General features: G+C 64.9%; 54 protein-coding genes (1 of these 54 running past the window's edge). 26 read left to right on the forward strand and 28 right to left on the reverse strand.

Going from position 1 to position 56032, the window contains the following annotated elements:
- Positions 1-2 precede the first annotated feature (2 nt).
- From F3J45_RS11980 to F3J45_RS12000, 5 genes are all read right to left on the reverse strand, one after another.
- Positions 3-1205: a pyridoxal phosphate-dependent aminotransferase gene (locus tag F3J45_RS11980; protein ID WP_167062254.1), complete on the reverse strand. Its 1203-nt coding sequence runs from the start codon at positions 1203-1205 to the stop codon at positions 3-5.
- 3 nt (positions 1206-1208) lie between these two features.
- Positions 1209-2873, reverse strand: a complete 1665-nt coding sequence (locus F3J45_RS11985; RefSeq protein WP_167062257.1) for a hydantoinase B/oxoprolinase family protein — start codon at positions 2871-2873, stop codon at positions 1209-1211.
- 22 nt (positions 2874-2895) lie between these two features.
- On the reverse strand, positions 2896-4971 hold the full coding sequence (locus F3J45_RS11990) for a hydantoinase/oxoprolinase family protein (protein WP_167062260.1): 2076 nt from the start codon (positions 4969-4971) through the stop codon (positions 2896-2898).
- Positions 4972-5181: 210 nt separating this feature from the next.
- Positions 5182-5937 (reverse strand): SDR family oxidoreductase, encoded by a 756-nt coding sequence (locus F3J45_RS11995; RefSeq protein ID WP_167062263.1) that lies wholly within the window; start codon positions 5935-5937, stop codon positions 5182-5184.
- Positions 5930-6679: an SDR family oxidoreductase gene (locus F3J45_RS12000; RefSeq protein WP_167062267.1), complete on the reverse strand. Its 750-nt coding sequence runs from the start codon at positions 6677-6679 to the stop codon at positions 5930-5932. Before F3J45_RS12000 ends, F3J45_RS11995 begins: the two co-directional genes overlap by 8 nt.
- An 84-nt stretch (positions 6680-6763) precedes the next feature.
- Here F3J45_RS12000 and F3J45_RS12005 point away from each other — a divergent pair, with 84 nt between their 5' ends.
- Positions 6764-7411, forward strand: coding sequence for a TetR/AcrR family transcriptional regulator (locus F3J45_RS12005; protein ID WP_167062270.1), 648 nt, complete (start codon positions 6764-6766; stop codon positions 7409-7411).
- 6 nt (positions 7412-7417) lie between these two features.
- On the opposite strand, the gene F3J45_RS12010 is transcribed toward F3J45_RS12005, so the two are convergent.
- A complete protein-coding gene (locus F3J45_RS12010; RefSeq protein ID WP_167062273.1) occupies positions 7418-8320 on the reverse strand; it encodes a LysR family transcriptional regulator in 903 nt (300 codons plus the stop codon).
- A gap of 124 nt (positions 8321-8444) precedes the next feature.
- Here F3J45_RS12010 and F3J45_RS12015 point away from each other — a divergent pair, with 124 nt between their 5' ends.
- On the forward strand, positions 8445-9512 hold the full coding sequence (locus F3J45_RS12015) for an AbrB family transcriptional regulator (RefSeq protein ID WP_167062276.1): 1068 nt from the start codon (positions 8445-8447) through the stop codon (positions 9510-9512).
- 134 nt (positions 9513-9646) lie between these two features.
- Here the strand turns inward: F3J45_RS12015 and dddP are convergent, their stop codons facing one another.
- Together dddP and F3J45_RS12025 are read right to left on the reverse strand one after the other, a co-directional pair.
- On the reverse strand, positions 9647-11005 hold the full coding sequence (gene dddP / locus F3J45_RS12020; RefSeq protein ID WP_167062279.1) for a dimethylsulfonioproprionate lyase DddP: 1359 nt from the start codon (positions 11003-11005) through the stop codon (positions 9647-9649).
- Between the two features lie 134 nt (positions 11006-11139).
- Positions 11140-11640, reverse strand: coding sequence for a VOC family protein (locus F3J45_RS12025; RefSeq protein ID WP_167062282.1), 501 nt, complete (start codon positions 11638-11640; stop codon positions 11140-11142).
- Between the two features lie 194 nt (positions 11641-11834).
- Here F3J45_RS12025 and F3J45_RS12030 point away from each other — a divergent pair, with 194 nt between their 5' ends.
- Both F3J45_RS12030 and F3J45_RS12035 read left to right on the forward strand, forming a co-directional pair.
- The gene (locus F3J45_RS12030) at positions 11835-13049 is read left to right on the forward strand and encodes a hypothetical protein (protein WP_167062285.1); all 1215 of its coding nucleotides are present in this window, start codon (positions 11835-11837) and stop codon (positions 13047-13049) included.
- Between the two features lie 68 nt (positions 13050-13117).
- Positions 13118-14305 (forward strand): MFS transporter, encoded by a 1188-nt coding sequence (locus F3J45_RS12035; RefSeq protein WP_167062288.1) that lies wholly within the window; start codon positions 13118-13120, stop codon positions 14303-14305.
- Between the two features lie 6 nt (positions 14306-14311).
- Here F3J45_RS12035 and F3J45_RS12040 read toward each other — a convergent pair whose 3' ends face one another.
- On the reverse strand, positions 14312-14860 hold the full coding sequence (locus tag F3J45_RS12040; RefSeq protein WP_167062291.1) for a TetR/AcrR family transcriptional regulator: 549 nt from the start codon (positions 14858-14860) through the stop codon (positions 14312-14314).
- A gap of 271 nt (positions 14861-15131) precedes the next feature.
- Between F3J45_RS12040 and F3J45_RS12045 the strand changes: the two genes are divergently transcribed.
- Positions 15132-15782, forward strand: a complete 651-nt coding sequence (locus tag F3J45_RS12045) for a TIGR04211 family SH3 domain-containing protein (protein ID WP_167062294.1) — start codon at positions 15132-15134, stop codon at positions 15780-15782.
- A gap of 58 nt (positions 15783-15840) precedes the next feature.
- On the opposite strand, the gene F3J45_RS12050 is transcribed toward F3J45_RS12045, so the two are convergent.
- Together F3J45_RS12050 and F3J45_RS12055 are read right to left on the reverse strand one after the other, a co-directional pair.
- Entirely contained in the window at positions 15841-16119 is a 279-nt protein-coding gene (locus F3J45_RS12050; protein ID WP_167062297.1) for a hypothetical protein, read from the reverse strand.
- Positions 16120-16206: 87 nt separating this feature from the next.
- The gene (locus tag F3J45_RS12055) at positions 16207-17088 is read right to left on the reverse strand and encodes a LysR family transcriptional regulator (RefSeq protein WP_167062300.1); all 882 of its coding nucleotides are present in this window, start codon (positions 17086-17088) and stop codon (positions 16207-16209) included.
- Positions 17089-17274: 186 nt separating this feature from the next.
- On the opposite strand from F3J45_RS12055, the gene argC reads away from it, so the two are divergent.
- Both argC and F3J45_RS12065 read left to right on the forward strand, forming a co-directional pair.
- Entirely contained in the window at positions 17275-18210 is a 936-nt protein-coding gene (gene argC, locus F3J45_RS12060) for an N-acetyl-gamma-glutamyl-phosphate reductase (RefSeq protein ID WP_167062303.1), read from the forward strand.
- A 71-nt stretch (positions 18211-18281) separates the two neighbouring features.
- A complete protein-coding gene (locus F3J45_RS12065) occupies positions 18282-18968 on the forward strand; it encodes a GNAT family N-acetyltransferase (RefSeq protein ID WP_167062306.1) in 687 nt (228 codons plus the stop codon).
- 156 nt (positions 18969-19124) lie between these two features.
- Here F3J45_RS12065 and F3J45_RS12070 read toward each other — a convergent pair whose 3' ends face one another.
- From F3J45_RS12070 to F3J45_RS12090, 5 genes are read right to left on the reverse strand one after another with little or no spacing between them, the layout of a single operon-like run.
- A complete protein-coding gene (locus F3J45_RS12070; protein ID WP_167062309.1) occupies positions 19125-19880 on the reverse strand; it encodes an ABC transporter permease in 756 nt (251 codons plus the stop codon).
- The gene (locus F3J45_RS12075) at positions 19880-21085 is read right to left on the reverse strand and encodes an ABC transporter substrate-binding protein (protein WP_167062313.1); all 1206 of its coding nucleotides are present in this window, start codon (positions 21083-21085) and stop codon (positions 19880-19882) included. The genes F3J45_RS12070 and F3J45_RS12075 overlap by 1 nt, the downstream gene beginning before the upstream one ends.
- The gene (locus F3J45_RS12080; protein ID WP_167062316.1) at positions 21072-21893 is read right to left on the reverse strand and encodes an ABC transporter ATP-binding protein; all 822 of its coding nucleotides are present in this window, start codon (positions 21891-21893) and stop codon (positions 21072-21074) included. The genes F3J45_RS12075 and F3J45_RS12080 overlap by 14 nt, the downstream gene beginning before the upstream one ends.
- Entirely contained in the window at positions 21890-22954 is a 1065-nt protein-coding gene (locus F3J45_RS12085; RefSeq protein ID WP_167062319.1) for an acyl-CoA dehydrogenase family protein, read from the reverse strand. The genes F3J45_RS12080 and F3J45_RS12085 overlap by 4 nt, the downstream gene beginning before the upstream one ends.
- Before the next feature lie 47 nt (positions 22955-23001).
- Positions 23002-23562: a carboxymuconolactone decarboxylase family protein gene (locus F3J45_RS12090; RefSeq protein WP_167062322.1), complete on the reverse strand. Its 561-nt coding sequence runs from the start codon at positions 23560-23562 to the stop codon at positions 23002-23004.
- 103 nt (positions 23563-23665) lie between these two features.
- Here F3J45_RS12090 and F3J45_RS12095 point away from each other — a divergent pair, with 103 nt between their 5' ends.
- Positions 23666-24571, forward strand: coding sequence for an AraC family transcriptional regulator (locus F3J45_RS12095; protein ID WP_167062325.1), 906 nt, complete (start codon positions 23666-23668; stop codon positions 24569-24571).
- A 69-nt stretch (positions 24572-24640) separates the two neighbouring features.
- On the opposite strand, the gene F3J45_RS12100 is transcribed toward F3J45_RS12095, so the two are convergent.
- Positions 24641-25180, reverse strand: coding sequence for an Rrf2 family transcriptional regulator (locus F3J45_RS12100; protein WP_167062328.1), 540 nt, complete (start codon positions 25178-25180; stop codon positions 24641-24643).
- Between the two features lie 267 nt (positions 25181-25447).
- On the opposite strand from F3J45_RS12100, the gene F3J45_RS12105 reads away from it, so the two are divergent.
- The 3 genes from F3J45_RS12105 to F3J45_RS12115 all read left to right on the forward strand — a co-directional run bounded on the left by F3J45_RS12105 (position 25448) and on the right by F3J45_RS12115 (position 30321).
- Positions 25448-26650: an NAD(P)/FAD-dependent oxidoreductase gene (locus F3J45_RS12105; RefSeq protein WP_167062330.1), complete on the forward strand. Its 1203-nt coding sequence runs from the start codon at positions 25448-25450 to the stop codon at positions 26648-26650.
- A 232-nt stretch (positions 26651-26882) separates the two neighbouring features.
- Positions 26883-28508 (forward strand): methyl-accepting chemotaxis protein, encoded by a 1626-nt coding sequence (locus F3J45_RS12110; protein ID WP_167062333.1) that lies wholly within the window; start codon positions 26883-26885, stop codon positions 28506-28508.
- A gap of 187 nt (positions 28509-28695) precedes the next feature.
- Positions 28696-30321 (forward strand): methyl-accepting chemotaxis protein, encoded by a 1626-nt coding sequence (locus F3J45_RS12115; protein ID WP_167062337.1) that lies wholly within the window; start codon positions 28696-28698, stop codon positions 30319-30321.
- 116 nt (positions 30322-30437) lie between these two features.
- On the opposite strand, the gene F3J45_RS12120 is transcribed toward F3J45_RS12115, so the two are convergent.
- Positions 30438-31844: a cytosine permease gene (locus tag F3J45_RS12120; protein WP_167062340.1), complete on the reverse strand. Its 1407-nt coding sequence runs from the start codon at positions 31842-31844 to the stop codon at positions 30438-30440.
- Positions 31845-32160: 316 nt separating this feature from the next.
- On the opposite strand from F3J45_RS12120, the gene F3J45_RS12125 reads away from it, so the two are divergent.
- The 10 genes from F3J45_RS12125 to F3J45_RS12170 all read left to right on the forward strand — a co-directional run bounded on the left by F3J45_RS12125 (position 32161) and on the right by F3J45_RS12170 (position 41492).
- The gene (locus F3J45_RS12125; RefSeq protein ID WP_167062343.1) at positions 32161-32646 is read left to right on the forward strand and encodes a flavin reductase family protein; all 486 of its coding nucleotides are present in this window, start codon (positions 32161-32163) and stop codon (positions 32644-32646) included.
- Positions 32647-32721: 75 nt separating this feature from the next.
- On the forward strand, positions 32722-33762 hold the full coding sequence (locus F3J45_RS12130) for an LLM class flavin-dependent oxidoreductase (protein ID WP_167062347.1): 1041 nt from the start codon (positions 32722-32724) through the stop codon (positions 33760-33762).
- A gap of 460 nt (positions 33763-34222) precedes the next feature.
- Positions 34223-34819 carry an amino acid synthesis family protein gene (locus tag F3J45_RS12135; RefSeq protein ID WP_003256068.1) on the forward strand — a complete coding sequence of 199 codons (597 nt, stop codon included), beginning with the start codon at positions 34223-34225 and terminating at the stop codon, positions 34817-34819.
- Positions 34820-34887: 68 nt separating this feature from the next.
- A complete protein-coding gene (locus F3J45_RS12140; protein ID WP_167062350.1) occupies positions 34888-35721 on the forward strand; it encodes an alpha/beta fold hydrolase in 834 nt (277 codons plus the stop codon).
- Entirely contained in the window at positions 35718-37199 is a 1482-nt protein-coding gene (locus tag F3J45_RS12145) for an aldehyde dehydrogenase (RefSeq protein WP_167062353.1), read from the forward strand. Before F3J45_RS12140 ends, F3J45_RS12145 begins: the two co-directional genes overlap by 4 nt.
- A 13-nt stretch (positions 37200-37212) precedes the next feature.
- The gene (locus F3J45_RS12150) at positions 37213-37698 is read left to right on the forward strand and encodes a flavin reductase family protein (protein ID WP_167062356.1); all 486 of its coding nucleotides are present in this window, start codon (positions 37213-37215) and stop codon (positions 37696-37698) included.
- A 192-nt stretch (positions 37699-37890) separates the two neighbouring features.
- The gene (locus tag F3J45_RS12155) at positions 37891-38280 is read left to right on the forward strand and encodes a carboxymuconolactone decarboxylase family protein (RefSeq protein WP_152957680.1); all 390 of its coding nucleotides are present in this window, start codon (positions 37891-37893) and stop codon (positions 38278-38280) included.
- A gap of 90 nt (positions 38281-38370) precedes the next feature.
- On the forward strand, positions 38371-39123 hold the full coding sequence (locus tag F3J45_RS12160) for a GntR family transcriptional regulator (protein WP_167062359.1): 753 nt from the start codon (positions 38371-38373) through the stop codon (positions 39121-39123).
- Between the two features lies 1 nt (position 39124).
- Positions 39125-39688 (forward strand): NUDIX hydrolase, encoded by a 564-nt coding sequence (locus F3J45_RS12165; RefSeq protein WP_167062362.1) that lies wholly within the window; start codon positions 39125-39127, stop codon positions 39686-39688.
- A gap of 391 nt (positions 39689-40079) precedes the next feature.
- On the forward strand, positions 40080-41492 hold the full coding sequence (locus F3J45_RS12170) for a cytosine permease (protein ID WP_167062365.1): 1413 nt from the start codon (positions 40080-40082) through the stop codon (positions 41490-41492).
- A 148-nt stretch (positions 41493-41640) separates the two neighbouring features.
- On the opposite strand, the gene F3J45_RS12175 is transcribed toward F3J45_RS12170, so the two are convergent.
- The 5 genes from F3J45_RS12175 to glnT form a co-directional block, all read right to left on the reverse strand.
- Complete coding sequence (locus F3J45_RS12175; protein ID WP_167062368.1) at positions 41641-42942, reverse strand: ammonium transporter; 1302 nt, start codon at positions 42940-42942, stop codon at positions 41641-41643.
- A 139-nt stretch (positions 42943-43081) separates the two neighbouring features.
- Positions 43082-44407 (reverse strand): FMN-binding glutamate synthase family protein, encoded by a 1326-nt coding sequence (locus tag F3J45_RS12180; RefSeq protein ID WP_167062371.1) that lies wholly within the window; start codon positions 44405-44407, stop codon positions 43082-43084.
- A gap of 15 nt (positions 44408-44422) precedes the next feature.
- Complete coding sequence (locus F3J45_RS12185) at positions 44423-45097, reverse strand: protein glxC (RefSeq protein WP_167062374.1); 675 nt, start codon at positions 45095-45097, stop codon at positions 44423-44425.
- Positions 45098-45123: 26 nt separating this feature from the next.
- On the reverse strand, positions 45124-46029 hold the full coding sequence (locus F3J45_RS12190; protein ID WP_167062377.1) for a glutamine amidotransferase family protein: 906 nt from the start codon (positions 46027-46029) through the stop codon (positions 45124-45126).
- A gap of 66 nt (positions 46030-46095) precedes the next feature.
- On the reverse strand, positions 46096-47430 hold the full coding sequence (glnT, locus tag F3J45_RS12195) for a type III glutamate--ammonia ligase (protein WP_167062380.1): 1335 nt from the start codon (positions 47428-47430) through the stop codon (positions 46096-46098).
- Between the two features lie 337 nt (positions 47431-47767).
- Between glnT and F3J45_RS12200 the strand changes: the two genes are divergently transcribed.
- The gene (locus F3J45_RS12200) at positions 47768-48361 is read left to right on the forward strand and encodes a helix-turn-helix domain-containing protein (RefSeq protein ID WP_167062383.1); all 594 of its coding nucleotides are present in this window, start codon (positions 47768-47770) and stop codon (positions 48359-48361) included.
- Between the two features lie 295 nt (positions 48362-48656).
- Positions 48657-49586, forward strand: coding sequence for a DMT family transporter (locus F3J45_RS12205; RefSeq protein WP_167062386.1), 930 nt, complete (start codon positions 48657-48659; stop codon positions 49584-49586).
- Positions 49587-49760: 174 nt separating this feature from the next.
- Here the strand turns inward: F3J45_RS12205 and F3J45_RS12210 are convergent, their stop codons facing one another.
- A complete protein-coding gene (locus F3J45_RS12210; RefSeq protein ID WP_167062389.1) occupies positions 49761-50465 on the reverse strand; it encodes an NUDIX domain-containing protein in 705 nt (234 codons plus the stop codon).
- 138 nt (positions 50466-50603) lie between these two features.
- On the opposite strand from F3J45_RS12210, the gene F3J45_RS12215 reads away from it, so the two are divergent.
- The 3 genes from F3J45_RS12215 (at position 50604) to F3J45_RS12225 (ending at position 53003) form a co-directional block, all read left to right on the forward strand.
- Positions 50604-51254, forward strand: a complete 651-nt coding sequence (locus F3J45_RS12215; protein ID WP_167062392.1) for a nicotinamidase — start codon at positions 50604-50606, stop codon at positions 51252-51254.
- Entirely contained in the window at positions 51251-52450 is a 1200-nt protein-coding gene (gene pncB / locus F3J45_RS12220; RefSeq protein WP_167062395.1) for a nicotinate phosphoribosyltransferase, read from the forward strand. The genes F3J45_RS12215 and pncB overlap by 4 nt, the downstream gene beginning before the upstream one ends.
- A gap of 61 nt (positions 52451-52511) precedes the next feature.
- Positions 52512-53003 (forward strand): DUF1543 domain-containing protein, encoded by a 492-nt coding sequence (locus F3J45_RS12225; protein ID WP_167062399.1) that lies wholly within the window; start codon positions 52512-52514, stop codon positions 53001-53003.
- A gap of 154 nt (positions 53004-53157) precedes the next feature.
- Here the strand turns inward: F3J45_RS12225 and F3J45_RS12230 are convergent, their stop codons facing one another.
- The 4 genes from F3J45_RS12230 to F3J45_RS12245 all read right to left on the reverse strand — a co-directional run.
- Positions 53158-53538: a hypothetical protein gene (locus tag F3J45_RS12230; protein WP_167062402.1), complete on the reverse strand. Its 381-nt coding sequence runs from the start codon at positions 53536-53538 to the stop codon at positions 53158-53160.
- A gap of 24 nt (positions 53539-53562) precedes the next feature.
- Positions 53563-54126, reverse strand: coding sequence for a hypothetical protein (locus F3J45_RS12235; RefSeq protein ID WP_167062405.1), 564 nt, complete (start codon positions 54124-54126; stop codon positions 53563-53565).
- A 202-nt stretch (positions 54127-54328) separates the two neighbouring features.
- Positions 54329-55063 (reverse strand): NAD(P)H-dependent oxidoreductase, encoded by a 735-nt coding sequence (locus tag F3J45_RS12240; RefSeq protein WP_167062408.1) that lies wholly within the window; start codon positions 55061-55063, stop codon positions 54329-54331.
- A gap of 9 nt (positions 55064-55072) precedes the next feature.
- A protein-coding gene (locus F3J45_RS12245; protein ID WP_167062411.1) for an ABC transporter ATP-binding protein crosses the window boundary here: on the reverse strand, positions 55073-56032 show its 3' portion. The gene runs 675 nt beyond the window's last position; only the last 960 of its 1635 coding nucleotides appear in the window; its start codon lies off the right edge, out of view; its stop codon occupies positions 55073-55075.

A 56032-nucleotide genomic window follows, 5' to 3' on the forward strand; every position in this document is an offset into this window, starting at 1 on the left:
GGTCAGGCCAGTTGCGCGAACGCATCGCGCAGCTGGCCCAACGCTTGTTCCAGTTCCTGGCGCGAAGTGGCGAAGGACAGCCGCACATAGGGCTCCACGCCAAACGCCGAGCCCGGCACCGTGGCCACCTTGCCAACGCGCAGCAGGTAGGCCGAGAGTTCGGTGTCGTTGTTGATCACCTGGCCGTCCGGGGTGCGCTTGCCAATGTAGGCGCTGACCTCGGGGAAGGCATAGAACGCACCTTGGGGCATCGCCAGCTTCAGCCCTGGGATTTGTGCCAGGCCACGCACCACCAGGTCGCCCCGGGCCTGGTACTCGCGGTTGGCGTCACGCACGAAGTCCTGCGGGCCATTCAGCGCCGCCACTGCCGCCAGCTGGGAAATGCTCGACGGGCAGGTGGTGGTTTGCGACTGGGTCTTGTTCATGGCCACGATCAGGTCTTTGGGCCCTGCCGCGTAACCCAGGCGGTAGCCGGTCATGGCGTAGGCCTTGGACACGCCGTTGATCAGCAAGGTGCGCTCGCGCAGTTGCGGGCACGCGGTGACGAACGACACGAACGGCTGGTCGCCGAGCACGATGTGCTCGTAGATCTCGTCGGAAATCACCAGCACCTTGGGGTGGCGCTCCAGCACCTTGCCCAGTGCGGCGAACTCGTCACGGGTGAAGATCGCCCCGCTCGGGTTGTTCGGTGAGTTCAGCATCACCCAGCGCGTACGCGGGGTGATGGCCGCTTCCAACTGCTCGGGGGTAACCTTGAAGCCCTGTTCGGCGCCGCAAGGAATCACCACCGGCACACCGCCATTGAGCATTGCCATGTCGGTGTACGACACCCAGTACGGCGCCGGGGTGACCACTTCATCACCTTCTTCCAGCGTGGCCAGGAAGGCGTTGAACAGCAGTTGCTTGGCGCCGTTGCCAACACAGATTTCGTCCAGGCCATAGGCCAGGTCGTTTTCCCGGGCGAACTTGTCGACGATCGCCTGGCGCAGGCTCTCCATGCCGTTGGGCGCGGTGTAGTGGTTGTTACCGGCCAGCATCGCCTGGTGGGCAGCCTCGATGACGTGGGCCGGGACGTTGTAGTCCGGCTCACCCAATGCGAGGTTGATCACCGGCTCACCCTTGGCCAGCATCTGCTTGGCCAGCACCGACACAGCCATGCTCGGCGAGCTTTTTACCGCGCGCACGCGGCTGCTCTGGATATCCATCGCTCAACGCTCCTGGGCGGCATCGAAGCCGTAGTCGTCACGTGCCTGTTCGGCACTGATGTAGCCGTAGCGCAGGTCACGCTCGACCTGCTGGCGGTTGCGCTGGCGCGGGTCGCCGTAACCACCGCCACCGGGCAGGCGCAGCACCAGGCGGCGTTCGGCCGGAACGAACTGCTGGCCCTTGCCGCGCAGCAAGGTGCCGTCATCGAGGCCAACGAAACCTTCGGCACCTTGCTGGCCGCCAGCCAGGCCACGGGCCGGGTACTGGATGCGGTCGAACATGGCGCTGAAGCGGAAGCTGTAGCCCTCGGCCGCCGACACTTCAATTTCCTGGCCCAGGCCGCCGCGCAGCTGGCCGGCACCGCCGGAACCTTCACGCAGCTCCTTGCGCCACACCACCACGGGGCCAGCATGCTCGGTGGCTTCCACCGGCATGGTGTGCACGCCGCTTGGGAACGCGGTGGCACTCAGGCCATCCATCGCCGACCGTGCGCCCATGCCGCCACTGTTGAACATCAGCATTTCGGCATTGCGGCCTTTCGGGTTGCTTTCCAGCGGGCGCACGCTCAGGTGCAGGTTCCACAGGGCACTGGCGCCTTCGGCCGGCACCTTGCCAGGCAGGCACTTGTGCAGCGCGCCGAGCACCAGGTCGGGCACGAAGTGGCCGAGCACGTGGCGCACCGACACCGGCGCCGGGTGCTTGGCGTTGAGGATGCAGCCCTCTGGCGCGGTAACTTCGAACGGTGCCAGGGACGCGGTGTTGTTGGGGATTTCCGGTGCCACGATGCACTTGAGGCCATAGCAGGCATAGGCCTTGGCGTAGCCCAGCGGCACGTTGATGCCGAACTGGCTCATGCCCGAGGTGCCGGTGAAGTCGCTCTTGATGCCGTCGGGGCCCACGGTCAGGGTCACCGCCAGGGTCACCGGCACGTCGTAGCCATCGAGGGTCATGCTGTTGCTGTAGGTGCCGTGCGGCAGCGACTTGAAGCACTCCAGGGTGGCGCGACGGCTGTGCTCAAGGATGAAGCCACCGATGTGGTCCAGGTCATCGAGCTGGAACTCTTCGAGCATGTCGAGCAGGCGCTTGTGGCCGGTTTCGTTGCAGGCCGACAGCGCGTAGAAGTCGCCCACCACCCGGTCGTTCTCACGCACGTTGTTGCGCAGGATGTTGATCAGGTCGCGGTTGACCTTGCCGCGCTCGAACAGCTTCATGATCGGGATGAACAGGCCTTCTTCGTACACCTCGCGGGCATCCGGGCCGAAGCCGCGGCCGCCGATGTCGACCACGTGGGCGGTACTGGCGAAGTAGCCAATCAGCCGGCCCTTGTAGAACGACGGCGAAACGATGGTGATGTCGTGCAGGTGGCCGGTGCCTTTCCACGGGTCGTTGGTGACGTACACGTCACCTTCGAAGATGTTCTCTTCACCGATGTCGTTGATGAAGTGCACCACCGCCTCGGCCATGGTGTTGACGTGGCCTGGGGTGCCGGTGACCGCCTGGGCGAGCATGTTGCCGGCCCGGTCGAAAACGCCGGCCGACAGGTCGCCTGCCTCGCGCACGCTGGTGGAGAAGGCGGTGCGGATCAGGGTCAGGGCCTGCTCCTCGACCACCGAGACCAGGCGGTTCCACATCACCTGCATTTGAATGTCGATCAGGGTATCGCTCATGTTCTGGCTTCCGAATCAGGCGTTAGCGACGCACGACCAGCAGGCAGCCGTCTGGCTGAACCGTGGCGGTGAAATTGGAGGTGACGAAGGTCGAGGTTTCGCGCTCGACGATGATCGCCGGGCCATCGACTCGGGCCCCCACCTGCAGCTCTTCGCGCGGGTGGATGGCGGCGTCGACGAAACCACCGGCGGCCACGTCGAACACCTGGCGGCGGGCGACTTCATGGGCACGGTAGGCGGCGCCCACTTCTTCGATGCGTGCCACCGGTGGCAGCGGCGAACTGGCCTTGACCGACCAGCTGACGATCTCGATGTCCGGGCCGTCGATGGGGCGGCCGAAGAAGCGCGTGTAGGCCTCTTCGAACAGCGCCTTGAACTGGGCGGTGTCTGCCGCGCTGAAGGCCTTGAACGGCAGTGCCACGGGAATTTCCCAGCCCTGGCCGACATAACGCATGAACGCCGTGCAGTCCATTTCCGGCTCGCCCTCGGGCATGCCCTGGCGCAGGAAGCCCAGCGATTCGGCTTTCATTTCCGCAATCAGGCCATTGATGCGCGTGGCATCGAACTCGGACAGGCGCACGAACGAGCTGCGCACGGCTTCGTAGCCAAACGGCGCGCGCAGGAAGCCGATGGCCGAACCCACACCGGCACCGGCCGGGACGATGAAGCGTGACACACCCATCTTCTCGCACAGGCGCGCCGCGTGCAGCGGGCCGCCGCCGCCGAAGGTGATCATGGTGTAGTCGGCGATGTCCTTGCCGCTCTCCACCGCGTGCACGCGGCCAGCGTTGGCCATGTTCTCGTCGACCACTTCACACACGCCGAAGGCGGCGGTGTCGGCCTGCAGGCCCAGCGGTTGGCCGATGACCCGGGCCATGGCGTTGGCGGCACTGTCGGTGGACAAGCGCAGGGCGCCGCCGGCGAAGTTGTCGGCGTCCAGGCGACCGAGCAGCAGGTTGGCGTCGGTGATGGTCGGCTCCAGGCCGCCACGGCCATAGCAGGCCGGGCCAGGTTCAGAGGCGGCGCTGTGCGGGCCGACGCGGATCTGGCGCATGCTGTCGATGCTGGCGATGGAGCCGCCGCCGGCGCCGATCTCGACCATTTCCACCACTGGGATGGAAATCGGCATGCCGCTGCCCTTCTTGAAGCGGTAGGTGCGCGCCACTTCGAAGGTTTTGGCGGTTTTCGGCACCTGGTCTTCGATCAGGCAGATTTTCGCCGTGGTGCCCCCCATGTCGAACGACAGCACGTTTTCCAGGGCGTAGCGGCGGGCGATGTCGGCGGCGAAGATGGCGCCACCGGCCGGGCCCGATTCCACCAGGCGCACCGGGAACTCGGCAGCGCTCTGCACCGAGATGATGCCGCCGCCGGAGTGAATCATGAACACCGGGCAATCGGCGCCTTCGTTTTTCAGGGTGACCACCAGGCGGTCCAGGTAGGACTTGATCAGTGGCTTGACGTAGGCGTTGGCACACACGGTGTTGAAGCGTTCGAACTCGCGCATTTGCGGCGAGACTTCGCTGGAAATCGAAATCGACAGCTGCGGCAGGCGTGCCTGCAGGGCATCGCGCAGTTGGCGCTCGTGGGCACCGTTGACGTAGCTGTGGATGAAACCGATGGCGACGCTTTCGTAGTTGCCTTCGGCGATGCGCTCGATCAGTGCGTCGATGTCGGCCTGCTGCGGGGCGATCAGTACCTGGCCCTTGACGTCCAGGCGTTCGCGCAGGGTGTAGCGGTGTTCGCGGTCGATCAGCGGCGGCGGCAGGGCGATGTTGATGTCGTACTGCTCGAAGCGGTTCTCGGTGCGCATTTCCAGGGTGTCGCGAAAGCCTTCGGTGGTAATGAAGGCGGTGCGCGCGCCGCGGCGCTCGATCAGGGCGTTGGTCGCCAGGGTGGTGCCGTGGATCAGCTGGTCGATGTTCGAGAGCTTGAGGCCGGCCTGCTCCACCACCTGGCGTACGCCGGTGAGGATGGCCCGCTCAGGCAGCTCGTAGTCGGTCAGGATCTTGGTCGAATGCAGCACGCCGTTCACGTCCAGCGCGATATCGGTGAAGGTCCCGCCTATGTCCACGCCGACCCGGCATGATGTCGCAGTCATCGTCATATCCCCTGCAATGCTTTGTAGTTGTCTCGACCCTGCTGAAGCGGTCTTCATGTAAGTTATATGTTGTCTTACAGGTGGTCAAGCACCTGTTTGCTTAAATCTGTGTTTGCCGCACCGGCCTCTTCGCGGGGCAAGCCCGCTCCTACAAAACGTCCGCCTGTAGGAGCGGGCTTGCCCCGCGAAGAGGCCAGCACAGGCAACCCATCAACCGCCAGTCTTCACCATCCGCCCACCACCCACCGCCTGCGCCGTGGGGAACACTTCCAACCGCGAAACATCCACCTGCCGCGGCATTTTCAGCGCCGCCAGCAACAGCTCGGCAATGTCCTGGGGCTGGATCGATTCATAACCGTCATACAGCTCGCTGCCCGCCGCCTGCATGCCCATGGCAGCCTTGTACAGCTGGGTCTGCACCCTGCCTGGGGCGATCTCGGTCACCCGCACGCCGCTGCCCAGGAGGTCGCAGCGCAAAGCATCGCAAAACAGGCTGACCCCAGCCTTGGAAGCGCCATACACGGCCGCCCCCGGGTGCGGCGCGCGGCCGGCGCTGGAGCCGATGAAGAACAGGTGCCCCCTGCCCCGCCCGAGCATGCCCGGCAGCACCTGGCGCGTCAGGTGCAGCGGCGCCTTGAGGTTGATATCGAGCATATTGTCGATCTCGGCCTCGTCGATGTCCTGGAACGCTGCGCGGGTGGAGAGGATGCCGGCGTTGTTGACCAGCACGTCCACGGCCTGGCCGTCCAGTGCCGCCGCCAGTGAAGCGTAGTCGCGCACATCGGCCTGCAGGGTGCTCACGCCAGGCTCGCGGGCCAGCTCCGCCAGCGCCTCCTGGCTACGGCCAACGGCGATGACCTGCAGCCCGGCATCGCGCAGCGCCAGCACGATGGCCTTGCCGATTCCGCTGGTGGCCCCGGTCACCAGCGCGCGCTGGTAGCCCTCGGGAAATGCCGCTTCACGCATAGATGTAGCCCCCGCTGACAATCACGTTTTCACCGGTGGCGTAGCTGTTGCGGCTGCTGCCCATCATCACGATCCACTCGGCGATTTCCGCAGGCTCGGCGGCGCGGCCCAGTGGGTTGGCGGCCGCCAGTTCACCGAGGAAGCCCAGTTGCTTGGCACGCTCGGTGGCAAAGCCGGCCGGGGCCACCGAGTTGACCAGGATCTGGTCCTTGGCACAGGCCTGGGCGAAGGATTTGGTCAGGCTCACCACCGCGGCCTTGGTAGCGGCGTAGTGGGCGTTCTGCGGGTGGGCCTTGAAGGCGTCCACCGAGGTGACGTTGACGATGCGCCCGGTTACCGCCGGTGCGGCAACGTACTGCTGCATGTGGCGCACCGCGGCGACCATCATGTGGTAGGTGCCCTTGATGTTGACTGCGTTTTCCAGGTCCCACTCTTCGTCGTTGATCTCGAAGATGTCCTTGCGCGGGTAGATCGCCGCGCTGTTGACCAGGCAATGCACCCGGCCCAGGGCGCTTACGATTTCACCGAATGCGGCATGGGCGGTGTCCTTGCGGGCGATGTCGCCGACCGCGATGGCCACCTCCACGCCCTGGCCGCGCAGTTCCTCGGCCGCTTGTACCAACAATTGCTCATTTCGGTCGATCAGGCCAATCTTGCCTGCGCCGCGCTTGACCATCAGCCGGGCTGTTTCCAGGCCCAGACCCGAGGCACCACCTACGATCACTACCGTTTGCTTGTCCACACAACACCTCCACGATTGAGTCTTTACGTAAGATGCCTGTTGTCTTACATTTGGTCAAACATCAAATCGCCGACAGGTATCGCCATGCCCGCCTCCAGCCGCACGCTCGCAGCCCCGATGGACGCTCCGAGGGTCGCCCCGCCCGATGCCCGCGACCGCCTGCTCGACGCGGCCAGCATGCTGTTCGCCCGGCATGGCTACCAAGCCATCAGCCTGCGCGACCTGGCCAACCACCTGGGCCTGCGCGCAGGCTCGCTGTACCACCATATCGACAGCAAGCAGGGCCTGCTTTACGAGCTGATCGAGTCGACCCTGACCGACCTGTTGTACGAAACCCGCACCCAGCTACGCCGCCAGGCCACTTCCGAACAACGCCTGAGCGCCTTCGTCGAAGTGTTCGTCGCCTACAGCCAGGGCGCCCCAGAGCGCCTGACCCTGGTCACCCGCGAGGCGGTGAACCTCAGTGAGGAACAGGCTGAGCATATCGATGAGTTGAAACGGGCTTATCGCAGCCTGCTGAGCGGTATCGTCGCGGCCGATTGTGGGGCACAGCTGCCGGGGCCGCACCCGTGGGCCAACGATGTTGCCGATGCCATTCTGTCGCTGCTGTCGGGGCACACCTTGTGGGGCATGGCCAGCCGGCGCTGGGAACAGGCCGCGCCCATGCTGCTGCGCTTTATCCGCGGCATTCTCGAGTCGGCGCCCCTGCACGGGCGCGCCCACGGCGCCTGAGGGTTTTCAGTTGTCTTCGAAAAAGCGCTGGCCTTTTTCCTTCAGCAGGTCCACCAGCGCCCCTGCTGCCGGCGACAGGTAGCCCTCCGTGCGCACCAGCACCGAGACGGTACGGCGCATGGTGGTTTGCGCCAGCGGCACCTCACGCAACCAGGACCTGCCCAAGCCGTAGGCCAGGGTTTCGCGTGCCGCGAAACTCAGTAGCCGGGTGCGCGCTATCAACCGTGGCAGCAGGGAAATGGCATTGGTTTCCACCTGCACCTGGGGCGTTGGCAGCTGGTTGGCGATGAACACGTTGTCGATCCAGCGCCGCGCGGTCACCGTCGGCCCGGCCAGCACCCAGCGGTACTGGCAGAGGCCCTGCAGGGTGATGGGCCCGGCGAAAATCGGGTGCTCGGCGCTGGCCACCACGATCGCCTCGTCTTCGAGGATGGGGTAGGCGGTGAAGCCGGGTTCAGCGGTGATTTGCGGTGAGATGATCACATCCAGCCGGCCAGCACGCAGTGATTCCTTGAGCACGTCGTCCTGGGCGATGGACAGCTTCAGGGTGACCTCCGGCGCCCGCTCCAGCAACGCTGCGGTCAGGTGCGGCAGCAGGTGCTCGGCCATGCTCGCCGCACAGCCCAGGCGGATATTGCCCACCAGCCCATTGGCGAAGTCGCGCACCTCGCGCTCGGTTTCGGCGATGTTCAGTTGCAGTTGCTTGCCCCGCGCCAGCAGCAGCTTGCCGACTTCGGTCAGCTTGATGCGCCGGCCGTCGCGCTGGAACAGGCGGGTGCCCAGGGACTCCTCCAGGCGCTGGATGCTTTTGGTCAGTGCCGGCTGGCTGCGGTTGAGCTTTTCCGCAGCGCGGCCCAGGTGGCCAAGCTCGGCGATGGTTTCGAAGTAGGTCAGGTCGCGCAGGTCCATGATCGATCAATTTCAGTTATGGATTCATCAAAAGTAGAAAATAGACTTGATCGATTGCCAGGTCGATAATTTTTCGCGCTGGCGCTGCCAGCCTCGCGTTATCGCTGTGCAAGGAGTATTCACGTTGCCCACCGCGCTACCCTCTGCAAAAACCCTTTTCCGCTGGTTCGCCCTGCTGCTCTGCGCCGGCACGGTCGGCCAGGTGCTGCATGCCCTGGCCGTGCCGGCCGGGCTGTTTCTCGGCCCCATGCTGGTGGCCATCGCCTTTGGCGTAGGCGGCGCGCAACTGCGCCTGCACCGCCAGGTGTTCCGCTTCGGCCAGGGCTGCGTCGGCCTGATGGTCGCCCACTCGGTCACCTGGGCGGTGCTGGTGGCCATGGCCCAGTCCTGGCACCTGATGCTGGTCGCCACCTTCATTACGGTTGCCCTCAGCGCCCTGGTCGGCCTGGGCACGGTGCGTTTCGGCGGCATTCCCGGCAGCACCGCGGCCTGGGGCACGGCGCCGGGCGCGGCCTCGGCGATGGTGTCGATGGCCGAGGAAAACGGCGCCGACGCCCGCGTGGTGGCGACCATGCAGTATGTGCGGGTGGTGTGCGTGGTGATGATCGGCTCGCTGGTCAGCCACTTGCTCGGCGCCACCCCGGGCAGCGCGGCCGCCGGCACAACGACGGTGGCGCAGGCGCCGCACCTGGCCAACCTGCTGCTGAGCCTGGCGGTGGTGCTGGTGGGGATCACCGTGGGTAGCCGGTTGCCGGCGGGCGCCCTGCTGACGCCACTGTTACTGGGTGGCGCGCTGCAACTGGCCGGGCTGTTGACCATCACCCTGCCCCAGCCCCTGCTGGCGTGCGCCTACGGCGCCATTGGCTGCTACATTGGCCTGCGCTTCGACCGGCAGACCGTGGCCTACGTGTGGAAGCGCCTGCCTACCATGATTACCGGGGCGGTGGTGTTGATCGTGCTGTGCGCCGCGTGCGCCTATGGGCTGGCACTGGCCATGGGCACCGACTTCCTGTCGATGTACCTGGCGACCAGCCCGGGTGGGCTGGATGCCATGGCCATCATCGCGGTGGAAACCCATGCTGATGTCGGGCTGGTGCTGGCGATGCAGACGTTGCGGTTGTTCGGGGTGATTCTGACGGGGGCGTTTTGTGCGCGGCAGATCATTCGGTTGACCCAGGTGCGGTCGGGTTGAGAGGTGCGGCGCCTGTTAGATCGAGCGCCGCCCGCGCGGTGGCCACATGAACATTGGCCCGAAACAAACGTAGGAGCGAGCGCAGCTCGCGAAGCGCCGCGCGGGCGGCGCTCGATCTCCCAGGCGCCTCCTCCCTAAAACCGTTCACCCCCCTGCAAAAAACTGTCCTCAAACGGATACCGGGTCAACACCTCGACCCCATCCTCGGTCACCAGCAACTGGTTCTCCAGCTTGATCCCGTCACGCCCACCCACCTCTCCCACATAGGCCTCGACACACAGCGCCATGCCCGGCTGCAACTCCCCCTCATAGCCATAGGACTCCAGGTCTTCCGGGTAGCGAATGCTCGGGTATTCATCACACAGCCCCACCCCATGGAACATCACCCCATAGCGCTGCGCCCGGCAGCTTTCCGGCAGGCGATGGCCGTTGCGGGTCAACTCGGTGAAACGCACACCGGGGCGAACCATCCCGGCATTGACATGAATGTGCTCGTGGGCAATGCGGTACAACCGCTTCTGTTCAGCCGTAGGCTCGCGATCACCGCAAATCCAGCTGCGCGACATGTCCACGCAAAAGCCGTACACGCCAATCAGGTCGGTATCGAACGACAACAGGTCACCGTCGCCAAGCACCCGCGGCCCGGACTCCTGGAACCAAGGGTTGGTGCGCGGCCCGGAACTGAGGATACGGGTTTCGATCCACTCGCCACCGCGGCGGATATTGCCCGCGTGCAGGGCCGCCCAGACATCGTTCTCGGTCACGCCAGCCGCCATGGCCTGGCGCATCTCTGCCACCGACGCCTCGCAAGACGCCACGGCGCAGCGCATGGCCAGTATCTCGTCAGGGCCCTTGATCAGCCGGGCGAACTCGGTCACCGCCTGCCCGCTGTGCACCTCTACCCCCAGCGCATCCAGGGCCCGTAGCCCGGCCACCTCGATTCGGTCGACCGCCAGCCGCCGATTGCTGCCGGCGTGGCTGCGCAGCAGCGCGTCGACCTGGGCGCAGAAATGCCGGGCGTGCTCGTCGGTGCGCTCGCCCGTTTCGAAATAAAAGAACGATGCCCCGCTGCGCAGCTCGCTCACCAGCGGCAAGTGCGCCGACAGGTGATCGCAGCCATGGAAGTCCCACAGCACCACATGCCCGCTGGCGGCGACGAAACAGGCCCGGGCCGGGTTGTGGGTGGTCCACAGCTGCATGTTGGTGGTGTCGGTGGCATAGCGAATGTTCAACGGGTCGAACAACAGGATGCCGCCCAGGTCGCGGGCGACCAGCTGCTGGCATATGCGCTGCAGGCGGTATTGGCGCATGCTCGGCAGGTGCGGTGCCTGCAGGCCTAGCGCCGCCCATTCGGCAAAGGCCAGCGGGGTGGGGCCGATTTCGGTACGGTCATTGTCGTCGGGCGAGCCGTCGGCCTTCAGCGCAGCAGCGCGCTGGCGGGCGGGGTCGATACGGCGGGCGTGGGCGGGGATCGAGAACGGCGAGGTCATCATGGCGTGCGGTTTTCCCTGGTCTTGTTGTATGGAAACTGCGCGGGTACGGCCAGGCACCAGTGTATGGCCAGTGTTCAGCGCCCATACAACGACATTTTCCAAGGCTTATCGATGACCTGGGCGTATGGCAAACGCTAACCGCCGGCACCCTTCATGGCCCCCTTCATGGCCGCCTCGATCGCCGCCACATCGATCTTGCCCATGCCCATCATCGCCGCGAAGGCGCGCTGGGCGGCGGCCTTGTCGGGGCTGGCGATGGCGTCGAGCAGGATGCGCGGGGTGATCTGCCACGAGATCCCCCACTTGTCCTTGCACCAGCCGCATACGCTTTCAGCACCGCCGTTGCCGACGATGGCGTCCCACAGGCGGTCGGTTTCGGCCTGGTCTTCGGTGCACACCTGGAACGAAAACGCCTCCGAATGCTTGAAAGTGGTACCGCCATTGAGCCCCACGCAGGGAATGCCCATCACCGTGAATTCAACGGTAATCACGTCCCCGGCCTTGCCAGAGGGGTAATCGGCGGGCGCTGGGTGCACCGCCAGCACCCGGCTGTCTGGGAAGGTTCGGGCGTAGAAGTTGGCCGCATCCTCGGCATCCTGGTTGAACCACAGGCAGATCGTGTTCTTGGCAGTCATGGCCTGGCTCCATGGGCGAAGGTGAACCTTGAGTCTAGCCGCTGATCCGGCGCTGGCGATGGTGGCGCCCCAGGGAAAGGAATGCAGTCAGAAATGCCTTACGTAATGCAGCGAATTGTCCCACAACCGCCCCCCTTTACCGCACGGCATCATCACCGGCAGACCGCACACGCAAGCCACAGGGAGATAACGGTTTGTCGAACCTCGAAAGCAAGTTGCAGCACCTGAACCCCGAACAGATCGAAGCGCTGTACCGCGAATACCGAAGCGGCGAACGGATCACGCAGCTGTTGGAGCGCTACCAGATCGACATTGCCCCCAGCAGCCTGATCCGGGCGCTGCCGGCGCTGCCCTGCGCGGGGCTGAAATGCCCCTACTGCCGGGTCAGCCTGTTCGAGCGGCCGAAAAGCAGAACCGCGCAAAGCGTGAAAGAAAACCTGGCCTTCTGCAAAACCTGCAAGCACCGCCACTTCTTTGCTTCGCCCTCCAACTGGCAGCGCGCATGCACCTGCCCGCCGTGCCAGGCCTCGCGCAACCGTGCCCGGCAGGATCAGGCCATCGAACAGCGCCAGCGCATCAAGGCGCACTGGTCGGTCGCCCGCCGCAAACCGCTGGCACTGCACAGCCTTTCGATCAGCCACAAGCTGCAGTTGATGGCCTTGCTCGAAGTGCGCATGGATGCCCGGCGCAACTGCCTGAATGCCACTGAGCCTGCCAGCGGCGACGCCCGGGTCAGCCCCTCCTTGGCCATGGATGCCTCGATCCTGCAGGCCTTGCACGAAGCGCACATACTGCTGGTCGACCCGGATTCCCCGCTGGATGCCTTCAGCCAGGACGTGCCACCAAAAGCCTGGAAGAACAAGGTGCGCTGGCTGGGCAACGTGAGCCTCGACGGCCAGCAGCGGGCACCGCTTTCGCAGCTCTACCGCGCCCTGCGCAAGGCGGTGAGCGACGGCCCAAGGCCGCAATGGCGCGATGAACTGGCCGCCTGCATCCAGGCGCTGTGCATCGAAGAGGTGTGCGCCTACATCATGGCCCAATGCACGGCCCGCAAGTTGCCGTTCGAAGGCCGCGACAAGGCCCACGAGCTGGCGACGCAGCTGCTGCAGGCCAATTCCGTGCAGCAAGCGTGGGCGCTGGCCAACACGGCCATCCTGGGTGCGCTCACCTTCATTGCCCGCAACCAGGTGAGCAGGCAGCATGCCGCCAGCACCCTGGCCGGCTGCATGCTGTCGATGAGCGACCGAGCAGTGATCGAGCGCTGGCAGCTCGACCCTTTACGGGACAAACCGCCAGCCCCGCGTTCACGCTACAGCCAAGTGGTGTTCGATGTGTTGTTGAAACAGACCGACCACGGCCTTGAGCACACGGTGGCACAGTACCTGGCCCTGCTGCCCCGGCACGGTTGACCCGCGTCTCGTACACCCGTACGATTTTACCGTACATCTGTACGATAATTTCTTGCGAGTTACTTGCCATGCCTGCTTCCGTCACCCGCTGGTCCCGATGCGCGCTGTACCTGCTGTTCATGCTGCCCGGCCTGACCCTGGCCAGCTGGGTCACCCGTACCCCGGCCCTGCGCGATGGCCTGCAGGCCTCCACCGAACAGATGGGCATGATCCTGTTCGGCTTTTCGTCAGGGGCCATGCTGGGCATCCTCAGCGCCGGGCGGATGATCGCCCGCCAGGGTGCCAACCGGGTGATCCGCATCGGCCTGCTGGGGCTGTCGGCCGGGCTGTGCGTGCTGGCCGCCAGCGGCGAGTTCGCCAGCGCCTGGTGTGCGTTCGCCGGGCTGCTGCTGTTCGGCCTGGGCATGGGCTGGGCGGATATCGCGGCGAACATCGAAGGGGGCGCGGTGGAACGGGCCATCGATGCGCCGATCATGACCACGCTGCATGGCTTCTTCAGCCTCGGCACCCTGGCAGGCGCCCTGCTGGGCATGGCCATGACCGCCCTGCAGGTGCCGCTGGGCCAACACCTCCTGGGTGTGGCGGCCTTCTCGGCGCTGGCCACCCTGGTGCTGATCGGCCATGCGCCACGGGCCAGCGAACAAGCCGAAGGGCAACCCGGTGAGCACCATGAAGGCTTCGCCTGGAAGCCCCTGCTCAAGGACCGGCGCCTGCTGCTGATCTGCTTCGTGGTGCTGGCCATGGCGTTGGCCGAAGGCGCCGCCAATGACTGGCTGCCGCTGCTGATGATCGACGGCCATGGCTTTGCGCAAACCGCCGGCACGCTGATTTACCTGGTATTCACCGTCGGCATGACCCTTGGGCGCTTCGCCGGTGCACCGGTGATCCGCCGCTTCGGCCGCGCCCTCACCCTGCGCGCCAGCGCCCTGATCGGCGCGCTGAGCCTGGCCCTGGTGGTGTTCTGCGACGTGCAATGGGTAGCCGCTGCCGCCGTGCTGCTGTGGGGCGTAGGCGCATCGCTGGGCTTTCCGCTGGCGATTTCAGCCGCCGGTGAAAGCGCTAGCCACAGCGACCAGCGTGTGCGCCTGGCGGCCACGGCGGGTTACCTGGCGTTTCTGGTTGGCCCGCCGTTGTTGGGCTTCATTGGTGAGCACCATGGCCTGCGCCTGGCCATGCTGCCGGTGCTGACGCTGGTGGCCATCGCCTTCGTGCTGGCTTCGTCGCTGCAAGAGCGTGAACGCCTGCAAGTGGCTTGAAACGGCTCAGGCAATGGCCTGGATCAGCGCCAGGATGCTGTCGCGGCTGACCACGGTCTTGCTCAGGGCATTGTGGATGGTAAAGCCCTCGATCAGCGCATCCAGGGCCCGGGCGGTTCGTTCATCGAAGTGAATCTGCAGGGCCTGGCGCGAGCGGGCCATCCAGTCGTCCATCACGTAGGTGTACTGGGGGTTGCGCGAAACGAAGGTGTACAGCTCGAAGATCAGCAGCATCTGCCCGGAAGCCTTCCACAGGTCGCCACAAATCAGGTCGGCGACCAGTTCACGGGCATGGGCCTTGTCCCGCGCTTCGCTGAGCTGGCGCCAGTACTGGTCGGCAATGCCGTCGCACATCTTGATGAAGGCGGCGGCGATGATCTCGTCGATGGTGGCGAAATGGTAAGTCATGGTCCCCGGCGATACCCCGGCCTCGGCAGCGATGCGCCGGTAGGTGGCGCAGCCGGCGCCTTCGCGGCGAATCACCTGCAACGCAGCGTCGATGATCACGGCCTTGCTGCCGGGGGTGCTGAGGTCGTGTTTCTTCGGTCGGGGCATGGTCAACTCGCGGCGGCTGGTGCCGGCGAGGATAGCAAGGTTGGCGCCGGGCGCAAAAACCCAGGCCAGGCGAAGCGCGGCAAAGGCAGGCGCATGTAGCCGCTCTAGCCCGGGTTTTGCAACATTCTGCAGACAATTCCTGGGCCAAGCAGTGAACCTGCCTACAAAAATGCGGTCTGTCGCAGACGGTCAATTCACCGACCGGTTCGCCGGCCCTGCCTTTGATGAGCAATCACCGGGCCTCTATTTTCTGTTGCAGCGAAGACCCAACATGCCTGAATCCCGCCCAGCCTCCCTCGCCCTCCCTGCCCTGCGCGGCAGCCTGATCGCCGCCCTGGTGGCCCTCGCCGCCCCCGTGCATGCCGAAGAGCCAGCCAGCGATGCGCGCTGGGTCAGCGACAGCCTGAGCACCTACGTGCGCAGTGGCCCTACCGATGGCCACCGCATTGTCGGCACGCTCAAGTCCGGGCAGAAGCTCACCCTGGTCGGCAGCCAGGGCAACTACAGCCAGGTGCGCGGGCAGAACGGCGATGTGGTGTGGATTCTCACCAGCGACCTGCAGTCGGTGCCTGGCCAGAACGAGCGCCTGCCGCAACTCGATGCCCAGGTGGCGGAGTTGTCGGGGCAGCTCAAGACCATCGACGACAGCTGGAAGAACCGCGTACAGGGCATGCAGGAAACGCTGGACTCGCGCAAGCAGCTGATCGATGAACTGCAAACGCGCAACCAGGCGTTGAATGAACAGCTTGACCAGAGCCAGTCGAGCCTGCGCGACACCCAGGCGCGCCTGGGCGATGAGAACAAGCAGGTGATGATGCGCTACATGGTGTACGGCGGCAGCATCGCCGGTGCCGGCCTGCTGGCGGGGCTGATCCTGCCGGCGCTGACCCGCGGGCGCAAGAAGAACGACCGCTGGTTCTGATCCACGACAGCCGCCGCCCACCGCAGGCCAACCGGCGGTGGGCGGCCATCCTGGCAGGCTACTTGCCGCGGGCCTTGTTGTAGATGGTCAAGGCCCGGTCCGCCTCGGCTTGGCACTTGGCCATGTTGCCCTTGGCGCGGAAATTCTTGGCCTCCTTGAGCAGCGCCTGGAAATCATGGGCCGCGCCACCATGCAGGCCCGGCCCATCGGCTTTATGGATGTCTTCCAGGTTCTTGATCTTCGCATCACAGTTGACCTTGGCCTCATTGGCAGCCTGGGCGCCAACGCTCAGCAACGATGCAACCACCAGCAGGGGTAACAGTTTCATGGCTTTCATGGAGCGCTCTCCTGGGAAATTCCAAAGGTCATCGAGGGGTAGTGGCTCGACGCAGCGAGTAGCATAGTCGGCCATTGGCCCGAACGCTTACTGGCGCAACCGCTGCAGCGCTTGGAGCACGTGCGCCGTGGCCCGCTCGACCTGCCCCTCCCGGCACGCGATACCCAGCTTGCGCCACAGCCCTGGGCGCAATGGCCGCCGCGCGATGCGCAGGTCCAGCTCCGCTGCCTCGCCCTCCTGGGGCAGCAAGGTGGCGCCGTAGCCTGCGCCCACCAGGCTCTTGATCGCATCGTTGTAGTTCAGCTCGATGCGCGCTTCGGGGTACAGCCCGGCGGCGGCGAACCACTCACCGGTCACCCGCGACAGCTGGGTGGTGCTGTCGTTGAGAATCAGCGCGCGCTGCCCAAGCCAGGCCGGAGTCACCCGGGCCGGTGGCTGCCAGTGGGCCGGCACATAGGCCAGAATTGGGTCGCGCCGCCAAGGAGTAAGCCTGACGCCCTTGCCCGCCACCTGTGGCAGCGCCACCAGGCCGATGTCCAGGCTGCCGTCGCGCAGCCGCGCCAGCGACGCCTGGGAGGTGAGCACCTGAACCTGCACATCGATGCCCGGGTGCTCGCTGCGCAGGTGCTCCAGGGCCTGGGGCAGCAAATGGGCGATGGCCCCGGTGGAGGCGCCCAGGCGCACCCGCCCGGTCAGGCCTTCGACCTGGCGGCGCACCTCTTCCAGGGCCAGGTCGGCGTCGGCCAGCAAGCGCCGGGCCCGGGCCAGCAGGGTTTCGCCAATGGCCGTGGGGCGCACCTGGTTGCGGTTGCGGGTGAGCAGTGGCGCGCCAACCCGCGCTTCCAGTTCGGCCACGTGCAGGCTGATGGTGGGTGGCGCCAGGTTGAGCTGGCGGGCGGCCTCGGCGAAAGAGCCCAGGTCGGTGATGACCACCAGCGTACGCAGGCGGTCGAGGCTGATTTCGCGCATTTGGGTCAGGGTCCTTTATTGCCTGTGCCGGCCTCTTCGCCTGTAGGAGCGGGCTTGCCCCGCGAAGAGGCCGGTACAAGCTAAACAAGATTCAGAAAATATGAATACCCCCGTCATGATATTCAAATTTTCTTTACCTCGGCCACAGGCGAGCATACGCCATCCCTCCCCTGACCGGACCCGACCATGCACACCCCCCTCGTTTTCATCGACGGCGACCAAGGCACCACCGGCCTGCAGATCCACGCCCGCCTGCAAGGTCGCAGCGACCTGCGCCTGCTGACCCTGCCCGACGCCGAGCGCAAGCACCCGCAACGCCGCCGCGAAGCGATCAACGCCGCCGACATCGCCCTGCTGTGCCTGCCCGACGCGGCCGCCCGCGAGGCCGTGGCCACCCTCGACAACCCCGCCGTGCGGGTAATCGACGCCAGCTCCGCGCACCGCACCACGGCAGGCTGGGTGTATGGCCTGCCGGAGCTGGACGAGCAGCAGGCCGAACGCATCGCCCAGGCCACCCGCGTCAGCAACCCCGGCTGCTACCCCACCGGCGCCATCGCCCTGCTGCGGCCACTGATCCGCGATGGCCTGCTGCCTGCCGACTACCCGCTGAGCATTCACGCCATTTCCGGCTATTCCGGCGGTGGCCGTGCCGCCGTCGAGCGCCACGAAGCGCACGGCGGGCAAGCCGCGCCGGCCTTGCAGCTGTATGGCCTGGAACTGGCCCACAAGCATGTGCCGGAAATCCAGCTGCATGCCGGCTTGTCGGCTCGGCCCATGTTCCTGCCGGGTTATGCGGCCTATCGCCAGGGCATCGTGCTGAGCATTCCCCTGCAGTTGCGCCTGCTGCCCGGCCGGCCCAGCGCCGAGCAGTTGCAGGCCAGCCTTGAGCGGCACTACCAGGGTGCCCGCCATGTGCAGGTGATGCCGCTGCACCAGCACGGCCCGGCCACCCCGCTCGACCCCCAGGCGCTGAACGACAGCAACGACCTGCGCCTGGCCCTGTACGCCAACCCCGAGCACGGCCAGGTGCTGTTGACCGCGGTGTTCGACAACCTCGGCAAGGGCGCCTCGGGCGCGGCGGTGCAGAACCTCGACCTGATGCTCGCGGCGATGGCAGGCTAAAACGGGTTAGACTGTGCACCCCGCGCCAGCCGGCGCGGGGTCAGCCTACCGCAGCCGGAGCCCGTCCACCGATGTTCATCCTGAGCCGCCTCGACAGCGTGCCGCCCGAATCCTTCCAGAACCAGATCCGCGACCTGGTGATCCACCACGTCGGTGACCTGAGCAGCGTCGCCATCCGTGCCGACAACCCGTTGTACCCGCTGTACCAGTACGGCGTTGGCATGGAGGTGCATCAATACCTGCAAGCCATGGACGGCAACCGCGGCCTGGCCGTGACGCTGACCCTGGCCCTGGATGCCGAGGCCCCAGACCGCCTGCTCGGCTTCGCCCTGGCCCTGCCCGCCCAGGACAACCCCCAGGCCTGCGCCCTGGCGTTTCTCGCGGTAAACCCCGAACAGCGCCGCCAAGGCATCGCCCGCGCGCTGCTGGGCGACCTGCAGGCACGCTTTGCCAGCGTCGAGCTCAATGCCTTCGCCCAGCAAGTGCCGTGGTTCGAAGCCATGGGCATGCAGGTGGTTTCAGCCAACGGGCCACAGGTGTTGATGAGCAGTACCGGCCAGGCCAGCGGCGCGCTGATCGGCCGGCTGGACATTGCGCCGATCTACCAGACTGCCGAGGTGCTGCAGATTCACACCTACCTGCTCAATCAGCAGGGTGAGGATGCCATGCTCGATGCCGAGCAGCAGCGTGACGCGTGGTTGGATGCGTTGGCCGATCAAGCCAGGGATTGTGTGCAGGCGCGCAAGTCGGTGCATTGACCCGCCCCACGGGTGCGTGGCTGCGCAGGCTTGGTAGGAGCGAGCGCAGCTCGCGATGCGATATCACAGGCGGGTTGATACCTTGAACCCTATTGCGCCTGCCAGGCCGCATCGCGAGCTTTGCTCGCTCCTACGAGGGGAACGTGGGGGCGCTGGTCAGGCATGCACCCAGCGCCGATGCAGCCCACGGGCCAGCGCATCGAGCATGAAACCCAACACGCCAATCAGCAGCACCATCGCCATCAGCTCCGAATACGCCAGCCGGTCGCGGGTATCGAGAATGAAATAGCCAAGCCCGGCACTCACCCCCAGCATCTCGCACGGCACCAGCACGATCCACAAGATGCCAATGGCCAGGCGCACGCCGGTCAGCACATGGCCAATCACCCCAGGGATAATCACCTTGCACAGGGTTTCCCAGCGCGTGGCGCTCAGGCTGCGGCTCAGTTGCAGCCAGCGCGGGTCGAGCTGGCGCACGCCGGCCGCGGTGTTGAGCAGAATCGGCCACAGCGCGGCGAAGGCCAGCAGGAAGTAGATCGGCTGGTCGCCCACCCCCATCAGCATCACCACCACCGGCATCCACGACAGCGGCGAAATCATGCGCAGGAACTGAAACGCCGGCGTGGTCGCCGCCTCCAGGTGCCGGTAGCTGCCCACCAGCAGGCCCAAGGGCACGCCAATCAGCAGCGCCAGCAACAGGCCTACCAGGATGCGCTTGAGGCTCACCCACACATGCCCGTAAACCTCACCGTGCTCCAGCAACTCGACCAGGCTGGCCAAGGTCGCCTGGGGCGAGAAACGCGCCGACAGGCCGTCGGCGGCACCGAACACCTGCACCCCGGCCCACCACAGCAGCAGCAAACCCAGCAGCCCGGCCAGCCCAAGGCCGGCATGTAGCACGTGCTTGCGCATCAGACCGCGAACTCCTCGCTACGCTCGAAGTTCTCGGCAATGCCGAACACCGAAGGGCCACCGACCGCCGCAATGGCATTGCGCACGAAGCGGTCGTCGACCAGGTCACGGGCAACGAAGGACGGTTCCAGCCCGGCAAGGAAGCCCTTGTCGCCTTCGATCAGGGTGTTCTTCAGGCGCTTGACCAGTTCCTCGGTGTAGCTTGGGTACGGGTACGGCTGGAAGTCGATGCGCTTTTCATCCCACTGCTGGTGCACGATGGCGCCACTGGCAATGTAGCCGGCGCGCTCCTCGGCGCCCGGTGCCAGCACCTTGGCCAGCACGGCCGGTTCGTGCGGGGTGTACTTGTTGGGGCCGGCCTTGGACAGCAATGCGGCGGCCTCGGCACGGTGGTCGCGGGTCCACTGTTGGGCCTTGACGATGGCATTGACCACCTTCTGCGACCATTCCGGGCGGTTGTTCAGGTCGTGCTCGTGCATGAACACCACGCAGCAGGCGTGGTTGCGCCACACATCCCCGGTAAAGCGCTGCACGCGGCCAACCTTGAGGTTTTCCGCCAGGGCATTGAATGGCTCGGCGACGATGTAGCCGGCGATACGTTTGCTGGCCAGGGCCGGCGGCATGTCCGAGGGCGGCAGTACCAGCAAGTTGACCTCGTTGGCCGCAAGCGCCGCGTCGGCAGGCTTGGACACGGCAGTCAGGCCGTTGTCGTCGAGCATCTGCTGCAGCACCACGTTGTGGATCGAGTACCAGAATGGAATGGCCACGGTCCTGCCACCGAGCTGCTTCATTTCAGTGATGTCTGGCGCCACGGTCAGGCCCGAGCCGCCGACATGGTTCCAGGCCACCACCTTGGCCGGCACCTTGCTGCCATAGCGTGCCCACACGGTCATCGGCGACAGCAAGTGAATGACGTTGACCTGGCCGGAAATGAACGCCTCGATCACTTGCGCCCAACTGCGCAGCAGCACCGGGCGTTCGGCCTTGATGCCCTCGGCCTCGAACAGGCCATTGTTGTGCGCCACCAACAGCGGCGTGGCGTCGGTGATCGGCAGGTAGCCGATACGCACCGGCGCGTCCGGTTCGGCAGCGGCACGGGCCTGCAGGCTGGACAACAGCGGCACGGCACCGGCGGCGGTGAGCATGGCGCTGAGCTTGAGGAAATCACGACGCGAGGTAGAGGAACAGCAGTCATCCATGCACATGGACAGGCTCCGAAGGCAACGGGGTGGGATGAGGTTCGGCGCTGCGGCTGGCACGGCGCAGGGTTTTCAGGATATCGATGCGCAGTGCGCCCAGCTCCTCGACCCGCTGCGTCCGCGGTTGCGGCAGGTCGATGGGCCATTGCCCGAGGATATGCGCCGGGTGGTCGCCCAGCAGCAGCACGCGGTCGGACAACAACAGCGCTTCATCGATATCGTGGGTAATCAGCACCGCCGCCGTATTGTGGGTGGCGATCAGCTGCAGCAGCAGTTGCTGCATGTCGGCGCGGGTCACTTCGTCCAGCGCGCCGAAGGGTTCATCGAGCAGCAGCACCTCGGGCTGGCGCGCCAGGCAGCGGGCCAGCGCCGTGCGCTGGGCCATGCCGCCGGAAAGCTGCGCCGGGTACTGGCCACGGGCATGGGCCAGGCCCACGGCGGCAATCGCGTGGTCGATGCGCGCCCGGCGCTCGGCTGCGGCCAGCTTGGGTTGGCGGGCGAAGTCCAGGCCAAAGGCAACGTTCTTTTCCAGGCTCAGCCAGGGCAGCAGGCTGGGGTCTTGGAAGGCTACCGCCAGGCGTGGGTGCGGCCCCTGCAACGGCTCGCCGTGCAGGGTCACACTGCCGCTGCGCGGTTGCTGCAGGCCCGCCAGCACCCGCAGCAGGCTGGACTTGCCAACGCCACTGGGGCCGAGGATGGTCACCACCTCGCCCGGCGCCAGCTGCAGGTCGAAGCGCGCCAGCACCTGTTGCCAGCCACCCTCGCGCGGGTAGCCCAGGCTGATCTCGCGGGCTTCCAATACGGCCTGGGTCATGCGCTGGCTGCCTGGCGGTGCAGCTCGGCGCGCAGTTGCACCAGGCTAGGGGTAACGATCGGCACGAAGGCCGACTCCCGCCAGCGGCGGGCGAAGCCTGCACCGAACTCATCCAGGTAAGCCTTGCCACCGCTGGCCTGCAGTTCCAGTTGCACGGCGTCGGCGGCGCTTTCGGCCAGGGTGATGCGCAGCTTGAACAAGGCAGCCGCCTGGCTCTGGAAACGGCCTTCGAGCAGCCCCTGCTTGAGTTCGGCGACGGTGTTTTCCAGGCGTTCCTTGAGCACCTGGCGATGTTCCTCAAGGAACGACAGGCGCCCGTGCAGGTGTTCATGCACCTCATCCAGCGAACGCCGGGCCAGGCCGATGGCCAGGCCGCACTGCAAGGCGAGGAACGCCGGGCGCACTGCCGGCAGGAACTCACGGGCATTGCCGTGCAGCAGCCAGTCGCGGCTCAGCGCCACCTGGTGGAAGGCCAGTGCGGCGGTGTTGCTCGATTGCAGCCCCATTAGTTCCAGGTCGTCGGAGCGCTCAAGGCCCTGGGCATCCGACGGAATCGCCATGATGAACGGCGAGCCGCCGGCATCGTCCTCGATGGCCGCCGCCACCACGAAGCCGCTCTTGCGCAGGTTGGTCACCCAGTGCAGGCGCCCCTCCAGCGCCCAGCCCTCGGCGCCCGGGCGGCCACGCACCTGCAGCGCCTCGATGCCGGACAGAAACTTCATGGCGTTGGAAAGGCCCGTGGCCCCGGCCAGCTCGCCGGTCAGCAGCCCCGGCAGCAAGCGCTCGCGCAACCCTTGGTTGGGGCTTTGCAACAGGTATTCGATAAAGGCGCGCTGGCCCCAGCACACGAAGGCCGCGGCCAGCGAACGGCTGGCGATGGCGGCAATCGCTTCGACCGCATGGGTGATGGCGCCACCGCTGCCGCCCAGGGCCGGCTCCACGCCCACCCGCAGCAGTTGCGATTCGGCAATGTGTGCCAGCACCCGTTGCGGGTCGCACTGGCCTTGGTCTATCGCTTCGGCATTGGCATCCAGCCATTGACGAAATGCACTATCAAGCATGTCCCTACTCCTTTTTATCCCAGGCGCCACCCGCGCCAGGCGCGCGGTTATGCGGTTGGCTGCCAGCGGTACTTGCTCAGTTCGTCATTGAGCGGCGTCTGGGCGAACACATTAGCAAAGTTGCACAGGGTTGCGAGGCTCACGCCAAGAATCACTTCCAGGGCGTTGCCTTCGCTGAAACCGGCCTCGCGGAAGGCCTGGTAGGTGGCGTCGCTGACATTGCCGCGGGTGGCGATGACTTCGCGGGCGAACTCGGCCAGGGTTTCGTAACGGGCGTCGGGCAGCTCGCCACGGGCACGCAGGGCCTCGACCACCTCGGCAGGCAGTTTGGCCTTGTTCAGGGCGACGGCGGTGTGGCCGGCGACGCAGAAATCGCAGCCGTGATTGGTGGCGGCAATCAGTTGCACCACCTCGCGTTCGGCCAGGGTCAGCTCGGCCTTGCCATTGAGCGCCGAAACGGTCACGTAGGTTTCCAGCGCCGCCGGGGCATTGGCCAGCACGCCGAGCAGGTTGGGGATGAAGCCCGAGTTCTTCTGGGCGTTCTCAAGGAACGGGCGAGCCGCTTCCGGGGCGCTCTGCAGAGTGTGTAAAGTAATGCGCGAGGTCATGGAGTGGTCTCCTTTTGCTGAAAGTCAGTACAGTCTGTTGGTTATAAGAAATAGCCTCCATATTCATCAGTCGCCTTTCCTTGCTCCTGAGTCTTTGCATTAGATGATTTCATCCAGCCACCTTGTCGATTGGTTATTAGAGGGCCTCGAACTCGACGCCAGCCTGTTTCACGTTGGCCGCTACTGCGGCGGCTGGCATGCCAGCACCCAGGGCATGGGCCGGGCCAGCTTTCACCTGGTGGTGCAGGGCCATTGCTGGCTGCATATCGACGGCCAGGCACAGGCCGTGCGACTGGAGGCCGGTGATGCGGTGTTCCTGCTGCGCGACCTGGCCTACCGGCTTTCCAGTGACCAGGACCCGGCCAGCGCCTGCGCCCAGCCGCGCCAGGTGATGCAGGCGCTGGACGTCGGTGCCAGCGATGGCGTGGGGTTGGTGTGCGGGTTCTTCGAGTTTCGCCCGGGGCTTTCCTCGTTGATCGTCGAGGGCCTGGCCGACTGGATCGTGCTGCGCGCCGAGGAACCGGACGGGCATGCGGCGCAGGCGCTGTTCGGCCTGATTCTGGAGGAGTGCCGGCGCTCGCCCTCGCAAACGCTGCTCGAACGCCTGACGCACCTGTTGTTCCTGTATGTGCTGCGCCAGCAGGCACAAGGTGGGCAAGCGCTGGGGGGATTGGTCGCCCTCGCCCGCCAGCCGGCATTCGCGGGGTTGCTGGAGCAGTTGATCGAACAACCTGGGCAGGCGTGGACGCTTGAAAGCATGGCGGCGTGCACGGGGCTATCGCGGTCGGCGTTTTTCAAGCGCTTCAATGAACTGGCCGGGCAGTCGCCGGGGCAGGTGTTGCTGGCCTTGCGCATGCGCCATGCCTGCCAGCTGTTGCGGGCGGGTAACACTGTGGAACAGGTGGGCGCGCAGGTGGGGTATCAGTCGGTGGCGGCCTTTACCCGGGCGTTTGCCAAGGCCATTGGCATGCAGCCTGGGGCCTATCGGCGCCAGCATGAGCGGCGCTGAACTGTAGCGGCCCTTTCGCGGGGCGAGCCCGCTCCTACGAAGAGCGGGGGGGCGGTACGGGGCTAGGATTCAGAGCTGGCTGACGGGGATATCCCCGGCGCCCTTGCCCTCACGCCGCTCGCTCATCCATTCATTGACCTGCTGCCCGAACTCAGCAGGTGCCTTGCGCCCGAACCGCCGCGCCAGGTCGAGGATGGTCTGCTGGGCCAGCGCCTCTTCCATGCGCTTCTGCGCCCCCAGCATCACCGCGTGGATCGCACAGGTGCCCTCGGTCGCCCAGCCAGGCGCTGTACCTTCGAACAAACTGCACCGTTCGCGGATCTCGCGGCAGTCGAAGATCTTCTTCGGCCCGTCGATGGCATTGACGATATCCAGCACGGTGATCTCGTCCGAAGGCCGTGCCAGGCGAAAACCACCGCGCACGCCTTCGGTGGCCACCACCAGTTTCGCCCGCGCCAGCTTGGTGAACACCTTGGCCAGGTATTCCTGCGGCACGCCCTGCAACTGCGCCAGGTCACGCACGCTGGACTCGCGGCTATCCCCGCGGTCGTCCACCAGGTACAGCAGGCAATGGATGCCGTATTCGACGCCAGCACTGTAGAGCGACATAACAATCTCCGACCAACTTTGTCGCAAATAATACGCGGATAGGCCTGCCTACGCAAAGCCGATGAACGCCACCTGTCGTTTTTCAAGCCTACGACTTTCCCCTATAAGCCTTATAAATATTGGGTTACACGGCGTTCGGCCACTGTTTGCCGAGGCCCGATGGCGAAAAAAAGCTTGCGGCCCTTAACTACGATCAATACAGTCGTAGTTATTCGAGCGACGCAGCTAACGCCCTCGAAGCCCCTTTCCCCCTCGCGGAGCATGTCCATGAAATCGAACATCCTGATCATCGGTGCCGGCTTTGCCGGTGTCTGGAGCGCCCTGAGCGCCGCCCGCCTGCTCGACCAGGCCCAGCGCGACGACCTGAGCATCAGCGTGCTCGCCCCCCAGCCTGAACTACGCATTCGCCCACGCTTCTACGAAGCCGACGTGCACAGCCTGAAGGCGCCGGTTGGCGAATTGTTCGAAGCGGTAGGCGTGCGTTTCATCACCGGTAATGCCGAGGCCATCGATGCCGAAGGCCGCAGCGTCAGCTACCGCGATGCCAACGGCCAGTACCAGCAAATCGCCTACGACCGGCTGATTCTGGCGGCCGGCAGCCAGGTGGCACGCCCACCGGTGCCAGGCCTTGCCGAACATGCCTTCGATGTTGACCAGATGGAGTCGGCCATGAAGCTCGAAGCGCACCTGGTTGGCCTGGCCGCCCTGCCCGCCTCGCCGGCCCGCCACACCGTGGTGGTGTGCGGGGGTGGCTTTACCGGCATCGAAACCGCCACGGAGATTCCTGCCCGCCTGCGTGCGGTGCTCGGTAGCGATACCCCGGTGCGGGTGGTGATGGTCGACCGCGCCGAACACGCCGGCGCCGCACTGGGCGCAGGCATTACCCCGTCGATCATCGCCGCCTGCGAGCAAGCGGGCGTGCAATGGCTGGCCGGCACCTCGGTGGTGGCCGTGGACGCCGGTGGCGTCACCCTGGACAACGGCGAGTACATCGCCAGCAAGACGGTGATCTGGACCGTTGGCGTGAAAGCCAGCCCGCTGACCGCCCAGGTGGCCGGTGAGCGCGACGCCCTTGGCCGGTTGAAGGTCGACGACCACCTCAAGGTCATCGGCCAGGCGCACATCTACGCCACCGGCGACACCGCCTGGGCCGCCGTCGACGAGCTGGGCAACCACGCCCTGATGACCTGCCAGCACGCCATCCCCATGGGCCGCCATTCCGGCAACAACGCCATGGCCGACCTGCTGGGCATCGCCCCGGTGGCCTACCGCCAGCCCAAGTACGTCACCTGCCTGGACCTGGGCGAATGGGGCGCGGCCTACAGCGAAGGCTGGGCGCGTGAACTGAAGTTGCAGGGCGAGGAAGGCAAGGCCCTCAAGCGCCAGATCAACTCGGTGTGGATCTACCCGCCGGCCGCAGATCGGGCCTTGGCCCTGGCTGCCGCCGACCCCATGATCGCGATCGTTTAAGCGCAAAATCCTGACAGATCCGTCAAATAATGACGGATTTGTCGGAACTTGTCGTTACATTGAATGACTGGTCAATATTAATGGCCATATGGCATCATTCAAATCAAAAACAGATTCAAGAGGGTGAGGAACACATTTAATTCGCAGCGCATCGAGAGCCTGGCACCTCCCCGGTAGCCCGGCCAGCCGTCCATGCTCTTGACGCCTGCACGCCACCGTCAAGGAGCATTCCATGCAGTTACGGAATATGAAGATCGGCATTCGCGCTGCCAGCGTTTTTGCCCTGTTGGGCGTATTGGTCCTGGCCATGGGCCTTATCGCACTGTACGAAACCCGGCAAATGGACTCGGCCACGGACGAGATCCGTGTCACCTGGATGCCCGCCGTGGTCGCCCTGGGCGACATCAGCACCGACCTTGGGCGCGCCCGCGCCGTCACCCTGCGCGCCGCGCTGGACGACAGCCCCAGCGAACGCGCGCGCAACATCGAGCTGGTTAGCGGCATCAACCAGCAACTCAAGGGCAGCCTCAAGGATTACGAAGACACCATCATCGCGGCCGACGACCGCGCCCTGTTCAACGCCTTTACCGCCGCCCACCAGCAATACCTCGACCTGCAGGCCCGCGTCCTGCAAGACATCGGTGCCGGGCGCATGGCCGAGGCCAAGCAACAGCTCAGCGGCCCGCTGACCCTGTACGCCGACAGCATGATGAAAGCCATGACCGCGCTGATCGCCTACAACGGCAAGGGCGCCGAGGATGCCTCGCAGCGCAGCAGCGATGTGGCCGACGAAGCCCTCACCGCCATCATCGCGTCGCTGCTGGTGATCATGCTCGCCCTGGCCGCCATCGCCACCCTGCTCACCCGCAGCATCGTGGTGCCCCTGGCCGATGCCGTGGCCGTGGCCGAGCGCGTGGCGACCGGCGACCTGACCCAGGACATCCGCGTACTGGGCCGCGACGAGCCGGCGCTGCTGCTGCGCGCCCTGGGCCGCATGCAGGCCAGCCTGCGCGACACCATCCGGCAGATCGCCGCCAGCTCCGACCAGTTGGCCTCGGCCTCCGAAGAGCTGCACAGCGTCACCGAAGACACCAGCCGCGGCCTGCACCAGCAAAGCGCCGAGATCGACCAGGCGGCCACGGCGGTGAACCAGATGACCTCAGCCGTTGAGGAAGTGGCGAACAATGCGGTGAGCACCGCCGATGCGTCCAAGGGCGCCGACCAGAACACCCGTGATGGCCGCGACCAGGTCAACCAGGCCCTGGCGGAAATCCAGCACCTGGTCGAGGACGTGACCGGCACCGCCACCGAGATCGAGCAATTGGCGAGCAACGCCGCTGAAATCAGCCGAGTGCTGGATGTGATCGGCTCGATTGCCGGGCAAACCAACCTGCTGGCACTCAATGCCGCCATCGAGGCGGCACGCGCCGGCGAGGCAGGCCGTGGCTTTGCCGTGGTGGCCGATGAAGTGCGGGCGCTGGCCCACCGTACTCAGCAGTCGACGGCAGAGATCGAGCAGATGATCGCGGGTATTCAAACCGGCACCGAGCGCGCCGTGACGGCGATGCACAGCAGCCAGGGGCGCGCCAGCGGCACGCTGCAGGTGGCCCAGGGTGCCGGTGAGGCGTTGGAGGTAATTGCCGAAGCGATTGCCTCGATCAACCAGCGCAACCTGGTGATCGCCAGTGCCTCGGAACAGCAGGCACAGGTGGCGCGGGAGGTGGACCGCAACCTGGTGAACATTCGCGACCTGTCGATGCAGACCTCGGCGGGGGCCAATCAGACCAGCGCGGCGGCGCAGGACCTTTCGCGCCTGGCGGTGGATTTGAATGGGATGGTGGCGCAGTTCAGGGTTTGATCTGAGATCGCCGGGGCCGCTTTGCGGCCCATTCGCGGGGCAAGCCCGCGCCTACAGCGGGCCCGCGACAGAATGCCTCACCCCCCTCTGGCTGCTGGCACCTCTGATAGCCCCATGCAATCATCTGTAGACAATTTGTATAACGGACGTCGAGCCGTTGCAATCAAGCCTTGTCACGGAGTGTCGCATGCGGTTGAGGAACATGAAGATCGGCAAACGGGCAGCCTGCCTGTTCGTGCTGCTGGGGGTGCTGGTGTTGGCCATGGGGCTGGTTTCGCTGTTTGAAACCCAGCGCATGGACAGCGCCTCGGAAGACGTGCGCGGCGGTTGGATGCCGGCGGTGGTTTCGCTTGGCGCGGTCAGCACCAACCTCGGCCAGGCACGCATCCTGCTGCTGCGCAGCGCCCTGGAAACCGACGCCCAGGCCCGTGCCGGCGCGCTCGCAGCGCTCAACACCGCCCGCCAGGGCCTGCGCGACGACATTCACGCCTACGAGCAAACCGTGACCACGCCGATGGGGCGCACCCGCTTCGATGCCTTCACCTCCGCCTACCAAGGCTATGAGCAACTGCAATCGCGCATTGCCGAGCATATCGCCGCCGGGGACGTCGACAGTGCCCGGGCGCTGATCGCCAGCCAGTTGAACCCCCTGGCCGAAACCATGATGCAGGCCATGCGCGCGCTCATCGACTTCAACAGCAGCGGCGCCTACGCCGCCACCCAGCGCACCAGCGATGCCGCCCGCGAGGCCTACCAGATCATCCTGGTGGCACTGGCCCTGATCATGCTTGCCCTGGCGGCCATCGCCACCCTGCTTACCCGCAGCATCGTCGCGCCACTGGCCGATGCCGTGGCCGTGGCCGAACGGGTCGCCACCGGCGACCTCACCCGCGACATCCACGTGGTCGGCCACGACGAGCCGGCCTTGCTGCTGGCGGCCCTGCGCCGCATGCAAGAGAGCCTGCGCGACACCCTGCGCCATATCGCCGCCAGCGCCGACCAGCTGGCCTCGGCCTCGGAAGAGCTGCACAGCGTGACCGAAGACACCAGCCGCGGGTTGCACCAGCAAAGCGCCGAGATCGACCAGGCCGCCACCGCCGTCAACCAGATGACCGCGGCCGTTGAAGAGGTGGCGAACAATGCGGTCAGCACCGCCGATGCCTCCCAGGGCGCCGACCGCACCACCCGCGATGGCCGCGACCAGGTCAACCGGGCACTGGCCTCGTTGCAGCACCTGGTCGAGGATGTGACCGGCACCGCTGCGGAAATTCAGCAACTGGCCAGCAACGCCAATGAAATCAGCCGGGTGCTGGACGTGATTGGCGCGATTGCCGGGCAGACCAACTTGCTGGCCCTGAACGCCGCCATCGAAGCCGCGCGGGCCGGCGAGGCAGGCCGTGGCTTTGCCGTGGTGGCCGATGAAGTGCGGGCGTTGGCCCACCGTACCCAGCAATCCACGGCCGAGATCGAGCAGATGATCGCGGGCATCCAGAATGGCACCGAGCGCGCCGTGACGGCGATGCAAAGCAGCCAGGGGCGTGCCAGCGGAACCTTGCAAGTGGCGCAGTCTGCCGGGGAGGCGCTGGAGGTGATCGCCGAGGCGATTGCCTCGATCAACGAGCGTAACCTGGTGATTGCCAGTGCCTCGGAGCAGCAGGCGCAGGTGGCGCGGGAGGTGGACCGCAACCTGGTGAACATTCGCGACCTGTCGATGCAGACATCGGCAGGGGCCAATCAGACCAGTGCGGCGGCGCAGGACCTGTCGCGCCTTGCGGTTGATTTGAACGGGCGGGTGGCGCAGTTCAGGGTTTGACCTGAGATCGCCGGGGCCGCGTTGCGGCCCATCGCAGGCAAGCCTGCTCCTACACGGTACCTGTAGGAGCAGGCTTGCCTGCGATGGGCTGCAAAGCAGCCCCCTGTCACAATCTATCAGTCGTTAACACTCAAAACCCGCCCAGCCTTCTCAGCCGCCTTACCCCGGGTCGCCAGGCAATAATACAGCGGCACCGTCACCAGCAACCCGAACACCCACGACAGGTCAGCCCCTTCGACAATGTTCGAGTACGGCCCCACATACAGCGACGTATTGGCAAACGGCAACTGCACCAGGATGCCGCAGGCGTAGGCAATGATCGCGTGGTGGTTGAAGCGGCCATAGATGCCACCGTCCGCGCTGAAGATCGACGCAATGTCGTACTGCGCTTTCTTGATCAGGTAGAAGTCGATCAGGTTGATCGACGCCCACGGCACCAACACCAGCAGCAGCGCCAGGATCAGGCCGATGAACTGGCCGATGAAGCCTGCCGAGGCATTCAGCGCCACCATCGCGCAGCCCACCAGAATCACCGACGCCAGTACCACCCGCACCTTGATGCTCGGCGTCCATTGCGCGGCGAAGGTCTGGATGGCGGTGACGATCGACAGCACCGCGCCATACAGGTTGAGGGCGTTGTGGCTGATGATGTTGAGCAGGAACAAGACCATCAGGATCGGGCCCAGCCAGCCGGTGGCCTGCTTGACCGCGTCCATGGCATCGGTGCCTTCCGGCACGCACAGCACCGCTACCGCACCAAAGCTGAAGCACAGGATAGTGCCCAGGGTGGCGCCGAAGTAGGTGGCCCAGAACGGCTTGGCGATGCCCACCTCACGCGGCAGGTAGCGTGAGTAGTCGGAAGTGTATGGCGAGAAGCTGATCTGCCAGATGGTGCCCAGCGACACCGTGGCAATGAAGCCCGACAGGTTGAAGGCGCCCCGGCTGAAGAAGTCGGCCGGCAGCTGCTGCACGAACATCATGATGAAACCGGCCAGCAGCGCCGAGCCCATCACCCAGGTGCCGATGCGGTTGAGGATGTGGATGAAGCGGTAGCCGATCACGCCAATGGCAGTGGCGCTCAGGGCACCGATCACGATCGCGCCCGGCATCGGCACGCTCGGCGCGATGCCGTGGATGGTCTTGCCCGCCAGGACGATGTTGGAAATGAAGAAGCCGACATAGATCAGCGCGGTGAAGAACACGATCAGCAAGGCGCCGTAGCGGCCGAACTGGCCCCGGCTCTGCACCATCTGTGGAATGCCCAGCTGCGGTCCCTGCGCAGAGGCCAGGGCGATGACCACGCCCCCGACAAGGTGGCCCAGCACGATGGCGACCAGGCCCCACAACAGGTTCAGGTGGAACACCTGGACCACCATGGCGCCGGTGACGATGGGCAGTGGCGCGATGTTGGTACTGAACCAGAGGGTGAACAGGTCACGCGCCTTCCCATGGCGCTCGGCAGGTGGAACGTAATCGACCGTGTGATTCTCGACAAACTGGTGTTGCGACGACGGTTGGGACATGGTTTTCAGCTCGAAAGGTCGTTTTTATCTTTGTAAGGAAACCGCATCTAGGCGGCCTCTCAGCTGCGGACCATATTATGGTATTCCAAACTTTTGACAACACTGATCCGCAGTAAAAAACGCCCGCTGATCTGCCTGCACAACCCCTGCGACAAACCGCCTCACCGCTCAAGGCCACGGTTTACGTGGCCTTGAGCCGTTCATCGTGAAAAACAGGGTTTGAAAATTCTGCTTGCAAAATAGGTATTACGGTATACCATCAGACACATCAACGATAAAAACCGCGGACCACCGCAGCCTTTCAGAGGTACACCAGATGATCGACGCAACCGTCTACAAGCACGTCCTGGGCTCCTTCCCGTCCGGCGTGACCGTCATCACCACCCTGGACGACGACGGCTCGGTCGTCGGCCTGACCGCCAGCGCTTTCTCTTCCCTGTCGATGGACCCGCCGCTGGTGCTGTTCTGCCCCAACTACAGCTCCGACTCCTACCCTGTGCTGATCAAGAGCAAGCGCTTCGCCATTCACCTGCTCTCCGGTGAACAGCAGGCCGAAGCCTATGCGTTCGCCAAGAAAGGCAAGGACAAGGCCGCTGGCATCGAGTGGACCCTGAGCGAGCTGGGCAACCCGATCCTGGCCGGCGCCACAGCCGTCATCGAATGCGAACTGTGGCGTGAATATGAAGGTGGCGACCACGCCATCATGGTCGGCAAGGTACACAACCTGATCGTGCCTGAGGATGCGCCTCGGCCGATGATCTACTGCCGCGGCAAGATGGCCAGCCTGCCCGCCTTTGCCTGAAGCCTATTCTGAATCGAGACACCTGGCGCCTACCCTGTCTGGCGCCAGACACTTTCAAGCGTTGAGGAAAGCCCCATGAAATTTTCGTTGTTCGTGCACATGGAACGTTGGGATGAACAGGTCAGCCACCGCCAGCTGTTCGAAGACCTGACCGAACTGACCCTGATGGCCGAGCACGGCGGTTTCAGCACCGTGTGGATCGGCGAACACCACGCCATGGAATACACCATTTCGCCAAGCCCGATGCCGCTGCTGGCGTACCTGGCCGCGCGCACCGAGAAAATCCGCCTGGGCGCCGGCACCATCATCGCGCCGTTCTGGAACCCGATCCGCGTGGCCGGTGAATGCGCCCTGCTCGACGTCATCAGCAATGGCCGCATGGAAGTGGGCCTGGCCCGCGGCGCCTACCAGTTCGAATTCGACCGCATGGCAGGCGGCATGCCGGCCACCGACGGTGGCAAGGCCCTGCGTGAAATGGTGCCAGTGGTGCGCAAGCTGTGGGAAGGCGACTACGCCCATGACGGCGAAGTGTACAAGTTCCCCACTTCCACCAGCGTGCCCAAGCCGTTCAACGCCACCCCGCCGATGTGGATCGCCGCCCGCGACCCCGACTCGCACAACTTCGCCGTGGCCAACGGCTGCAACGTGATGGTCACCCCGCTGATGAAGGGTGACGAGGAAGTGCTGGACCTGAAGAACAAGTTCCAGGCCGCCCTGGACAACAACCCGGATGTGCCGCGCCCGCAACTGATGGTGCTGCGCCACACCCACGTTCACAGCCCGGCCGAGCCGGAAGGCTGGAAAGTCGGTGCCCAGGCCATCTCGCGCTTCTACCGCACCTTCGATGCCTGGTTCGGCAACAAGACCACCCCGGTCAACGGCTTCCTGGAGCCGAGCCCGGAGTCCAAGTTCGCCGAAGTGCCGGCGTTCCAGCTGGAGAACATCCGCAAGAACACCATGATCGGCACCCCGGAAGAAATCATCGCGCGCATCAAGTATTACCAGGAACTCGGTGTCGACGAGTTCAGCTTCTGGTGCGACAACAGCTTGCCCCACGCCGAGAAGAAGAAGTCTTTGGAGCTGTTCATCAAGGAAGTGGTGCCGGCCTTCGCCTGAATTCCCATTGCCTGAAACATTGCGGGACGCGCCCGCTCCCGTGGGCCCCCGTGGCCTGCGCGAGCGGGCTTTTTTTTGGGGGTACGCCTTGGGGTTTGCGGTGTGTTCGAGATCGAGCGCCGCCCGCGCGGCGCTTCGCGAGCTGCGCTCGCTCCTACGTTTGTTTCGTGCCAGTAACGCCTGTGGCAGTCGCGCGCGTCCGCCTTGTTTTTACGACGCGATATCGCGTGATGCGCCAAGGCATTCACGCGCAACTCCTCAGGACTCACTGGCCCGAAATAAACGTAGGAGCTCGCGAAGCGCCGCGCGGGCGGCGCTCGATCTCACAGGCGCTGCAACCCTCAAGGCATACCCACCTTTCGTCCCCCCGCAAGAGAAATTTCATGCGCCCTCTTGCACAACAAATATTATGGTATACCATCAGACAACAAGAGCTGATAACCCTCACCAGGAGCCACCCATGAGTTTCGAAATCCGCAAGATCGTCACCTACTCCGAAGAAACCCGCATCGAAGGCGGCAAGGCCACCGACAAGCCGGTGACCATGGTCGGCCTGGCTGTGGTGATCAAGAACCCATGGGCCGGCCGCGGTTTCGTTGAAGATCTGAAGCCGGAAATCCGCGCCAACTGCTCGGAGCTCGGTGCCCTGATGGTCGAGCGCCTGACTGCCGCCATCGGCGGTGCCGACAAGATCGAAGCCTATGGCAAAGCCGCCGTGGTGGGCGCCGATGGCGAGATCGAGCACGCCTCGGCCGTGATCCACACCCTGCGCTTTGGCAACCACTACCGCGAAGCGGTACAGGCCAAGAGCTACCTGAGCTTCACCAACAAGCGCGGCGGCCCAGGCACCTCGATCCAGATCCCGATGATGCAGAAGGACGACGAAGGCCTGCGTTCGCACTACATCACCCTGGAAATGCAGATCGAAGACGCCCCACGCGCCGACGAGATCGTCGTGGTCCTGGGCGCTGCCGACGGCGGCCGCCTGCACCCGCGCATCGGCAACCGCTACATCGACCTGGAAGAACTGGCTGCCGAAAAAGCCAACGCTCAATAACAACAACCAAGACGGGCCGGGGCGTGGCGTGCTTACCCGCCGCGCCCGACCTTCAAGGAGCGCCCTCCATGATTCAGCCTGTCGCTGAACGCACACCCGCCGGCACCAGCTACCTGTCCGTCGGCCAGGGCCAACCCGTGGTACTGATCCACGGCGTGGGCCTGAACAAGGAAATGTGGGGCGGGCAGTTCGTTGGCCTGGCCAACGACTACCGCGTCATCGCCTACGACATGCTCGGCCACGGCCAGAGCGCGTTGCCAGCCGCCGACATCGGCCTGGAAGGCTACGCCGCCCAGCTGGCCGAACTGCTCGACCACCTGCAGATTCAACAAGCCACCGTGATCGGCTTCTCCATGGGTGGCCTGGTCGCCCGTGCATTCGCCCTGAACTACCCGCAGCGCCTGGCTGCGCTGGTGGTGCTCAACAGCGTGTTCAACCGCACCCCCGAGCAAAGTGCCGGCGTTATCGCCCGCGCCGCCCAGGCCGCAGAGCTTGGCCCCGACGCCAACGTCGACGCCGCCCTCGACCGCTGGTTCAGCCGTGAATACAAGGCTGCCAACCCGGCTCAGGTCGCCGCCATCCGCCAGGTGCTGGCAAGCAACGACCCGCAGGGCTACCACACCACCTATTCGCTGTTCGCCACCCAGGACATGTACCGCGCAGCCGACCTGGGCAGTATCCAGGTGCCGACGCTGATCGCCACCGGCGAACTCGATTCGGGCTCCACCCCGGCCATGACCCGCCAGCTCGCTGCCAGCATTCCTGGTGCGCAAAGCGTGGTGCTGGCCGAACAACGGCATATGATGCCGGTGGAAGCCCCGCGTGAAGTCAACAAGATGCTGCTGGACTTCCTCGCCCAAGCCCGCACCCTCACCGAATCCGCCAAGGGGATTGTTGCATGACCCTCGTTCGTTTCCAGATGTGCATCGACGGCCAATGGCTCGATGCCCAGAGCGGCAAGACCTTCGACAGCCTCAACCCGGCCACCGCCCAGGCCTGGGCACAACTGCCCGACGCCGCCGAAGCCGACGTCGAGCTGGCCGTACAGGCCGCCCAGCGCGCCTTCGACAGCAAGGCCTGGCGCAGCATCACCGCCACCGCCCGCGGCAAGCTGCTGCGCCGCCTGGGTGACCTGATTGCCGAGAACAAGGAACACCTGGCCCAGCTGGAAAGCCGCGACAACGGCAAGCTGATCCGCGAAACCCGCGGCCAGGTGGGCTACCTGCCGGAGTTCTTCCACTACACCGCAGGCCTTGCCGACAAGCTCGAAGGCGGCACCCTGCCGTTGGACAAGCCCGACCTGTTCGCCTACACCGTGCACGAGCCCATCGGCGTGGTGGCCGGCATCATCCCGTGGAACAGCCCGCTGTACCTGACCGCGATCAAGCTGGCCCCGGCCCTGGCCGCCGGCAACACCATCGTGCTCAAGCCGTCCGAGCATGCCTCGGCCACCATCCTGGAGCTGGCTCGCCTGGCCCTGGAAGCCGGCTTCCCGCCGGGAGTGGTCAACGTGGTCACCGGCTACGGCCCAAGCACTGGCGCCGCGCTGACCCGCCACCCACTGGTACGCAAGATCGCCTTCACCGGCGGCGCCGCCACTGCCCGCCACGTGGTGCGCAGCAGCGCCGAGAACTTCGCCAAGCTGTCGCTGGAACTGGGCGGCAAGTCGCCGAACATCATCTTCGCCGACGCCGACCTGGACAGCGCCATCAACGGCGCGGTGGCCGGTATCTATGCCGCCTCCGGGCAAAGCTGCGTGGCCGGTTCGCGCCTGCTGGTGCAGGACGAGATCTTCGACGAATTCGTCGAGCGCCTGATCGCCCGGGCCAAGCGCATCCGCATCGGCAACCCGCAGGACGACGCCAGCGAAATGGGCCCGATGGCCACCGCCCAGCAACTGGCCGTGGTCGAAGGCCTGGTGGCGGCGGCCAAGGCCGAAGGCGCCAAGCTGCACATGGGCGGCAAGCGTGCCGAGGTCGAGGGTGAAGGCTGGTTCTACGAGCCGACCCTGTTCGAGTGCGACAGCAACTCGATGACCATCATGCAGGAAGAGGTGTTCGGCCCGGTGGCGGCGGTGATCCGCTTCAAGACCGAGGAAGAGGCACTGGAAATCGCCAACGACTCGCAGTTCGGCCTGGCCGCCGGCATCTGGACCCGCGACCTGGGCCGTGCCCACCGCCTGGCCCGTGACGTGCGTTCGGGGATCATCTGGGTCAACACCTACCGCGCAGTGTCGGCCATGGCGCCGATCGGCGGCTTCAAGAACAGCGGCTACGGCCGTGAAAGCGGCATCGATTCGGTGCTGGCCTATACCGAGCTGAAGACCGTGTGGATCAACCTGTCCACCGCGCCGATGCCCGACCCGTTCGTGATGCGCTAGGAGGTAACACAAGATGATCGAACCTGGCATCTACAAAGACGTGATGGGCTCCTTCCCATCCGGTGTCACCGTGGTCACCACCCTGGATGAAGGCGGCGGCATCGTCGGCATCACCGCCAGCGCGTTCAGCGCGCTGTCGATCGACCCGGCGCTGGTGCTGTTCTGCCCCAACTACGCCTCCGACACCTACCCGATCCTGCGTGACAGCAAGCAGTTCGCGATCCATTTGCTGTCCGCCGACCAAACCGCCGAGGCCTATGCCTTCGCCGGTAAAGGCAAGGACAAGGCCAAGGGCATCGAGTGGCACCTGAGCGAGCTGGGCAACCCGCTGCTGGCCAAGGCCACGGCGATCATCGAGTGTGAACTGTGGCGCGAATACGACGGCGGTGACCATGCGATCATCGTTGGCGCGGTGAAGAACCTGGTGCTGCCGGCCGACCCGGCTACACCGATGGTCTACCACAAAGGCAAGCTGGGCGCACTGCCGCCACTTGGCTGATCGCCCTTGAAGTCGGCGCTGGTGCCTTCGCGGGGCAAGCCCGCTCCTACAAAGATGCCGAAACCTGTGCAAATACCTGTAGGAGCGGGCTTGCCCCGCGAAGGCCCCACCACCGATGTCCCTGTTTTCCAGGGGCCGCACACAATCGTCTCACCCTCGGTTGCGGCCCCTTTTTCTTCCGGAGCACTGCGCATGAGCAACGAGAAGTACGAGAAAGGCCTGCAGATTCGCACCCAGGTGCTGGGCGAGGAATACGTCAACCGCTCGATCCAGAACGCCGACGAATTCACCAAGCCGCTGCAGGAACTGGTCACCGAGTACTGCTGGGGCCATGTGTGGGGGCGTGAAGGCCTCTCGCTGAAAGAGCGCAGCATGATAAACTTGGCCATGATTTCCGCGCTCAACCGGCCCCACGAGCTCAAGCTGCACATTCGCGGCGCCTTGCGTAATGGCCTGAGCCGTGAACAGATTCGCGAGATCCTGCTCCAGGTCGGCATTTATTGCGGCGTGCCCGCGGCGGTGGACAGTTTCCGCCTGGCCCGCGAAGCGTTCGCTGAAGCCGATGCGGAGTCAACCCGTTAACAGCGGGCTGTTCGAACCCACGCAAGGAGCACCCGCGGTTCGCGGGGCGCCAGCGGTTGCGGCCGGGCAGCCTCATTCAGAGCGCACTTGATGAAACGCCAGCCCCTCGACGACAGCTTCAAGGTCAACCGCAATCCCGTAACCCTGCGCGAAATCGTGCTCGACAAGCTGCGCGGGGCGATCATGAACTTCCACCTGCTGCCAGGCGACCGCCTGGTGGAACGCGACCTCTGCGACCGCCTCGGCGTCAGCCGCACCTCGGTGCGTGAAGCCCTTCGCCACCTGGAGTCCGAAGGCCTGGTGGAATTCGCCGACGCCAAGGGCCCGCGCGTGGCCATCATCACCCTGGAAGACGCCCGCGACATCTACGAGCTGCGCTGCGTGCTCGAAGGGCTGATCGTGCAGCTGTTCACCCTCAATGCCAAGGCCAAGGACATCCGGGCCCTGGAGCGGGCGCTGGAAGTCAACCGCGAGGCGCTGGAAGAAGGCGAGCTGCAGCAGGTACTGGATTCGGTGCAGGGCTTCTACGACGTGCTCCTGGAAGGCTCCGGCAACCAGGTGGCTGCCCAGCAACTGCGCCAGTTGCAGGCGCGCATCAGCTACCTGCGCGCCACCTCGGTGTCGCAGGAAAACCGCCGTGGCGCCAGCAACCGGGAAATGGAGAAGATCGTCGAGGCGATCAAGGGCGGTGACCCGCTGGTGGCGCACCAGGCCTCGGTCGACCACGTACGCGCCGCCGCCAAGGTGGCCCTGGACTACCTGCGCCAGAAGCAGGACGACAACACCAAGGTGCGCGACATCGTCGAGCCCCTGGCCCTGAAGGAACCTCGCATAGGTCGCTGACATGCCCAACGCCCCGCGCTATTGCCCGCACTGCACCACGGAACTGGCCCGGGGCGTTCCCACAGGCGACACCCACGAACGCCTGTACTGCACCGGCTGCGGTTATATCCACTACATCAACCCGAAGATCATCGCCGGCTGCATCATCGAGCGCGATGGCAAGTACCTGCTGTGCCAGCGCGCCATCCCGCCGCGCCCCGGCACCTGGACCTTGCCGGCCGGGTTCATGGAAGCGGGCGAAACCACCGAGCAAGCGGCGCTGCGCGAGGTGTGGGAGGAAAGCGGCGTACGCGCCGAAATCGTCTCGCCCTACTCGATCTTCAGCGTGGCCAAGATCAGCGAGGTGTACATCATCTTCCGCGCCATCGCCACCGAGGAAACCGGGCAGTACGGGGCAGAAACGCTGGCGTACAAGTTCTTCGAGCCGCACGAGATTCCATGGGACGAGATCTATTACCCGGCGATCCGGCAGATTCTCGAGCGGTACATCCTTGAGCGCCAGGCCGGGGTATATGGCATCTACATGGGCAATGACGATACCGGCAAGGTGCACTTCATGCGCTAGCCTTTGTTGGCCTCTTCGCGGGGCAAGCCCGCTCCTACAGGCGGACGCATTCTGCCTGTAGGAGCGGGCTTGCCCCGCGAAGAGGCCAGCAAAGGCCCCCCAAAAACCTGCCCTATAAACGCGCACCCCGCACCACCACAGCCCACTGCAATCCCCCCAAGCCCCCCGCCAACCCCTCTACCCCAAGCCCTCCAGCCACCTGGCACTCTCCTTGCTACCGTCAACCGCTTAACCTTTTGTCAGGCTTAGGTTTTTTAAGGTTTATGGGCACATATTTACTAATTTCTCGTTATCCCCGCGCCCCGCATCATCGCTCCAACAAGAACGCGTCGCCCTTCGCCGGCACGCACCCGGGCAGCACCCGATGCCCCACCTTGCCTTGGAGTCAGTCATGACCAGTGCAGCCAATTCGGCACCCCTCATCGAGAAACACACAATCGGCTACGTGCCGCCGCAGGACCGCCATGGAAAGGTAAGGGATCTGTTCACACTGTGGTTCGGCGGCAACATCGCGCCGCTACCCATCGTCACCGGCGCGCTGGGCGTGCAACTGTTCCACCTGAACCTGGTATGGGGCATCGTCGCCATCCTGGTCGGCCACCTGGTCGGCGGCGTGCTGATGGCACTGCACTCGGCCCAGGGCCCGCAAATGGGCATTCCGCAAATGATCCAGAGCCGTGCCCAGTTCGGCACCCTCGGCGCGCTGCTGGTGGTGGTGATCGCCGGGGTGATGTACATCGGCTTCTTCGCTTCGAACATCGTGCTCGCCGGCAAGTCGCTGCATGGCGTGGTGGAAAGCGTGCCGGTGCCAGTGGGCATCGTCATCGGCGCGCTGGGCTCGGGCATCATCGGCATCATCGGCTACCGCTTCATCCACGTGCTCAACCGCATCGGCACCTGGGTGCTGGGCATCGGCATCGTGGTTGGCTTCGGCTATATCTTCAGCCACGTGCAGAGCGACGACTTCCTCACCCGCGGCGGCTTCAACCTGGCCGGCTGGCTGGCCACCGTGTCGCTGGCGGCGCTGTGGCAGATCGCCTTCGCCCCCTACGTGTCGGACTACTCGCGCTACCTGCCGGCAGACGTGAAAGTCAGCTCGACCTTCTGGACCACCTACCTGGGCTCGGCCCTGGGTTCGAGCCTGTCGTTCATCTTCGGCGCCGTGGCGGTACTGGCGATTCCGGCCGGCATGGACACCATGGACGCGGTCAAGCTGGCCACCGGCACCCTGGGCCCAGTGATGCTGGTGCTGTTCCTGCTCAGCGTCATCAGCCACAACGCCCTCAACCTGTATGGCGCGGTGCTGTCGATCATCACCCTGGTACAAACCTTCGCCTACCGCTGGATCCCCACCGCCAAGAGTCGTGCGGTGCTGTCGCTGATCGTGCTGGCGGCCTGCTGCGTGGTGGCGGTGTTCGCCTCGGCGGACTTCATCGGCCACTTCGTCGACATGGTGTTGGTGCTGCTGGTGGTGCTGGTGCCGTGGACGGCGATCAACCTGATCGACTTCTACGCCATTCACAAGGGCGACTATGACATCCAGTCGATCTTCAAGGTCGATGGCGGGATCTACGGGCGCTACAACCCACAGGCGCTGATTGCCTATGCGGTGGGTATCGTGGTGCAGATTCCGTTCATGAACACGCCGCTGTACGTCGGGCCGATTTCCGCGCATATCAACGGGGCCGACCTGTCGTGGCTGGTGGGGCTGGTGGTGACTTCGCCGCTGTACTGGTGGTTGGCCAGCCGTGACAGTGCTTACCGCCGCCGGCAGCACAGTGCCAAGTTGGCCATGCAATCCTGAGGTAGAGGGGCACCGCTTGCGCGGTGCTTCGCGAGCTTTGCTCGCTCCTACAGGAATAGGCAAGGATTTGCGTTTTGCACCACCCGGTAGGAGCGAGCAACGCTCGCGATGCGCCGCGCCAGCGGCGCCCAATTGCCCACATGCCAGCTCAGAGGTTATAGGCCCGCTCGTTGTGCTCGGCCAGGTCCAGCCCCTGCTCTTCCTCTTCCCGACTGGCGCGCAGCCCCACCGTCAGCTTCACCGCCCCGAGAATCGCCCAGCTCACCACGAAGCAATAGGCGAAGGTAAAGGCCACCCCCTTGAGCTGCACCAGCGCCTGCCCCAGCGGCGAAACTCCTTCCACATAGCCACCCAACGATGGCGCGGCAAATACCCCGGTCAGCACCGCCCCAACCATCCCACCCACCCCATGCAGGCCGAACACGTCCAGGCTGTCGTCATAACCCAGCGCCTGCTTCAGGCGGGTCACGGCGAAAAAGCAGATGGCGCCGGTCAACAAACCGATCGCCACCGCCCCCAGCGGCCCGACGAAGGCGCAGGCCGGCGTGATGCCGACCAGCCCGGCCAAGGCACCCGATGCGGCGCCCAACGCCGTTGGCCGGCCATGCACGACCTTCTCGGTCAGCAGCCAGCCCACGATGCCGGCGCAGGCCGCAACCATGGTTGCCAGCATCACCACCCCTGCCCCTTGGTTGGCGGCAAGGCCCGAGCCTACGTTGAAACCGAACCAGCCAACCCACAGCAGCCCCGCGCCCACCAGGGTAAAGCCCAGGTTATGCGGCGGCATGGCCACCTGCGGGTAGCCTTTGCGTTTGCCCAGCATCAACGCCGCCGCCAGCGCCGCCACGCCGGAGTTGATATGCACCGCGGTGCCGCCGGCAAAATCCAGCACGCCCCAGTTGACCATCAGCGCACCCGGCCCGCCCCAGACCATGTGGGCAATCGGTGCGTACACCAGCACGAACCAGGCGGCCATGAACAGCAGCGAGGCACTGAACTTCATGCGCTCGGCAAAGCCCCCGGCGATCAGTGCAGGGGTGATGATGGCGAAGGTGAGCTGGAAGACGGCAAATACCCCTTCCGGGATGGTACCCACCAGGCTGTCATGGCCAATATCCAGCATCAGCGCCTTGTCCAGCCCGCCAATGAAGCTGTTGACGGTCGACTGCCCCTCGACCATACCGCTGGTGTCGACCACCAGGCTGTAGCCGAACAGCACCCAGAGAATGCCGATCACCCCGGCCACGGCGAACAGCTGGGTGAACACCGAAAGGAAGTTCTTCGCCCGCACCATGCCGCCATAGAACAGCGCCAGGCCCGGAATGCACATCATCAGCACGAACATTGCGGCGCAGATCATCCACGCGGTGTTGCCGGTGTCCAGGGTGGAGTCGGCGGCGTGGGCCAATGGCGTCGACGCCAACAGCGCAACAGCTAGGGCACGTTTCATGGGGTCACTCCTGTGCGAATGGGGGTGTATCCGGGGCTGCTTTGCAGCCCATTCGCGGCACAAGGCCGCTCCTACAGGCGGTTGTAGGAGCGGCCTTGTGCCGCGAATGGGCCGCAAAGCGGCCCCCTACCACGATGGATCAGTACTGCGCCTGCCCCGGCACCCAGGCAGTGCCGGCCAATGGCACCCGCGCCATGGCGGCGGCTTCCACGGTCAACGCCACCAGGTCCTCGGGATCAAGGTTGTGCAAGTGCGACTTGCCGCAGGCGCGGGCCATGGTCTGCGCCTCCAGCACCAGCACCCGCAGGTAATTGGCCAACCGCCGACCGGCCTCCTCTGGGTTCAGGCGCTTGGCCAGCTCCGGATCCTGGGTGGTGATGCCGGCCGGGTCACGGCCGTTCTGCCAGTCATCGTAGAAACCGGCGGCCGAGCCGATCTTCTTCAGCTCGCTGTCCAACCGTGGGTGGTTGTCACCCAGGGCGATCAGCGCTGCCGTACCGATGGCCACCGCATCGGCGCCCAGGGCCATGGCCTTGGCCACGTCGGCACCGTTGCGGATACCACCGGAAACGATCAGCTGCACCTTGCGGTGCATGCCCATCTCCTGCAGCGCCTGCACGGCCTGCGGGATGGCGGGTAGAATCGGGATGCCCACGTGCTCGATGAACACTTCCTGGGTAGCGGCGGTGCCGCCCTGCATGCCGTCAAGCACCACCACGTCGGCACCGGCCTTCACCGCCAGCTTGACGTCGTAGTACGGCCGGCTGGCGCCGATCTTCACGTAGATGGGTTTTTCCCAGTCGGTGATCTCGCGAATCTCGGCAATCTTGATCGCCAAATCATCCGGGCCGGTCCAGTCCGGGTGGCGGCAGGCGCTGCGCTGGTCAACGCCGATGGGCAAGGTGCGCATGCCGGCCACGCGCTCGGTCACCTTCATGCCCAGCAGCATGCCACCGCCGCCCGGCTTGGCGCCCTGGCCCAGCACGATCTCGATGGCGTCGGCCTTGCGCAGGTCGTCGGGGTTCATGCCGTAGCGCGATGGCAGGTACTGGTACACCAGGTGCTGCGACTGGCCGCGCTCCTCGGGGGTCATGCCGCCGTCGCCGGTGGTGGTGCTGGTGCCGGCGATGGTTGCGCCACGGCCCAGGGCTTCCTTGGCGTTGGCCGACAGCGCGCCGAAGCTCATGCCGGCGATGGTCACCGGGATTTTCAGGTGGATCGGCTTCTTGGCAAAACGGTTGCCCAGCACCACGTCGGTGCCGCACTTCTCGCGGTAGCCTTCCAGCGGGTAGCGCGACACGCTGGCGCCCAGCAGCAGCAGGTCGTCGAAGTGTGGTACGCGGCGCTTGGTGCCGCCGCCGCGGATGTCGTAGATGCCGGTTTCCGCGGCACGCTGGATTTCCTGGATGGTCAGCCGATCGAAGGTGGCCGATTCACGCAGTACCGGGGGGAATTGTTCGCTCATGGGAATGCTCCTGGATCAGTACGCGCTGGCGTTGTCGACTTTGAAGTTGTACAGCTGGCGGGCCGAGCCGTAGCGTTTGAAATCGGCGGCCTTGTGCGCAAGGCCCGCCTGGTTCAGCAGTTCCTGCAACTCTTGCAGGTGCTCGGCGCGCATCTCTTTTTCGATGCAGTCCGAACCCAGCGACTGCACCGAGCCCTTGACGTAGATGCGCACCTCGTACAGCGAATCGCCCAGGGCATCGCCGGCATCGCCACACACCACCAGGCGCCCGGCCTGGCCCATGAAGCAGCTCATGTGGCCGATGCTGCCACCGACCACGATGTCCACGCCCTTCATCGAAATGCCACAGCGCGCGCCGGCGTCGCCCTCGATGACCAGCAGCCCGCCATGGGCGGTGGCACCGGCGGCCTGGGAGGCGCTGCCCTTGACCCGCACCAAGCCGGACATCATGTTCTCGGCCACGCCCACGCCGACGTTGCCGTGCACGGTGACGCTGGCCTGCTGGTTCATGCCGGCGCAGTAGTAGCCCGCGTGGCCCTCGATATCCACCGACACCGCAGCGTTGATGCCCACGGCCAGGTTGTGCTTGCCATCGGGGTGGGTCACCCGCCATTCGCGGTCCTGCACCTCGCCGTGCAGGGTCTGGTTGAGCACGCGCACCGAGGCGCTGGAAAGGTCGATCGTCTTCATGAATGTCTCCAGTGGTTCGGTGGGGGTCAGGCGCTTTCGCGTTCCCAAACGTACAAAGTGGCGGGCGCCGGTTCCCAGACCTTGGCGTTCTCGATGCCCGGCAGGCTGGCCAGGGCCTGGTACTCCGATGCCATGGCCACGTAGTCGTCGGTTTCGGCCAGCACCGCTGGCTTGCAGGCGATCGGGTCGCGGATCACGGCAAAGCCGTTGCGGGTGCCGATGGCGAAGGTGAAGAAGCCGTCCAGGTCTTCCAGTGCGCCGTCCAGGGCCTGGGCCAGGGTGTCGCCCTGCTGCAGGCGCCACGTCAGGTAGCCGGCGGCCACCTCGGTGTCGTTGTCGGTTTCGAAGGCGATGCCTTCGCGCTTGAGTGCCTGGCGCAGGCGGAAGTGGTTGGAGAGCGAGCCGTTGTGCACCAGGCACAGGTCGGCGCCGGTGGAAAACGGGTGGCTGCCTTCCAGGGTCACCGCGCTTTCGGTGGCCATGCGGGTGTGGCCGATGATGTGGCTGCCCTTCATGCCGGCCAGGCCGAAGCGGCTGGAGATTTCTGCCGGCAGGCCCATGCCCTTGAGGATTTCGATGCTCTGCCCGGCACTCATGATGCGCACCTCGGGGGCCAGCTCGGCCAACGCGGCGCGGGCGCTGGCTTCATCGGTGTGCACCTTGAGCACCGCGGCACTGGCATTCTGGAACCAGTCGAGCGAGCAACCCAGGCGCCCTTCCAACTGGCCCATCAGCGCCGCCCAAGGGTAATGGATGTCCGCCACCTGCAGGGTCAGCTTGACCCAGCCATCGGCCACCTCGTCGCCATAGATGGCAAAGCCTGCGCTGTCCGGGCCACGGTCGGTCATGGCTTGCAGCATGGGTTCAAAGAGCTTGCCGAGCTGGGCTTCCAGCGCTGGCTTTTTCAGGTACAAACCTACGATTCCACACATGGTGATGCTCCTTACTAGGCAGTGGACGACCGCTTTCGGGTTGGCCGCCCAGGGGATTGGGGGCGGTCAGAAGAATTCGGTGTAGCGCTGGATTTCCCAGTCGGAGACATGGCGGCAATACTCCACCCACTCCATGCGCTTGAGCTTGATGAACTCATCGACGATCTCGGCGCCCAGCACCTCGCGAAACAGCGGGTCGGCGTCCAGGGCGTCGGCGGCTTCCTTTAGCGACTGCGGGAGGGTCTTGATGCCGCGCGCGGCGATCTCCTCCAGGCTCAGGTTGTAGAGGTTTTCGTTGCACATCTGGCCCGGTTCCAGCTGGCGGTCGATGCCGTCGAGGCCGGCAGCGATGATCGCGGCGGTGACCAGGTACGGGTTGCAGCCGGCATCGGGCAGGCGGAACTCCAGGCGCCCGTAGGGAATACGCACCATCGCCGAGCGGTTGTTGGCGCCGTAGGCGACGAAGGCCGGGGCCCAGGTGGCGCCGGACAGCGAGCGGCCCACGACAAGGCGCTTGTACGAGTTGACCGTGGGCGCGGCGAAGGCGCACAGGGCCGGGCCATGGGCCAGGAGGCCGGCGGCAAAGTAGTAGGCCAGCTTGGACAGGCCCATGCCGCTGCTGTCGGCAGGGTCGTGGAACAGGTTCTTGTTGGTCGAGCTTGCCAGCGACAGGTGGAAGTGCATGCCGTTGCCGGCGCGCTTGGGGTCGGGCTTGGGCATGAACGAGCAGATCATGCCCAGGTCGTTGGCGATCTCCCCTGCCGCCATGCGGAAGAAGGTGAAGCGGTCGGCCGATTCCATGGCGTCGCTGTAGGTGTAGTTGATCTCGAACTGGCCATTGGCGTCTTCGTGGTCGATCTGGTAGATGTCGAAGCCGACCGGCTGCAGGGCCTCGGTGAGGCGTTCGAGGAACAGCCGCGAGCGCGACAGGCCCTTGTAGTCGTAGCAGGGCTTGTCGAGGTTGTCGGAGGCGTCCACCAGCTGCAGCTTGCCCTCTTCATCGCGGCGGAACAGGCTGAACTCGGGTTCAAGGCCGGTGTTCAGGGTCCAGCCCTTGTCGGCCAGGCGCTGCACCTGCTGTTGCAGCACATAGCGGCTGTCGTAAGGCCAGGGTTGGCCGTTGACATGGCCGACACACACCACCCGGCCATAGCCTGGCTGCCACGGCACCGGAATCAGCGTGGACAGATCGCCGCGGGCCATGAAGTCCGGACCATGGGGTTCCATGCCCATGCCGCAGATGGCGAACCCGGCAAAACCGGCGCCCTCCTCTGCCACCATCTTCAGGCCCGATACCGGCACCGACTTGGTCTTCGCCGAACCGTGGATATCGACGAACTGTGCCAGCACATACTTGATACCGTGCTGGTCGAGGGTGCGCTGGGTTTCTGCTGGCAACATGGGTTGATCACTCCTGGGTGACGGGCTTTGATTCCGCAAGGGAAACTTACTTTCCTCACAGGAATGCAATGCGCTTGCCAACTCTGTTGCTTGTGTTAGCTGGTGCGGCCCCTTCGCGGGGCAAGCCCGCTCCTACAACAGACGCGCATCCCTTTGTAGGAGCGGGCTTGCCCCGCGAAGAGGCCGGTGCAGGCAACGCAAAACTCAGGCAGGTTTTTCAGCTGTATTTATGGGAAACTTGTTTTCACCCGAAGAAAACGACGGCCAACGCAGCCGCCCCTCGCACTTTCACAGTGCGAAAACTTTATTCTTGAACTGAAACCGTGCAGGACACTCGATGCCACCGGAAACCGAACCGCGCCTTCGCCTGGAGCAGTACCTGGGCCTGCAGATCAAGCGCCAGCGCCAAGCCCAGTCCCTCAAGCTCGCCGACGTGGCGCGCATCGCCGGCATCAGCCAAGGCATGCTGAGCAAGATCGAAAATGCCCAGGTGTCCACCAGCCTCGACACCCTCAGCCGCCTGTGCGACGTGCTGGGCATGCCCATGGCCAAGCTGTTCAGCCAATACGACCAACCCGATGGCAACGCGCTGCTGGTCAAGGCCGGCGAAGGGCTGGAGGTGGTGCGCCGGGGCACCGAGAAGGGCCACACCTACCATTTGCTCAATCACGCCAGGGGGCCGAAGAAGCATTTCGAGGCGTACATGGTGAGCATGGACGATGCCAGCGAGGAGTTCCCGACCTTCGCCCACCCCGGCACCGAGTTCCTTCATTTGCTGGAGGGTGAACTGGTGTACCGCCACGGCAACCAGCTCTACCACATGCATTCCGGCGACAGCCTGACCTTCGACGGCGACACCCCCCACGGCCCTGAGCAGCTGGTGCAGGTGCCCATCCGCTTGCTGTCGATCATGAACTACGGCGAGGAATAAGAAGGCGCTACAAGGCAATAAGCAATGTCGCGATCAGACAAGCACATGTCGCCCGCAATCGCCTTCCAAACCGTGTCTACAAAAATAATACACACATCGACCAGCCCCGCGCCGTGGGCTGGTGGACGTGGTATCCGCGAGTAAAACAGCCTCGCTTCACAATTCCAACGCTGTGGCGCCTTTTTGCACCGGGCAGTTCGTCCGGGCTCATAACGATAAAACTCCCAGCATTAAAGACCCGCGTCGCGCCGATCGGGAGTGTTTGCGCGCGCCACATTGTGAAGACTTGACTGCCATGATCGCGACTTCAATCCCCGTAGCCGGTGCTGCCACCGGCCACCGTAATGCCCTGTTCGTTGCCCATATCGCCGCCGTGCTGTTTGGGCTTACCGGTATCCTCGGCCACCTGATCGAGGCCGATGCCAGCATCATCACCTTCGGCCGCGCCACCTTCGCCTTCATCGCCCTGGGCTTCGTCGCCGGGCTCAAGGGCACCCGCCTGCTCGACGCGCTGACCCTGCGCAACCTGCCCGTGCTGGGCCTGACCGGTGCATTGCTGGCGACCCACTGGGTGACCTTCTTCATTGCCGTCAAAGTAGGCGGCGTGGCGGTAGCAACCCTGGGCTTCGCCAGCTTCCCGGCCTTTATCGCGATGATCGAACGCGGCGTGTTCGGCCAGCGCATCGGCGCCGTGCAGGGCCTGCTGCTGCTGATGGTCACCGCCGGCCTGGTGCTGGTGGTGCCGACCTTCGACCTGCTCGACAAGGGCACCGTCGGCCTGCTCTGGGGCCTGGGTTCGGGCCTGGCATTCGCCCTGCTGACCGTGGCCAACCGCCGCAATGCCTCGAACATGAACGCCATGCAGGTGGCCTTCTGGCAGAACGTGGTGGTGGCTGCACTGGTGGCACCGTTTGCCTTCACCCACCTGGGCAACACCAGCCTGGGCGGTAGCGACTGGGTCAACCTGGCGCTGCTGGGGGTGTTCTGCACCGGGCTGTCGCAGTTCCTGTTCGTCAAGAGCCTGGAAGGCCTGGAAGCGCGCACCGCGGGCATGATCATCGCCCTGGAGCCGGTGTACGCGATCATCGGCGCATGGTGGTTGTTCGGTGACCAACCCAGCCTGCGCATGGCCGCCGGTGCGGCGCTGATCGTGCTGGCGACCCTCCTCGCCGCCGCGCGCAAGGCCCCGGCCGAACAAGGGGATGCCAGCCGCTGCGCGCATTGACCGTCGCGCAAGGAACATTGCCTGTAGGAGCGGGCTTGCCCCGCGAACACCGGCGCAGCCGGTGCCATGCACCGCGGTGCTGGCTTCGCGGGTCAAGTCGGGTCGCCGCACCGCCGCTCCTACAAGGAATCGCGCCTGCTTTTAGCTCCCATGAAGGCCCTGCCAAGCCAGCGTTCAACTGCCCTCCGGCAACAAACTGCGGTCAAACATGAACACCCGCCCCCCCTGCGGCGTGTACTGATACAACTGCTGTGGCCGGCCCAGCCTGGGCTGGTTCTTCTCCCCGGTGTCCCGCACCCACCCCAACTCACGCAGGCGCTCCAGGCGCTTGCGCAGTGAGGTGCCGTTGACCGCTTGCCCCAGGCACGCCTGCACCGCGCCCAGCGCATCGAGCACCGTGAATTTCGGCGCCAGCAGGCACAGCGGCAAGCTGCTGTACACCGTCTTGGCCGCCAGCCGCTCGCGGGCGCGCTCCACCAGCAGGTTATGGTCGAACGGCAGCAGCACCTTGCGCTCAACCACGCTGTCCAACTCGAAAAACGCCAACTGCTCGCCTTCAACCTGCTGCTGCGGATCGAGCAAGGCCAGGTAGCAGGTGCTCAACGACCAGCCGCGGGGGTCGCGAAACGCATTGCCTTCAGTGCCCACCTGCTCCAGGTGGCGCGGCAGCACCTGGGCCTTCTCGCGCAACGCGCGCTCAGCGGCGGCTTCCAGGCTGGTGTCCGGGGTGCGGCCATTGACGATCACGCCAGGCAAGGCCCACTGGCCGGCATGGGGCTCGCGCTCACGTCGGTGCAACAACACTTGCAGATGCTGGGCATCGGGGGCCAGGCGCAGGGCAACGATATCGACACTGGCCAAGACTTCGGCTGTACTCACCAGGAGGCTCCTTCTTCACTGCCGCCATAATCCACCAGCGCATCTAAGTAAGGCAAGAGAAAAGCTTTTAATGGCTTTCACTTGACACACTTAATACACCAGATGAATTATATAGCCATTCCAGCGAGGAGACCTGCCATGAAAATCGCCAGCTTCGATGTCGACGCGCAGAACGGCTTCACCCGCAACGCCCCTCAGGAGCTGCCGGTACCCGAGGGCGACGAGATCGCCCCAGACCTCAACGCCATGGCCCAGCGCGCCGACCTGCGCCTGGGCAGCAAGGACGCACACCCGGCCAATGCCGCCTGGGTGGTTGCCGAGCACGCGCAGATGCTGCAGCCACTGGCCTTGGCCAACGCCGACCTGACCTGGGTCAGCCACTGCGTTCCGGGTACGCCGGGTTTCCAATTGCTGCCCGGCCTGCCCGCGCCAATCGACTACGACTACTTCGTGTGGAAAGGCGTCGAGCCCGACCTTCACCCCTACGGCGCCTGCTACCACGACCTGGCCGAGCGCCGCTCCACCGGCGTCATCGAATTTCTCAAGGTGCAGCAGGTTGGCGCCGTGATCGTCGGCGGCCTGGCCCTGGACTACTGCGTGAAAACCACGGCCCTGCAATTGCGCCGCGCCGGCTTCCCGGTGCTTTTGTACCTGCCCGCCTGCCGCGCCCTCACCCAGGCAGGCGCCATCGCGGCCTGCGGCCTGCTGGCCGCCGAGGGCGTGGTCCTCTGCGGCGACGAGGCCGCGCTCGACCACCAGTTGGCCCTGATAAAGGAAGGCCGCCCATGAGCGACAGCGTATTCGGCCCACGGATCATCCAGAACCTGCTGGACACCGACTTCTACAAGATCACCATGATGCAGGCGGTGCTGCACAACTACCCCAATGCCGAGGTGGAATGGGAGTTTCGCTGCCGCAACGGTGAAGACCTGTCGCCCTACCTTGCAGAAATCCGCTACCAGGTCGAGCAACTGGCCGAGGTGAGCGTGACCCACGACCAGCTGGCGTACCTGGAGAAAATCCCCTTCATCAAGCCGGACTTCATCCGTTTTCTCAGCCTGTTCCGCTTCAACCTGCGCTACGTGCAAATCGGCCTGGACGCCACCGGGCAACTGGCGATCCGCGTACGCGGCCCATGGCTGCATGTGATCCTCTACGAGATTCCGCTGCTGGCCATCATCAGTGAGGTTCGCAACCGCTACCGGTACCGTGACGTGGTCATCGAGCAAGTAGGCGAGCGCCTGTACCAGAAACTGGACTGGCTCAAGGCCCAAGCCAGCGCCGAGGAACTGGCCGGCTTGCAGCTCGCCGATTTCGGCACGCGCCGGCGCTTTTCCTACCGGGTGCAGGAAGAAGTGGTGCATATCCTCAAGCGTGACTTTCCGGGGCGTTTCGTGGGTACCAGCAACGTGCACCTGGCCCGTGAATACGACCTCAAGCCCATTGGCACCATGGCCCACGAGTGGTTCATGGCCCACCAGCAACTCGGCCCGCGCCTGGTCGACAGCCAGGCGGCGGCGCTTGAATGCTGGGTGCGCGAGTACCGTGGGTTGCTGGGCATTGCGCTGACCGACTGCATCACCATGGATGCGTTCCTGGGCGATTTCGACCTGTACTTCGCCAAGCTGTTCGATGGCCTGCGCCACGATTCCGGGGACCCACTGGCCTGGGCGGAAAAGGCCATCGCCCACTACGAGCGGCTGGGCATCGACCCCAAGGGCAAGACACTGATCTTTTCCGACGGGTTGGACTTCGAAAAGGCACTGATGCTGTACCGGGCGCTGCACGCGCGAATCAATGTGAGCTTTGGCATCGGTACGCGCCTGACGTGCGACATTCCCGGGGTGGAACCGATGAACATCGTGATCAAGATGACCGAGTGCAATGGCGCGCCGGTGGCGAAGATCTCCGACAGCCCGGGGAAAACGCAGTGCCGGGATGAGAACTTCGTGGCCTACCTGAAGCATGTGTTCAGGTTGGTTTGAGGGGCCGATACCTGCCCTATGGCGTTACACTGCACCACCGATTACCCGCACAAGGACTCCCATGCTCTACATCGTCATGCTCGGCGGCCGCCACCCAAGCGCAAAAATCGAAGTGCACGATGTGCTGTTCGCCCACGCAGACTCCCTGGAGCAAGCCTACCCGCAACTGCGCAGCGCCTGGTTCGGCAGTGCCAAAGGGTTGCACATCGATGCGTGGATGGAAGTTGCCGGGGTTGATGGCTATCGCGTGGAGTTGCGCCAAGGGCCTGCCCCCACTGGCGCGCCACGCCTGTTCTTCATCAACCTGGGTGGCTACGAGCCGCAGGTGTTCGGCGAAGCGCACCACTACCTGCTGGTGGTCGCCCGGGACAAAGCCGAGGCGAAGAAGATGGGCAAGCAACGCATGCAGGCTGGCTGGCTCAAGCCCCACACCGATGCCTTGCTGGAGGTCGACGATTGCCTGGCCATCGACCAGGTCGCCGGGCGCCATGTGCACCTGATCGAGGGTGACCACCCGCCCCTTGTGGCGCACTGCGATTACCTACTGATCTGAACGGCTTGAAGCCGACTGTTTTCACCCGTTGGCGGTGTGCCTGGTAGGAGCGAGCGCAGCTCGCGATGGGCCGCAAGGCAACCCGCGCATCCTGTGCCGCTGCGCGCCCCATCGCGAGCTACGCTCGCTCCTACCGGGTCGGCGTAAAGCCTGCTCACGCCCCCTTCGGAGCCATTTCGATGGGGGCGCAGCGCCCATTGGCGCGAACTTTCTCAACTAACCGCGCCCGGTTGATGAACACATTGATTTCGCAACTGCCCGAATGCCGAACATCCTCCCAATACTCTGCATGGACGAGCTGGCCACCTTGCGGCCCTGTGTACGTGCCAGCGGCTTCGCGCGAAATGTAATCGCTTTCGCGTATGTACCTGAGCACGACCAGGTCCTGGTCCGGCGCCACCATGATCTGCCTGGGAACACCGAAGTAGTCGATCAACTCGCCCACTGGGCGACCTTTCCAGGCACTGGTGGCCTCAAGCGAGGAACAGCCGCTGAGCGTGGCGGCTGCCAACGCCAGCATGAGCAATCGGTTCATCACCCCTTCCCTTTCGACGTTGAATTATTTCGCAGGCATCTGCGCAAAGGCTTCATCGATCTGCTGCATGATGGTCGCCTTGAGCGCCTCACGATTCAGGGCCCGGAACAGCTCCGGCCCTGCCTTGGCCATTTGTGAGGCGGGCATTGCACCCAGGTGCTGCATTTTCTTGGCCTGGCGCTCGGTTGGGCGACACACGAAGTCTCGGCTTTGCACCAGCCAAGCCTCGGGTTTGGTCTGCCACTGGCTGGAAAACTTTGCCGGGCGCAGTTCGTTGAACACGCTTCGATAATCCTGCGCACCCATGATCCGCGCGCGGTTCTTCGCGCAATCGATTTCAACGTCGTAAGCCGTAAAGGTGGGTGTGCCGGGCGCTTCGTTGAACTGATAGACGCCCAGCGATTTCGCCCCACCCGGGCGCGCATAGATATTGTTGGCATCACCATCGGCGATGAATGCCTGGTTCGTACCTAGGCTGCCCTGGTGGTGAATGATCCAGAAATCGCCAGTCGGCACATCACTTGCCTGAACCGTAAAGGTGCAGCAGAGCAGTGCCGCCGGCATCAAACGCCTTGCGCGAAAAACCATGGTCGGCCAGTCCTTTGCCAGGGTCCTGATAGCTTCGGTGCAGTGCACCCAGTAGGAAAACCATGGAATTTAGTGGCCTGGGTGCGCAGGGTCAATCGGCATGGGCCAGGGCCCGCACACGTTCAGTTCGGTCGTTTGCCTGAAAGGCCTTAACTGCAAGGGGTGCAGCAAACAAGGCATTGTGCCACCTCGTACATCTGCACTAGTAGCCTGGCTCCGTACAACGGCTCTGAACGTTCGTTAACGGATACAACCCCTCATCAAACTGCTCCAACCGCGGAAACTGCATCGGCGCATCATCCGGCAACTGCTCCAGGCGTTGCTGATAACTGCGCAGAAAACCCTGGCGTGCCTCATCGCTGATATACGGCACATGCCAGGCCACGAACGGCTCCAATACTTCGAAACCGACATAGGCCAAGGTCCCACGCAAAATTGGCCGCAGCATATCCTCCAGCGGCCCATGGATCGCCCCTTCGCCAAACATGTGCTCGCGCCCGCCAATGGTTACCGTCACCAGCGCCCGCTTGCCAGCCAGGCCGCCCTGGTCGTAGAAACGCTTGCCGCCGTAGCACACCCCGGACACCAGCACCCGGTCGATCCAGCCCTTGAGCATCGCCGGGGCCGAGAACCAGAAGATCGGGAAGTTCAGCACCAGCAGGTCCGCCCACAGCAGCTTGTCCAACTCCTGCTGGATATCCGCCGCAATGGAGCCCCCCTTCACCCCCAAGCGCTGCTCCAGCGCATACACCAGGTATTCCGGGTTTTCCCGGTGGCTGAAGTCATCGGCGCTGGCCACCGGGTTCCAGCCCATGGCGTACAGGTCGCTCACCTGCACCTGGTGGCCCTGGGCACGGAAGGTCGCTGCCGCCTGGTCGCGCAGGGCGGCGGTGAAGGAACGTGGCTCGGGGTGGGCGTGAACGATCAGGACATTCATGGTTGATCCTCAAACAGTGGGCAAAGGGGACGTGGCCTTGCGCTCGGCCAACAGGCGGTCGAGCCAGTCCGGGTCCATTTCCGGCTCGCAGGAAAACAACAACCCGGTGTAGTCGCGGTGCGGCGGCTGGAAAATCGCCTCGCGGCTGCCGTGGTCAACCACTCGCCCGCGCTGCATCACCAGCACCTGGTCGGCGATTGCACGCACGGTGGCCACGTCGTGGGTGATGAACAGGTAGGCCACGCCCAGCTCGCGCTGGATCCGGTCGAGCAGCTTCAGCACGCCCTCGGCCACCAGCTGGTCCAGGGCCGAGGTCACCTCGTCGCAAATGATCAGTTGCGGCTCGGCAGCCAACGCACGGGCGATGCAGATTCGCTGCTTCTGCCCGCCCGACAGTTCGCGGGGCAAGCGGTCCATGTAGGTGGCCGGGTCCAGATCGATCATCCGCAACAGCTCGGCGACCCGCTCGCGCAAGGCCTTGCCTTTGAGGCCCAGGTAAAAAGCCAGCGGCCGGCCGATGATGTCGACGATGCGTTGCCTGGGATTGAGCGCCGTGTCGGGGATCTGGTAGATCATCTGGATGCGCCGCAGCTGTTCCTTACTGCGCCGGCGGTAATCGCCAGGCAGGGCTTCACCGTCGTACAGCAACGCGCCGCTGGTGGCCGGCAGCAGGCCACTGATCAGGCGCGCCGTGGTGCTCTTGCCGCTGCCCGACTCACCGATTACCGCCAGTGTCTGGCCGCGGTACAACTTCAGCGAAACGTCGTGCAGTACCGGCTGCTGACCGTAGCTGGCGTTGGCGTTGCGCACCTCCAGCAACGGCTTTTGCGCCACCGGGCAGGCCTTGGCCGAGGTGTGGAAATTGCGCACGGCCCACAGCGACTGGGTGTAGGCCTGCTGCGGTGCACTGAGCATGTGGCGGGTCTGCGCCTCTTCCACCAGGCTGCCGTGGCGCAGCACCATGATACG

Source organism: Pantoea sp. Ap-967 (assembly GCF_011752565.1).
Taxonomy (GTDB): Bacteria; Pseudomonadota; Gammaproteobacteria; order Pseudomonadales; family Pseudomonadaceae; genus Aquipseudomonas.

Bases quoted from the DNA above. Each gene is read 5' to 3' on its own strand.
- F3J45_RS11980 (WP_167062254.1), bottom strand. From the start codon at position 1,205: ATGGATATCCAGAGCAGCCGCGTGCGCGCGGTAAAAAGCTCGCCGAGC.
- F3J45_RS11985 (WP_167062257.1), bottom strand. From the start codon at position 2,873: ATGAGCGATACCCTGATCGACATTCAAATGCAGGTGATGTGGAACCGC.
- F3J45_RS11990 (WP_167062260.1), bottom strand. From the start codon at position 4,971: ATGACTGCGACATCATGCCGGGTCGGCGTGGACATAGGCGGGACCTTC.
- F3J45_RS11995 (WP_167062263.1), bottom strand. From the start codon at position 5,937: ATGCGTGAAGCGGCATTTCCCGAGGGCTACCAGCGCGCGCTGGTGACC.
- F3J45_RS12005 (WP_167062270.1), top strand. From the start codon at position 6,764: ATGCCCGCCTCCAGCCGCACGCTCGCAGCCCCGATGGACGCTCCGAGG.
- F3J45_RS12010 (WP_167062273.1), bottom strand. From the start codon at position 8,320: ATGGACCTGCGCGACCTGACCTACTTCGAAACCATCGCCGAGCTTGGC.
- dddP (WP_167062279.1), bottom strand. From the start codon at position 11,005: ATGATGACCTCGCCGTTCTCGATCCCCGCCCACGCCCGCCGTATCGAC.
- F3J45_RS12025 (WP_167062282.1), bottom strand. From the start codon at position 11,640: ATGACTGCCAAGAACACGATCTGCCTGTGGTTCAACCAGGATGCCGAG.
- F3J45_RS12035 (WP_167062288.1), top strand. From the start codon at position 13,118: ATGCCTGCTTCCGTCACCCGCTGGTCCCGATGCGCGCTGTACCTGCTG.
- F3J45_RS12040 (WP_167062291.1), bottom strand. From the start codon at position 14,860: ATGCCCCGACCGAAGAAACACGACCTCAGCACCCCCGGCAGCAAGGCC.
- F3J45_RS12045 (WP_167062294.1), top strand. From the start codon at position 15,132: ATGCCTGAATCCCGCCCAGCCTCCCTCGCCCTCCCTGCCCTGCGCGGC.
- F3J45_RS12050 (WP_167062297.1), bottom strand. From the start codon at position 16,119: ATGAAAGCCATGAAACTGTTACCCCTGCTGGTGGTTGCATCGTTGCTG.
- F3J45_RS12055 (WP_167062300.1), bottom strand. From the start codon at position 17,088: ATGCGCGAAATCAGCCTCGACCGCCTGCGTACGCTGGTGGTCATCACC.
- argC (WP_167062303.1), top strand. From the start codon at position 17,275: ATGCACACCCCCCTCGTTTTCATCGACGGCGACCAAGGCACCACCGGC.
- F3J45_RS12065 (WP_167062306.1), top strand. From the start codon at position 18,282: ATGTTCATCCTGAGCCGCCTCGACAGCGTGCCGCCCGAATCCTTCCAG.
- F3J45_RS12070 (WP_167062309.1), bottom strand. From the start codon at position 19,880: ATGCGCAAGCACGTGCTACATGCCGGCCTTGGGCTGGCCGGGCTGCTG.
- F3J45_RS12075 (WP_167062313.1), bottom strand. From the start codon at position 21,085: ATGTGCATGGATGACTGCTGTTCCTCTACCTCGCGTCGTGATTTCCTC.
- F3J45_RS12080 (WP_167062316.1), bottom strand. From the start codon at position 21,893: ATGACCCAGGCCGTATTGGAAGCCCGCGAGATCAGCCTGGGCTACCCG.
- F3J45_RS12085 (WP_167062319.1), bottom strand. From the start codon at position 22,954: ATGCTTGATAGTGCATTTCGTCAATGGCTGGATGCCAATGCCGAAGCG.
- F3J45_RS12090 (WP_167062322.1), bottom strand. From the start codon at position 23,562: ATGACCTCGCGCATTACTTTACACACTCTGCAGAGCGCCCCGGAAGCG.
- F3J45_RS12095 (WP_167062325.1), top strand. From the start codon at position 23,666: ATGATTTCATCCAGCCACCTTGTCGATTGGTTATTAGAGGGCCTCGAA.
- F3J45_RS12100 (WP_167062328.1), bottom strand. From the start codon at position 25,180: ATGTCGCTCTACAGTGCTGGCGTCGAATACGGCATCCATTGCCTGCTG.
- F3J45_RS12105 (WP_167062330.1), top strand. From the start codon at position 25,448: ATGAAATCGAACATCCTGATCATCGGTGCCGGCTTTGCCGGTGTCTGG.
- F3J45_RS12110 (WP_167062333.1), top strand. From the start codon at position 26,883: ATGCAGTTACGGAATATGAAGATCGGCATTCGCGCTGCCAGCGTTTTT.
- F3J45_RS12115 (WP_167062337.1), top strand. From the start codon at position 28,696: ATGCGGTTGAGGAACATGAAGATCGGCAAACGGGCAGCCTGCCTGTTC.
- F3J45_RS12120 (WP_167062340.1), bottom strand. From the start codon at position 31,844: ATGTCCCAACCGTCGTCGCAACACCAGTTTGTCGAGAATCACACGGTC.
- F3J45_RS12125 (WP_167062343.1), top strand. From the start codon at position 32,161: ATGATCGACGCAACCGTCTACAAGCACGTCCTGGGCTCCTTCCCGTCC.
- F3J45_RS12130 (WP_167062347.1), top strand. From the start codon at position 32,722: ATGAAATTTTCGTTGTTCGTGCACATGGAACGTTGGGATGAACAGGTC.
- F3J45_RS12135 (WP_003256068.1), top strand. From the start codon at position 34,223: ATGAGTTTCGAAATCCGCAAGATCGTCACCTACTCCGAAGAAACCCGC.
- F3J45_RS12140 (WP_167062350.1), top strand. From the start codon at position 34,888: ATGATTCAGCCTGTCGCTGAACGCACACCCGCCGGCACCAGCTACCTG.
- F3J45_RS12145 (WP_167062353.1), top strand. From the start codon at position 35,718: ATGACCCTCGTTCGTTTCCAGATGTGCATCGACGGCCAATGGCTCGAT.
- F3J45_RS12150 (WP_167062356.1), top strand. From the start codon at position 37,213: ATGATCGAACCTGGCATCTACAAAGACGTGATGGGCTCCTTCCCATCC.
- F3J45_RS12155 (WP_152957680.1), top strand. From the start codon at position 37,891: ATGAGCAACGAGAAGTACGAGAAAGGCCTGCAGATTCGCACCCAGGTG.
- F3J45_RS12160 (WP_167062359.1), top strand. From the start codon at position 38,371: ATGAAACGCCAGCCCCTCGACGACAGCTTCAAGGTCAACCGCAATCCC.
- F3J45_RS12165 (WP_167062362.1), top strand. From the start codon at position 39,125: ATGCCCAACGCCCCGCGCTATTGCCCGCACTGCACCACGGAACTGGCC.
- F3J45_RS12170 (WP_167062365.1), top strand. From the start codon at position 40,080: ATGACCAGTGCAGCCAATTCGGCACCCCTCATCGAGAAACACACAATC.
- F3J45_RS12175 (WP_167062368.1), bottom strand. From the start codon at position 42,942: ATGAAACGTGCCCTAGCTGTTGCGCTGTTGGCGTCGACGCCATTGGCC.
- F3J45_RS12180 (WP_167062371.1), bottom strand. From the start codon at position 44,407: ATGAGCGAACAATTCCCCCCGGTACTGCGTGAATCGGCCACCTTCGAT.
- F3J45_RS12185 (WP_167062374.1), bottom strand. From the start codon at position 45,097: ATGAAGACGATCGACCTTTCCAGCGCCTCGGTGCGCGTGCTCAACCAG.
- F3J45_RS12190 (WP_167062377.1), bottom strand. From the start codon at position 46,029: ATGTGTGGAATCGTAGGTTTGTACCTGAAAAAGCCAGCGCTGGAAGCC.
- glnT (WP_167062380.1), bottom strand. From the start codon at position 47,430: ATGTTGCCAGCAGAAACCCAGCGCACCCTCGACCAGCACGGTATCAAG.
- F3J45_RS12200 (WP_167062383.1), top strand. From the start codon at position 47,768: ATGCCACCGGAAACCGAACCGCGCCTTCGCCTGGAGCAGTACCTGGGC.
- F3J45_RS12205 (WP_167062386.1), top strand. From the start codon at position 48,657: ATGATCGCGACTTCAATCCCCGTAGCCGGTGCTGCCACCGGCCACCGT.
- F3J45_RS12215 (WP_167062392.1), top strand. From the start codon at position 50,604: ATGAAAATCGCCAGCTTCGATGTCGACGCGCAGAACGGCTTCACCCGC.
- pncB (WP_167062395.1), top strand. From the start codon at position 51,251: ATGAGCGACAGCGTATTCGGCCCACGGATCATCCAGAACCTGCTGGAC.
- F3J45_RS12225 (WP_167062399.1), top strand. From the start codon at position 52,512: ATGCTCTACATCGTCATGCTCGGCGGCCGCCACCCAAGCGCAAAAATC.
- F3J45_RS12230 (WP_167062402.1), bottom strand. From the start codon at position 53,538: ATGAACCGATTGCTCATGCTGGCGTTGGCAGCCGCCACGCTCAGCGGC.
- F3J45_RS12235 (WP_167062405.1), bottom strand. From the start codon at position 54,126: ATGGTTTTTCGCGCAAGGCGTTTGATGCCGGCGGCACTGCTCTGCTGC.
- F3J45_RS12240 (WP_167062408.1), bottom strand. From the start codon at position 55,063: ATGAATGTCCTGATCGTTCACGCCCACCCCGAGCCACGTTCCTTCACC.